The following is a 57,671-nucleotide window of genomic DNA, read 5'->3' on the forward strand; positions in this document are numbered from 1 at the left end:
TTTTCGTGGTCGCGCAGCCGGTAAAAATGGTGCGGGACCTGCGAACGGTGAAGGTTAAAAGTTAAGAGGTAAGACTCAAATGGAAGTCATCCTGCTGGAAAAGGTCGCAAACCTGGGCAACCTGGGCGACAAGGTAAACGTCAAGTCTGGTTACGGCCGCAACTACCTGCTGCCGCAGCGCAAGGCAACTGCTGCTACCGCAGCTAACATTGCCGAGTTCGAAACTCGTCGTGCTGATCTGGAAAAAGCTGCTGCCGAGCGTAAGGCTTCCGCCGAAACTCGTGCTGCTCAGCTGGCTGAACTGGAAGTCACCATCACCGCGACCGCGGGCGATGAAGGCAAACTGTTCGGTTCGATCGGCACTCACGATATCGCTGACGCACTGACCGCCTCGGGCGTTCAAGTGGCGAAGAGCGAAGTTCGCCTGCCGAACGGCACCATCCGCCAGGTTGGTGAGTACGACGTAGCTGTGCACCTGCACTCCGACGTCGAAGCGACTGTCAAACTGATCGTCGTAGCCGGCTAAGCCTTCGTCTGGCACCGTAGGTGCCTGACGAGTAACATCGGGCACGTTTCCACGCGAGTGGAGCGTGCCCTTTGTTTTTCTGTAGTTACGAATTCCGAGTGCCATGAACGACATCAGTGTCCCCCAGCAATACGATCTGGAAACCGCCGCGCTAAAGGTGCCGCCACACTCGATCGAGGCTGAGCAGGCAGTGCTCGGCGGTTTGATGCTGGACAACAATGCCTGGGAGCGCGTGCTCGACCAGGTATCCGATGGCGACTTCTATCGCCACGATCATCGCCTCATTTTCCGCGCGATCTACACCTTGGCCGAACGGAACTCGCCGTTCGACGTGGTCACGCTGTCCGAGCAGCTGGACAAGGAAGGTCATCTGCCGCAGATCGGCGGGTTGGCCTATCTCGGCGAGCTGGCGAAGAACACCCCCTCTGTGGCGAACATCAAGGCCTATGCTCAGATCATCCGTGAGCGCGCCACGCTGCGGCAGTTGATCGGTATCAGCAACGAGATCGCCGACAGCGCCTATGCGCCGCAGGGCCGCACTGGCGAGGAAATCCTCGACGAAGCCGAACGACTGATCTTCCAGATCGCAGAGGCACGGCCCAAGACCGGTGGGCCGGTCGGCATCAACGACATTCTGGTCAAGGCCATCGACCGCATCGATACGTTGTTCAACGCGGGAGAAGCGATTACCGGCCTGTCCACTGGCTTCACCGACCTGGACGAGGCGACCAGCGGCTTGCAGCCGGCTGACCTGATCATCGTTGCTGGCCGTCCCTCCATGGGCAAGACCACCTTCGCCATGAACCTCGTCGAGAATGCCGTATTGCGCACCGACAAGGCGGTGCTGGTGTTCTCTCTGGAAATGCCCGCCGACTCCATCGTCATTCGTATGCTTGCCTCGCTGGGGCGCATCGACCAGACAAAGGTGCGTGGCGGTAAGCTCGAGGATGATGACTGGCCGCGTCTGACCTCTGCGGTGAACTTGCTCAATGATCGCAAGCTGTTCATCGATGACACCGCTGGCATTAGCCCATCGGAGATGCGCGCGCGAACTCGCCGCCTGGCCCGTGAGCACGGCGAAATCGCCATGATCATGGTCGACTACCTGCAGCTGATGCAGATCCCTGGCTCGAGTGGCGACAATCGTACAAACGAGATTTCCGAGATTTCGCGCTCGCTCAAGGGATTGGCAAAGGAATTCAACTGTCCGGTGATAGCTCTGTCGCAGCTCAACCGCTCGCTCGAACAGCGTCCCAACAAGCGCCCGGTAAACTCCGACTTGCGCGAATCGGGGGCAATCGAGCAGGACGCCGACATCATCATGTTCGTTTACCGGGACGAGGTGTATCACCCGGAAACCGAATACAAGGGCGTCGCCGAGATCATCATCGGCAAGCAGCGTAACGGTCCGATCGGCACCACTCGGCTGGCGTTTCTCGGTAGGTACTCGCGTTTCGAGAATCTGGCGCCGGGCAGTTACCAGTTCGACGACGAGTAAGCATAGCGGCCGTCGATCACGCTTCGAAAACCGCAGGGCGATCCCTTCGCCCGCGTTTCGCTAGCGCCTCACCTGCCGTGACCCGATCGACTGGAGTAAGATTTCGCCCACCCGCCGTTGTACAGGAAGAGTCCCATGCGTCCGCTGGTTGCCACGGTCGATCTGACCGCGCTTCGTCACAACTACCTGCTCGCTAAACAATGCGCCCCGCAGCGCCAGGCGTTTGCCGTGGTCAAGGCCAATGCCTATGGTCATGGGGCGCGGGAAGCGGTTATGGCCTTGCGCGAGGTTGCCGACGGCTTTGCCGTGGCCTGCCTGGAAGAAGCGGAGGACGTTCGTCTCAGTGCCCCCGATGCCCGCATCCTGTTGCTGGAGGGCTGCTTTGAGGCGGCGGAGTATCTGCGCGCCGCCGAGCTTGGGCTGGACGTCGCGATACAAGACCAGCGCCAGGCCGGCTGGTTGCTGGCCGCTGATCTTGAGCGGCCGCTGAACGTCTGGCTGAAGCTGGACTCAGGCATGCATCGGCTTGGCTTCACTATGGACGGTCTGCGGGAATGCCATGCGCAACTCAAGGGCCGGGCGCAGGTCGGCGAGCTCAATCTGATCAGTCACTTTGCCTGCGCCGATGAGCGCGGCCATGCCCTGATCGACTTGCAGCTGGATCGCTACAGCGAATTGCTGGCGCTGGAGTTCGACAACTGCTCGCTCGCCAACTCTGCTGCGGTGTTGACGTTGCCGCAGGCGCATATGGCCTGGATTCGTCCCGGCATCATGCTTTACGGCGCCACGCCGTTCGCCCAACTGAGTGCGCAGGAGCTGGGGTTGCGCCCGGTTATGACGCTGAGCGGCGCGCTGATCGCCGTGCGCGATGTGCCCGAAGGTGAAAGCGTCGGCTATGGCGCCAGCTGGGTCGCGCGGCGCGCTTCGCGAATCGGCACCGTCAGCTGCGGCTATGCCGATGGTTACCCGCGTACCGCGCCTTCGGGCACCTCGGTGGTGATTCATGGCCAGCGCGTGCCGCTGGCCGGCCGGGTCTCGATGGACATGCTGGCCGTGGATCTGACCGACCTGCCGCAGGCGCAGCTCGGTGACCCAGTGGAGCTGTGGGGCGCGCAGATGCCGATCGACGAGTTGGCCCAGGCCTGCGGGACCATCGGCTACGAGCTGCTGACCAAGGTGACCGGGCGTGTGCCGCGCCGCTACGTCGGTTGATCGGCGGGCAGTGCTTGCTCTTCCTGCTGGACCCAGTTCCCGCGCCCTTGACGCTTGGCACGGTAGAGGGCTTCGTCGGCAGCTTTGTACAGCTGTGAAAATCCCTCGGCATGGCGTGGAAAGAATGCAGCGCCGACGCTAATCGTGACGGCCAGGGTGACGTCGCGGTAGGGCACCGGCTGCGACAGCTCGTGCAGCAGCCGCTCGGCGATCTGGGCAGCGTCTTGTTCGACATTCGGGCCGGTCAGCAGTACTGCAAATTCATCCCCACCCAGGCGTGCCGCCATGTCGCTGCTGCGCACCAGGTCGCGCAGGCGTTGACTGAGCGTACGCAGCAACAGATCGCCGGCATCGTGGCCGTGGCCATCGTTGATGGGCTTGAAGTGGTCCAGATCGATGAGTAGCAGGGCGATGGATTCACCGCGGCGCCGGGCATCGCTCAACGCCATCTCGACACGCTCGATGAGATAGCGCCGGTTGGGCAGCTCGGTTAATGAGTCGTGGAAGGCTACCTGTTTCAATTCGACTTCTCGTTCGCTGAGGTGCCGGTTGGCTTCGGCGAGCTCGGCGGTGCGGGTTTCCACTGCCAGGCTTAGCTGCTCGGCACTGGCCTGAACCTGCCTCAGTCGCGCGCTCTTTTCCTGATCGGCATGCTCCAGCGCTGCTGCCCGTTCCTGCTTGAGGATCTGGATGCGGTAGGCCAACGCGAAGGAGAACAGAATGGATTCGGCAGTCACCGCCAGGGGAAAGAGGTAGGCGTTCCAGGCTGCAGGCTGAACCACACCTGTGGCGCGCAGCAGAAGCAGGTTGACGCTACCCAGGATCACGCCGAAGCCGAGCAGATAAAGCAGTGCGGGGAAATAACCCTGACGCCAGCGCCGGAACGAAGCCCACAGCGAGGCGGGAATCGCGGTGAGTGCCAGCGCCACGAATACCCAGGCGCCGAACGCGCGCCAGCCGAAGGCGTTGAGCAGCACGGCGGTGACATACAGCGTCAAGGCAAAGGTCAACAGGCGGTGCGCCCAGGGCACGAACTGGCGTGTCTGCAACAGCGTCTGGGTGAAGCGGCAAGCGCTGAAACCCCAGAGTGCAGGGATGCTGATGCGGTCGAGCCAGAAGGGCACCGGGCCGTTCGGCCAGAGGTACTGGAAACCATGACCGGTCATCGCCAGGATCATCAGCAGCGCGCCGGTGGTGGTTACCACGTACCAGAAATAGGCGCTGTCGCGCAGGCTGAGAAAGATGAACAGGTTGTACAGCAGCATTGCCAGGATGACGCCATAGATCAGGCCGAGAAACAGGTTCTCGCCCACCGCCTGCTCCTGCAGGGCATCGAGCTGCCAGACCTTGAGCGGAAAGGAGTTGCCGGCCGGGTCGTAGGTGCGCAGGTAGAAGGTCACCGGCTGTTGGTCACCGAGTGGCGGAAGCCTGAACAGCATGCGTCGATAGGCATGGTCGCGGCCTTCGTTGAACCCGACCAGCTCGCCGGATTGGCGCTCGGCCCAGCCACCGTTGCCGTCCGGCAAATAGATGCGCAGGTCCTTCAGGGTCACCGAGCCAACTTCCAGCCACCATTGAGACGGCGCGTCGCTTTCCCGTTGCAGGCTAACGCGGATCCACCAGGGGTGCGGACTCTGTCCGACGCTGGCCTTGCCTTCGGCTGGCTGAAAGCGCGTTTGTACATCCGGGCTTTGCAGGTCGTCGATGCTCAGTTCGGCCCCGGGGTCGGCCAGCAGGGTGACGTGGGCATTCAGGCTGCGACTGCTGTCACTGGGCCTCAGGAGGGCGGTTTCAGCATGGGCGGAGCCCGGGCTGCAAAGGCTCAGGAGCAAGGCGAAAAGGACGACGCGCACCAGACACTCCCGGGCTCGAAGCAATGGTTGAGTCGCGCGAGTATAGCGGGCGGTAGTGACACTTCGCGCGCCCGTCGCGAAGGTCGATAAAGACCCTGCATGCTAGTCGGACTTGGTTATTTTTTGTGCTATATTCCGCGCCCGTTTTCGTTGTCCCGGTTTCCTGCCATGCACGCCGTCAAGCCATTGTTCGACTATCCCAAGTACTGGGCCGAGTGTTTCGGTCCAGCGCCATTCCTGCCGATGAGCAGGGAGGAGATGGATCAGCTTGGCTGGGATTCCTGCGACATCATCATCGTTACTGGTGACGCCTACGTCGATCACCCGTCCTTCGGCATGGCGATCATCGGGCGTTTGCTCGAATCGCAGGGCTTTCGCGTCGGCATCATCAGCCAGCCGGACTGGCACAGCAAAGACGACTTCATGAAGCTCGGTGCGCCGAATCTGTTCTTCGGTGTCGCCGCTGGCAACATGGACTCGATGATCAATCGCTACACTGCCGATCGTAAGGTGCGCTCTGATGACGCCTATACGGCCGGCGGCCTGGCGGGCAAACGGCCTGATCGCGCCAGTCTGGTCTATAGCCAGCGCTGCAAGGAGGCCTACAAGCATGTGCCGGTGGTGCTCGGTGGCATCGAGGCCTCGTTGCGCCGGATTGCCCATTACGATTACTGGTCGGACAAGGTGCGCCGCTCGATTCTGATGGATGCGACGGCGGATGTACTGCTTTACGGTAATGCCGAGCGAGCCATCGTCGAGGTGGCGCAGCGCCTGGCACGCGGCGAGCCTATTGAAGCGATCACCGATGTGCGCGGCACGGCGTTCATTCGCAAGGACACCCCGGAGGGCTGGTTTGAGATCGACTCCAGTCGTATCGATCGTCCAGGCAAGGTCGACAAGATCATCAACCCCTACGTCAACACGCAGGATCTGCAAGCCTGTGCGATTGAAAAGGAGAAGGGCGCGCTCGAGGATCCGAACGAAGCAAAGGTCGTTCAGCTGTTACCGAACCCTAAGATCGAGCGCGAGAGGACGGTGATTCGCCTGCCGTCGTTCGAGAAGGTGCGCAATGACCCCGCGCTTTACGCCCATGCCAACCGCGTGCTGCACCTGGAAACCAACCCCGGCAACGCGCGTGCGCTCGTGCAACGTCACGATGATCGTGAGTTGTGGCTCAATCCGCCGCCCATTCCGCTGACCACCGAGGAAATGGACTACGTGTTCGCCGCGTCTTATGCACGGGTGCCGCATCCAGCCTATGCCGGGGCGAAGATTCCGGCCTACGAGATGATTCGTTTCTCGGTGAACATCATGCGCGGCTGCTTCGGTGGCTGCACCTTCTGCTCGATCACCGAGCACGAGGGCCGCATCATCCAAAGCCGTTCCCACGAGTCGATCCTGCATGAGATCGAGGAGATGAAGAACGTTCCGGGCTTTACCGGCGTGGTCTCCGACCTCGGCGGCCCGACGGCCAACATGTACCGCCTGGCCTGCAAAAGCCACGAAATCGAAAAACACTGTCGCAAGCCGTCCTGTGTATTCCCCGGCATCTGCGAGAACCTCGATACCGACCACAGCTCGTTGATCGAGCTGTACCGCAAGGCGCGCGCGCTGCCTGGCGTGAAGAAGATCCTGATCGCCTCAGGCCTGCGCTACGACCTCGCCGTGGAGTCGCCGGAGTACGTCAAGGAGCTGGTTACCCATCACGTCGGCGGCTATCTGAAAATTGCGCCGGAACACACCGAACGTGGCCCGCTGGACAAGATGATGAAGCCGGGTATCGGCAGCTACGATCGCTTCAAGCGAATGTTCGAGAAGTATTCGAAGGAGGCGGGCAAGGAGCAGTACCTGATTCCGTACTTCATCGCGGCGCATCCGGGCACCACCGATGAGGACATGATGAACCTCGCGCTGTGGCTGAAGGCCAATGGCTTCCGCGCCGACCAGGTGCAGGCGTTTTATCCGTCGCCGATGGCCTCGGCCACCGCCATGTACCACACCGGCAAGAACCCACTGCGTAAGGTTACCTACAAGAGTGAAGGCGTCACTGTCGTCAAAAGCGAAGAGCAGCGCCGTCTGCACAAGGCCTTCCTGCGTTATCACGATCCCAAGGGCTGGCCGATGCTGCGCGAGGCGCTGATTCGTATGGGGCGCGCCGACCTGATCGGCAGCGGCAAACAGCAACTGATTCCCGCTCATCAGCCAGCTACCGAGGGTTATCAGAGCGCGAGGCGCAAGAATTCCACCCCGGTGGGTAGCAAGAAGGCGGGGCAGGGCGGGCAGATTCTCACTCAACACAATGGTCTGCCGCCGCGTAGCCACGATGGCAATGCCTGGGACAAGCGCGAACAGGCCAAGGCTGCCGCCGAAGCTAGGCGCAAGGCTGCCAAGGGCGGCGGCAAGCCAGCAGGCAAAGGGGGCAAGGCACAGCGCCCAGTGGCACCCCGCTAGGACGCTGTGCGTACATCGGAAAAATACGGAGCGCTAAGCTCCGTTTTTTTTAGAACCTGAACGCCTGGGTCGCGCGATCCAGCTCACTGCCCAGCTGCAGCATTTGCGCGCTCTGCTCGCGGCCGCGGCTGATATGGTTCAGGTTGGCATCCCCGAGTTGATGAATGCGTTCGCTATGTCCCCGAATCTCGCCCACCGCTTCGCCCTGCTGAGCGGTGGCGTGGGCAATCTGCTCGGCCATGCGGCTGATGGTGGCGATGGTTGAGACGATTTCATCCAGCGCCTGATCGGCGCTTTGCGCCAGATTCGCCGTGCTTTCGGCATGCGCCACCTGACTGCGCATGGCCTCTACCGACTGTCTGGCAGCCTGCTGCAGTCGGCTGATCAGTTGCTGGATCTCCTCGGTTGCACCGCTGGTGCGCTGCGCCAGAGAGCGTACCTCGTCGGCGACCACTGCGAAGCCGCGTCCATGCCCGCCAGCGCGGGCCGCTTCGATGGCGGCATTGAGCGCGAGCAGGTTGGTCTGTTCGGCAATGGCACGAATGACCGTCAAGACATTGCCTATGGTAGTTGTCTCGTCGGCCAAGCGTTCGATGGCTACGGCATTGTCCTGCACTTCGCTGACCAGCCCGTGCAGGCCGCTCAGGCTCTGTCCGATCACCTGCTGGCCATGATGCACTGCGCGCGCTGCAACGCGACTCGCCTCGGCCGCCTCTCCGGCGCCATCGGCCACCTGCTGGATAGTTGCCTCGAGTTCGCCGAGTGAGTCGCGGATCTGAGCTGTATCGCCGGTTTGGCGCTGAGCACCGTCATGCAAATCACTACTCATCTGGTCGAGGCTGCGGCTGCTGGCGGCAACCTGCGTCGCCTGTTCGCGCAGCGTACCCACCAGTTGCAGTAGATAGCTGCGCAGACGGTTGAGCGAACTCTCGATGTCGCCGATCTCGCTAATCTTCGACTCGATTCGAGCGTCGCTGCCGAAGTCGCCCTCGGCCCATGCCGAAAGCGCCGGCACCAGTTGGCCGAGGGTGCGGGTGAGCTGGCGCTGCAGACGGTCGATGGCCAGGGCGATGAGCAGAATCAGCAGGATGATGCTGCCTTGGAGCAGGCGCACCTCGCCCTGGATTCGACCATGTTCGGCTCGTACGGCTGGCTCCAGCTCCGCCAGTGCCTGTTGCACGGCATCGATCTTGCGGGCACTGCTCTCCAGCAGCTCGCTGCGTTGGCGGATCAGCTGGCGGGTACGCTGCAGTTCGGCCGGATAGCGCTTGATCAGGCCGGCCAGTTCACGTTTAAGCGCAATACCTCGGTCCTCGCTAGCCTGCTCGGCTGCATCACTCAGCTCAAGCAGCGCGGCAAAACTGCTGGCGGCCGATTGGCCGGAAGTTTCGACGCCGAGTAGCGGTAAGGCGTCGAGTGTTCTGGCTTCCTGTTCGAGATTGCGTATCGCCTGCTCGACCTCGCCGGCTAGCTCGTCGCGGCCGGTGCTTACCAGCTTGCCGCGGGCATGACTCAGGCGTAGCAATTGCTGGCCGCCAGCCAGCAGCGGGCGCTGATAGTCCTGCGCGCTTGGGTGCCTTGCTTGGCTGCGGTAGTCATCGAGCTGCGTTAGCGCTCCGGCCATTTCTCGCTCCGCCTGTAATAGCAGCCCCTGCGGATCGCCGGCCAGCTTGCCTGCTGCGAGCAGATCATTGGCGGTGAAACGGGTGAGCTCTTCCAGGCTCGGACGCAACCTGTCTGCTAGATCGATGGGGAGTTCGGCGATGTCGTGTTCGAGTTCAGCAAGCGCCTGTTGAGCCTGACTGTGGCGCAGCGCATCACCGCTGGCCAGATACCCGTGGATGTTCTCTGCTGCGTGGTGCTGGAACTGCTGAGACAGGGCCAGATAGCGCGCCATGAGCAGGTAGGGGCGTTCCATGGCGCGCTCCGACCACCAGAGCGTAGCGCCCAGCGCCAGGCAGACCGCGATCAGCAGCAGTGTATTAAGGGTGGTGAGCGACTTCAGGCGCATCCTCGCCTCGCAGATTGGATCAGGAGGCTTGCACGGTATGGCAATTTGATGTCATTGACGTTACAGCAGACGCTGTTACGGCCTGGTTTTGAACGGGCGACGGTGCCGCGTGATCGGCTCGCCGCAGCCCGCAAGGCTGCAAGGGCGGGCTCGGCAGACTAGTAGCATTCGACGCGGTTGCGGCCGCCGTGCTTGGCGCGGTAAAGCGCCTCGTCAGCCTGTTGCGTGAGCGTCTTGACCTCAGCGTCGTTGCTCAGCTCGGTGATACCACAGCTGAATGTACAGCTGAGGTCGTGTGGCTGAGCGGGGAAGCGGATCTCCGCGAAGCGCTGGCGGATCTCGTCGAGGACCTTGCTGGCGGCGTCTGCTGGTGTGTCGGGCAGCACCACGGCAAACTCTTCGCCGCCATAGCGGCCAATGTGATCGGTCTTGCGTAGACGCTGCTTCAGGAACAGCGCCAGGCTTTTGATGACCCGGTCGCCCATTGGATGCCCGAAAGTGTCGTTGACCCGCTTGAAGTGGTCGATATCCAGCATGGCGAAGCTAAGCGGGCGGTTGTCGCGGCGGGCACGGAAGCGAGCGTCCTCAAGCAACTGCAGGCTATGGGTGTGGTTGTAGAGCCCCGTGAGGCTGTCACGCACGATACGCGCCTTAAGGCTTCTGGCGCGGGTAGCCCGCGTGCGTACAGTGGCAATCAGGTGGCTGGGTTTGATCGGCTTGGTGAGGAAGTCGTCGCCACCTTCGCCCATGGCGTCGAGCTGCTTGTCGAGATCGTCTTCGGCAGATAGGTAAATGATTGGCACGCTGACGTAGCGCTCGTGCTGGCGAATCACTTTGGCAAGTTCGGTGCCCAGGCATTCGGGCATGTACATGTCCAGGATGATGAGGTCCGGTTGGAACTCGGCCAGCGCACCGATGGCCTGAATCGGCTCGATGAGTGTCTGAGTGACGATGCCGGCGTTGTTCAGCACCCGCTCGGTGTGGGTGGCCTGAGCTCGGGAATCGTCGATGATCAATACGCGTATCGGCTCGTAATGCGCCGTGCGAGTGAAAATCTCGATCTTCTCCAGCAGGCTGCTGGCATCCAGGGTGCCGGTGAAAAACTCCAGGCCTCCGGCGCGAACGGCTGCCAGGCGAGTGGGCGTATCGGTTTCGGCATGGCTGAAGAACAGCATCGGCAGCTTGGGATCTAGCCCCTGCTGCACCTGCTCGGCTAGTCGGAGCCCTTCTCCGGGGCCATTGAAGTCGACTTCCATGACGATGGCGGCGGGGTGGCGCCGGTGCATGGCTGTGCGAAAAGCGCCGACACTGCTAAATGCCTGCGCGGACATGCTGAAGAAATCCAGCTGCCGTACGAGGTGCTCCGCACGCTCCTGGTCTTGCAGGGCGATGTACACCGGCTTGCTCAATGGCGGCAGAAACGATTGGTTATGCGGGTCGCTGTGACGCAGGCCGGTCCGCGCGAGGCGGTAGATCAGTTGGCTGAGTGTGGAAATGCTGCTGCTGGAGAGGCGGCCGCGGTTGTCTCTGATGTCGCCCAAGCAATCTTCGATGTTCAGCGCCAACTCGCTGTGCTCGGTTTGCTCGAAGCGATCAGCGAAGCGGCGAAGGCGGGTCGTCGCCTCGGTAAGCGCGGTGTGGTAGTCCTCGTTCCATTCGCTGCGTTGCAATTGCTGCCAGACTTCCAGCACTTCCCGTGCCTGGTGGATGACCCGCTGGGCAAAATGCTGCTTAAGCTCTTCCTGATCCGACATCGCGATTTTTCCTGGCGCGCCAGGTGCGTTGCCCCGGGGCTTCATAATGGCGGCATGCTATCACCGCTTGCGCACTTTGGTAGTGCATGCTCGCGGTAGTGGTTCTCAATTTGACACCGAGCACCTATGGACCCCTGCGTTATAGTAAAGACATGTCGCCGCAACGTCTCTGGCGCCCTGCGGTCGAACCCCTGAACTCGCGAAAAGGACACATTGCCCATGTCGGATTGGAAGAATCGCTTTGCTCGTCTCGGCCGCTCGAACGGCGCTGCCGGGGCGGCCAGCCACCGGGCAGGTAACCCGCTTCTGTTGATTCTTGCCGGCTTGCTGGGGATTTATCTGCTGGTTGCGATTGTGCTTGGGTGGTACTGGTCAAGGGAGCCGGATATGTTCCCGGTTCAGCAGCACACCCGCCAGGCGGCCGAAGCGTCGCAGCGACAGCTGGTCAGCGGCTACACAACCGTGGAAACCCTCAAGCGTGTTGCCAGTACCTTGCTGGACAAGCCAGGTGGCTACCTGAGCAACGATATCGCGCCGCCGGGCCTGTGGCTGGACAACATGCCTAGCTGGGAATACGGCGTGCTGGTGCAGGTTCGCGATCTTTCCCGCGCGCTACGCAAGGACTTCGCCCGTTCGCAATCGCAATCGACTGAAGATACTGACCTGGCCAAGGCCGAGCCTTTGTTCAACTTCGATAATCGCAGCTGGGCGCTACCGGCGTCGGAATCTGAATACCGCAACGCCATACGCGGGCTTGATCGTTACCTGGCTCGCCTTAGCGATCCAGAGCCCAAAGCGCTTTTCTATACCCGCGCCGATAACCTGAATAACTGGCTTGGCGATGCGGCTACGCGACTTGGCTCGTTGTCGCAGCGTCTGTCGGCGAGCGTTGGCCGAGTCCGGCTGGATGCCGACATTGCACCTGATCAGGAGCGTTCGGGCATGGTGCCGCAGGTCAAGGAGCAGGTGGTTGAAACTCCTTGGATGCAAATCGACAACGTCTTTTTCGAGGCGCGTGGCCAGGCGTGGGCGCTGTCTCACCTGCTGCGGGCAATCGAAGTGGATTTCGCCGACGTGCTGGCCAAGAAGAATGCAACCATCAGCGTTCGACAGATCATTCGTGAGCTCGAGGCTGCGCAGGAGCCGCTGTGGAGTCCGATGGTGCTCAACGGTAGCGGTTATGGGGTGCTGGCCAACCATTCGTTGGTAATGGCCAACTACATATCCCGCGCCAACGCCGCGATCATCGATCTGCGCAATCTGCTGTCACAGGGGTAAGGAAAGCCGAGCTTTTGAGCTGCGAGCTTTGGGTGCCAGCGTAATGATTGTGGCGCGACTAACCGAGCTTGCAGCTCAGTCCAGGCCGAGCTTTTTCAGGCGGTAGCGCATCGAGCGGAAGGTCAGGCCGAGGCGCTGGGCCGCCGCGGTGCGATTCCAGCGGGTTTCCTCCAGCGCCTGCATGATCAGCTTGCGTTCGATCTCTTCCAGATGGTCTTCCAGGTTGTCGATCTGGGCCAGGCTGCCTTCGCCGTTTTCCGAGAGGCCCGGGCTGTCGGCAAGGCGCAAGTCACCTGCCTTGATCTCGTCCCCATCGCAAAGCGTATAGGCGCGCTCGAGCATGTTCTCCAGCTCGCGTACGTTCCCCGGAAATCGATAATTCTCCAGCTTGGCCAGAGCCTCCGGATGCAGGCGGGCGAGGCTGTCACCACATTCTTGAGCCAGCCGACGGAGCATGGCATCGGCAAGCAGGCCAATATCCTCGCGACGCTCGCGTAGCGGAGGCACGCGCAGTTCGATGACGTTCAGCCGGTAGTACAGATCCTGACGGAAGCGGCCCGCTGCGACCTCGGCGGCCAAGTCCTTGTGGGTCGCGCAGAGGATGCGTACATCGACCATCACCTCCTGCGCGCCGCCTACTGCACGGACGGCCTTCTCCTGAATGGCACGCAGTAGCTTGACCTGCATCGGCAGCGGTAGATCCGCTACCTCATCGAGAAATAGGGTGCCGCCGTTGGCAGCCTGGAACAGACCAGGCTTGTCCTCGATGGCACCGCTGAAACTGCCCTTCTTGTGACCGAAGAACTCGCTTTCCATCAGCTCCGTGGGGATCGCGCCGCAATTCACCGGCACGAACGGTTTCTCATTGCGCGGGCCTTGTTCATGGATCAGCCGGGACACAAGTTCCTTCCCGCTACCGGACTCACCGCTGATATAGACCGGTGCCTGGCTACGGGCAAGCTTTCCGATCTGCTTGCGTAGCACTTTCATGGGAGGCGAGCTGCCCAGCAGGCGGCTGTCCACCGGCATTTCCGCAGCCGGCGCACGCAAGCGCAAGGCGGTGTTGACCAGCTCACGCAGCCGATTGAGATCAACGGGTTTGGTGAGGAAGTCGAACGCCCCGGCCTTGAGTGCGCCGATGGCAGTGTCCAGGCTACCGTACGCGGTGATCATCGCCACTGGCAGCTGCGGATGCTGTTGCTGAATGTACTGAACCAGCTCCAGGCCGCTACCATCGGGTAAGCGCATATCGGTCAGGCACAGGTCGTAGTGCTCGCGCGCCAGCAGTTCGCGAGCTTCCTTGAGGTTGCGGGCGCTGCGGGTATCGAGCTTCATGCGGCCGAGGGTGATTTCCAGCAGCTCGCGGATATCCGGCTCGTCATCAATGATCAGTGCTTTCTGGCGCGCGGTCATGGTCCTGCTCTTGATTCGTAAAGCGGTAGTCGCCGCTAAGGCGGCCGGCGACCATGTTAACTCCGCCAGGGGTCACCGTGGCTGTCGCTTTGGTCGATGTGTGATGCGTTGCCGCCAACCGTGCCGCGAGCGTTAATTCAGCTTGCGCGGATGAGCGAAGACGATACGGAAACAGCTGCCGCCGTCAGCGCGTTCGCGGTAATCCAGGCGCGCCTGATTGCTTTCACACAGTTCGCGCGAGATATACAGCCCGAGCCCGGTGCCTTTGCTCTCAGTGGTGAAGAACGGTTCGAACACGTTGTGCAGCTGTTCGGCAGCGATGCCCGGGCCGTCGTCGAGCACCTCCACGACCGGCAGATCGCTGGCCTCCTCTCGGAACAGGCGTAGCCATACCTGAGCACGGTCATGCTGCTGGCCGCTGTAGCGAAGACCATTCTGAACCAGGTTGGTGAGCACCTGAGTCAGCTGATTGGGGTCCATGCGCGTCTGCAGCGAGCTGCCTACGACTTCAAGGTGCAGTGTCTGTTGCGGGTTGAGCCCCTGGCGAAACTCGCTTGCGAAGCGGTGCAGCCAGTATTTGAGATCGAGCAGTTGTGGCTCGGCCTGACGGCGCCGTGAGAGCTGCAGGACATTCTCGATGACCAGGTTCATCCGTCGCGAATGATCCTGAATGATCTGCGCCAGGCGGCGGTCTGGGCCCTCGAGCTCTTCGGACTCCTGAAGCAGTTGCGCGGCATGGCTGATCGCGCCAAGCGGGTTGCGGATCTCGTGTGCGATGCTCGCGGTGAGTCGGCCGAGGGAGGCGAGCTTGAGTTGCTGCGCCTTCTGCGCGATCTGCGAGATATCCTCGAGAAAGACTAGGGTGTCGAGTTTGTTGCCGTGCTGCAGCGCAGCAAAACTCGGTTGTAGCGTTGGCCCGTCGGGCGTCGCTTTGAGATTCTGTGGGCGCAGGGAAGGATTGCTGCGCCACTGCTGCAGCGCCCTGAGTAGTTCGGGGCAGCGCGGAGCGATGCGTTCGCCAGCCAGCGAGTCCTGCCCGAGCAACTGCAATGCCCCCTGGTTGGCCAGCAGCACGCGCTCCTGTGGGTCGAGCACGATGATGCCGGTACGCATGCGCTGGAGAATCAGCGCATTGAGCGCCTCGAGGTTGGCTACCTCTTCCGCCCGCTGACGTGCCAGGGTTTCGCTGGCCTGCAGGCGGCGGGTCAGACCTTGTACGAGGAAGGCAGCAGCAAAACAGAGGGTGCCAAGGGCGCCTGCTTGAACATACTGAGTGCTGGCCTCGGGGCGGTTGATGCTGAGATAGAAGGTCAGGTAGATCAGGCCTGTCGCCGCCACCGCGGCGATGAAGAAGCCCACCTTGCCGCGAAGCAGAATGTTGGCGATGGCAACGGCGACGATCAGCAGGTTGCCGATGCCGCTAGGTGTGCCGCCGGCGAAATAGAACAGCCCTGACAGCAGGATCACGTCCATCAGCGCCAGGCCGAGCACGGGCAAGTCGCGCTCCGGACTCTGAATGAGCACGGCGACAAGGATGTTGAGGATCAAATAGAGCCAGGCACCGTACTGAAAAAGCTGCGGATTGCTCATCTGCAGCAGATCGCTGTGCAGGTTACTGCTGATCAGCAACACCAGCGCCAGGCCGATGGTCAGGCGGTAGAGGTGATACAGGCGAAGGATTCGCCGCCCCTGATCGCCGAAGAAGGTGAGGTTTTCAGCGCCCACCAGTGCTGCTGTCCTGCTCCAGATGAGCCTGGCTGCAGTACCAGCGGTCCTGCGACTGCAGGGCCTGGTCCTGCGGTACATGCACGCCGCACTGGGCGCAGCGGACCATCGATAATGTGGTCTGCTGGGGCTTGGGGGCGGTTTTCTTTTGCGAGAAACGGCGCCAGAGCCAGAAGGCGGCACCTATCAAGGCAATCCAGAACAACAGTCGAAACAGACCCATATCGATTCCTTCCCGATTAAGCGTGGCGACCTGCGATCGCTCGAGCCGGGGCCTGTCCTTGCCCGCCGCGCCCCAAGCGACGCATCCTGCCTGCGTCGCTCTGGCGCCAGGTCAGCGTATTCAGTCGAACAGGCCGAAGGTCAAGCGGCTCCACCAGGAGCGCTTCTGCTCCTGCTGTTCTAGCTCCTTGAGCACTGGGCGAAGCTCTTCGGGTAGATCGCGCGAGGCATTTTCGTACTGACGCAGCACGTCTCGGTTGGCGCGAGAGGTATCCGGACGCGGTGCCTCGCCTTCGATGAAGCCAAGGGTGGCCTTGCTCAGCCAGCTGCGGTTGTCATCCTCGCGCTCGACGGGTGTGAACTTGCCACCTTCCAGCGTTGCATGATCCGGGTAATTGAGCTGCAAGGTCTGCAGGCTAGTGTCGGCGAGATCGTCGAGGCCCAGGCGCTGGTAGGCTTCGGTCATCACGGCAAGGCCGTCGCCGACGGCTGGTGTGCCCTGGAAGTTCTCTACCACGTAACGGCCGCGGTTGGCCGCCGCGACATACGCCTGACGCTTGAGGTAGTAGTGCGCGACATGGATCTCGTTGGCCGCCAGCAGGTTGCGCAGGTAGATCATGCGCGCCTTGGCATCCGGCGAGTAACGGCTGTTGGGGTAGCGGCTGGTGAGCTGGGCGAACTCGTTGAAGGAGTCGCGGGCCGCGCCCGGATCGCGTTTGGTCATATCCAGCGGCAGGAAGCGCGCGAGCAGGCCGCGATCTTGATCGAATGAGGCCAGCCCCTTGAGGTAGTAGGCGTAGTCGACGTTAGGGTGTTGCGGGTGCAGGCGAATGAATCGCTCTGCCGCCGAGCGTGCAGCTTCGGGCTCGACGTTGCGGTAATAGGCGTAGATCAGTTCCAGCTGCGCCTGCTCGGCGAAGCGGCCGAATGGGTAGCGTGACTCCAGCGCCTTGAGTTTGCTGATGGCGTTGGTGTAGCTCTTGTTGTCCAGGTCGGCCTGTGCTTGCTGGTACAGCTCGACCTCACCCAGGTTCTCGTCGACGGTGTCATTGGATGAACAGGCGGCGGTTAGGGCGAGAATGGCGATCAGCAGCAGGTGTTTCACTTGCATGGCGGCTTGCGTCCCTGTGACGGCTGGCTGTCTCGCGCGGAGCCGTCCTGTTATGATGAGCGCCCCGGTGCGCCGGGACAAAGACGCCGTATTTAAACACAAGCGTGTAGCCGAAACCAAAGGCCGCTCCGCCATCTGCGGTCCCCGGGCTCTTCCATTACCAGTGGATACCGCCTGCCTCACTCAGACGAACCTATCTCGCCGTATGTCCACGACTTCCAAACAGGCCATCCAACTCCGTGCCGAGGTGCCGTTTGACCTTGGCGGGCAACGTCTCGATCAGGTCGCGGCGCAGCTCTTTTCCGAACATTCGCGCTCGCGTCTCGCCGCTTGGATCAAAGAAGGTCTGCTGACCGTGGACGGCACGGTAATACGCCCCCGCGATACCGTGCATGCCGGCGCGATACTCGAGCTGAGCGCCGAGCAGCAGGCGCAGGGTGAGTGGGTGGCGCAGGATATTCCACTCGAGATCGTCTACGAAGACGATCAGATTCTGGTGATCGACAAACCTGCCGGCCTTGTCGTGCACCCTGCGGCGGGCCACGCCGATGGCACGCTGCTCAACGCACTGCTGCATCACGTCCCGGATCTGATCAACGTCCCTCGCGCAGGCATCGTTCATCGTCTGGACAAGGACACCACCGGCTTGATGGTCGTGGCCAAGACATTGCAGGCGCAGACTCGACTGGTCGAACAGCTGCAGGCGCGCAGCGTCAGTCGTATCTACGAGGCCATCGTCATCGGCGTGATCATCACCGGTGGTACGGTCGACGCACCTATCGGCCGTCACGGCCAGCAGCGCCAGCGTATGGCGGTGGTGGAGGGCGGCAAGCCTGCCGTCAGTCACTATCGTGTGCTCGAGCGCTTCCGCTCGCATACCTATGTTCGCGTTAAGCTGGAAACCGGGCGCACCCACCAGATCCGCGTGCACATGACCCATCTCGGTTATCCACTGGTGGGCGATCCGCTGTACAGCGGGCGCTTCCGCATTCCGCCGGCGGCTAATCCGACGATGGTGCAAACGCTGCGTGAGTTTCCGCGTCAGGCGCTGCACGCGCGCTTCCTCGAGCTGGATCATCCGATCACCGGTGAGCGCTTGAAGTGGGAGTCGCCGTTACCGGATGACTTCGTCTGGCTGCTGACGCTGCTGCAACAGGACCGCGAGGCCTTCGTCGGGTGAGTGCGTGGGGCGATGACTGGCTCGTGCCAGAGTGGCCTGCTCCGCCCGGCGTCCGCGCCTGTGTGACCACTCGGCAGGGAGGCGTCAGTCGCGCTCCGTTCGACAGTTTCAATCTGGGTGATCACGTCGGTGATGATCCGGCGGCGGTGGCCTGGAATCGCCAGCATTTGCAACAAACTCTCGGCTGTCAGCCTGTCTGGCTGGAGCAGGTGCATTCAAGCGTTGCAGTCCAGGCCGTTCCCGGCGTCTGTGCGACTGCCGATGCAAGCTGGAGTAAAGCGCCGGGCCAGGCCTGCGCGGTGCTGACTGCCGACTGCCTGCCGGTACTGTTCTGTGATCGAGACGCGACCCGCGTGGCTGCGGCGCATGCCGGTTGGCGTGGGCTGGCTGGGGGAGTGCTCGAGGCGACGCTCAAGGCGCTGGCAGTGCCTGCCGAAGAGCTGCTGGTCTGGCTAGGGCCGGCGATTGGGCCTGCCGCATTCGAAGTCGGCCCGGAGGTGCGAGAGGCCTTTTTGGCCCAGCATCCGGAGGCTGCAGAAGCCTTTGTTGTAAGCGTTAATGCTGGCCGCAGCATGGCTGATCTTTATCAGTTGGCGCGCATTCGTCTAGCCGCTGTCGGCGTCAACGCGGTTTACGGTGGTGGTCTGTGTACTCTGAGCGATCCGCGCTTTTACTCCTATCGGCGCGCCTCGCGTACGGGCCGCTTCGCCAGTCTGATCTGGCTAGAGCGCTAGCGGCCGCTTACTCGCCTGAATCTTAAGCTCTGCTCTGGCATGACCTGCGTCAATGTCATGTGCCTTGAATCTCCAACAATCATCCTCATCTATGCTGCATCTCGCAGGTTTCGTATATGGCGCGATTCAGGGCGCCGGCCTGCATTACTTGAGGATAGACATCCATGCGTATCGATCGATTGACCAGCAAGCTCCAGCTTGCGCTTTCCGATGCCCAGTCCATTGCCGTTGGCCTGGATCACCCTTCCATTGAGCCGCTGCACCTCATGCAGGCATTGCTAGAGCAGCAGGGTGGCTCGATCAAGCCGCTGCTTATGCAGGTTGGCTTCGACATCAACGCCCTGCGGCAGGCGCTGGCCAAAGAGCTGGACCAGTTGCCCAAGCTGCAGAATCCCACCGGCGACATGAACCTGTCCCAGGATCTGGCGCGTCTGCTCAACCAGGCAGATCGCCTTGCCCAGCAGAAAGGTGACCAGTACATCTCCAGCGAGCTGGTGCTGCTAGCTGCGCTGGACAGCAATACGCGGCTAGGCAAGCTGCTGCTGGCGCAGGGTGTCAGCAAGAAGGCGTTGGAAAACGCCATCAGCAATCTACGCGGCGGCGATGCGGTCAACGACCCCAATGCAGAGGAGTCGCGGCAGGCGCTCGACAAGTACACCGTGGACATGACCAAGCGTGCCGAGGATGGCAAGCTCGATCCGGTGATCGGGCGCGACGACGAGATCCGTCGCACCATCCAGGTTCTGCAGCGGCGTACCAAGAACAATCCGGTACTGATCGGTGAGCCGGGTGTCGGCAAGACGGCCATCGTCGAGGGACTGGCCCAGCGCATCGTCAATGGTGAGGTGCCCGATGGGCTCAAGGACAAGCGTCTGCTTGCCCTGGACATGGGCTCGCTGATTGCTGGTGCCAAGTTCCGCGGCGAGTTCGAAGAGCGTTTGAAGGCCGTGCTGAACGAGCTGTCCAAGCAGGAAGGGCGCGTAATCCTGTTCATCGACGAACTGCATACCATGGTCGGCGCAGGCAAGGCCGAAGGCGCCATGGATGCCGGCAACATGCTCAAGCCGGCACTGGCTCGCGGTGAGCTGCACTGCGTGGGCGCTACCACGCTGGATGAGTATCGCCAGTACATCGAGAAAGATGCCGCGCTGGAGCGCCGCTTCCAGAAGATCCAAGTGGACGAGCCGAGCGAGGAGGACACCATTGCCATCCTCCGCGGCCTGAAAGAGCGTTACGAGGTGCACCATGGGGTGACCATCACCGATGGGGCGATCATCGCGGCGGCCAAGCTCAGCCACCGCTATATCACTGACCGGCAGCTGCCGGACAAGGCCATCGACCTGATTGATGAGGCGGGTAGCCGGATCCGCATGGAAATCGACTCCAAGCCGGAAGAGCTGGATCGTCTGGATCGTCGTTTGATTCAATTGAAGATCGAGCGTGAAGCGCTGAAGAAAGAGGACGACGAGGCTACCAAGAAGCGCTTGGCCAAATTGGAAAGTGACATCGCCAAGCTGGAAAGGGAGTATGCCGACCTGGAGGAAATCTGGAAGTCGGAGAAGGCAGAGGTGCAGGGCTCCGCGCAGATCCAGCAGAAGATCGAGCAGGCCAAGGCCGAGCTCGAGACAGCTCGGCGAAAAGGCGATCTGGCGCGCATGGCCGAGCTGCAATACGGCATCATTCCTGATCTCGAGCGCAGCCTGGAGATGGTCGACCAGCATGGCAAGAAAGAGAATCAGCTTCTGCGCAACAAGGTAACCGACGAAGAAATCGCTGAGGTGGTCTCCAAGTGGACCGGCATCCCGGTTTCTAAGATGCTCGAAGGCGAGCGTGACAAGCTGTTGCGCATGGAAGACATGCTGCATACGCGCGTCATCGGCCAGCACGAGGCGGTGGTGGCGGTGGCCAATGCCGTGCGCCGCTCGCGTGCCGGTCTCTCCGATCCGAATCGCCCCAGTGGCTCATTCCTTTTTCTCGGCCCGACCGGGGTGGGCAAAACTGAGCTGTGCAAGGCGCTCGCCGAATTCCTCTTCGATACCGAAGAGGCGATGATTCGCATCGACATGTCCGAGTTCATGGAGAAGCACTCGGTGGCTCGCCTAATTGGTGCGCCGCCAGGCTACGTTGGCTATGAAGAGGGTGGTTACCTGACCGAGGCGGTACGCCGCAAGCCCTATTCGGTGGTGCTGATGGATGAGGTGGAAAAAGCCCATCCGGACGTCTTCAACGTGCTGCTGCAGGTGTTGGAGGACGGCCGCCTGACCGACAGTCATGGGCGCACGGTGGATTTCAAGAACACCGTGATCGTGATGACTTCCAATCTTGGGTCGACCCAGATCCAGGAGCTGGTCGGTGACCCAGACGCCCAGCGCGCGGCGGTGATGGATGCGGTATCGCACCACTTCCGGCCAGAGTTCATCAATCGCATCGACGAGGTGGTGGTGTTCGATCCGCTGGCTCGCGAGCAGATCGCCGGCATTGCCGAGATACAGTTGGGGCGTCTGCGCAAGCGGCTGACCGAGCGCGAGCTGAGTCTGGAGCTCAGCCAGGAGGCGATGGACAAGCTGATCGCCGTTGGCTACGACCCGGTGTATGGTGCGCGGCCGCTTAAGCGGGCTATCCAGCGCTGGATCGAGAACCCACTGGCGCAGCAAATACTCTCGGGGCAGTTCGCGCCGGGCAGTAGCGTCAAGGGACGAGTCGAAGGCGACCAGATCGTCTTCGACTGAGCGATCCACCTATCCGCAAGGCGGTAACCGCCTTGCGGATGATGCGTGATGGAGCGCAGTTTTTGGGCGCATCGCCGGGTGAACGCAAACTGTTGTCATGAATCGCATTTTTAGGGTTGACAGCAGAGCCGGGAACCGTAAAATGGCGCGCCTCTGAGGTGGTAACGTAACGCCAAGGAGCTGGAATTGTAGTTGTTCCGCGATAGCTCAGTCGGTAGAGCAAATGACTGTTAATCATTGGGTCCCAGGTTCGAGTCCTGGTCGCGGAGCCAAATTCCAATCGGGGTATAGCGCAGTCCGGTAGCGCGCCTGCTTTGGGAGCAGGATGTCGGGAGTTCGAATCCCCCTACCCCGACCATTTTTGGGTCGTTAGCTCAGTTGGTAGAGCAGTTGGCTTTTAACCAATTGGTCGTAGGTTCGAATCCTACACGACCCACCATAGGAGCTTCTCAGGAAGCATAAAAAGCTGGATGCCCTCACGGGTATCCAGCTTTTTTTTTGGGGGCTGCGGCTATGTGGTCCGGTGTTGAAGGCGCACCCGCAAAGGTGCGCCTTCTCTCCATCAGTGGAGCTTCAGGCGTGGCTCGGTGCTGCGGCTGAGCTTGTCGCCCAGCATCATCAGCAGGGTGCGTGGGATGCCGTAGAGCGCAATCTGGTGCATGCGATACAGCGAGATATAGAACATCCTTGCCAGCCAGCCTTCGAGCATGACGTTGCCGGTCAGGTTGCCCATCAAGTTGCCTACGGCTGAGAAGCTCGACAGTGAGATCAGCGAGCCATAGTCCTTGTAGCGATAGGTTGGCAGTGGCTTGCCTTCCAGGCGGTTACGAATTGAGCGGGCCAGCATCGAGGCCTGCTGGTGGGCCGCCTGAGCGCGGGGCGGGACGTTGCGGTCGCTATCCGGCTGGGGGCAGGCGGCGCAATCGCCAAACGCGAAGATGTTCTCATCACGGGTGCTCTGCAGGGTGGGTTCCACGACTAGCTGGTTGATGCGTGTGGTTTCCAGTCCATCAAGCTCGTGAAGGAAGCCTGGCGCTTTGATCCCGGCGGCCCAGACCTTGAGGCTGGCCGGGACGAACTCGCCCTGTTTCGTATGCAGACCTTCGGCAGTGACTTCGCTGACTGCTGAGCCGGTGAGAACCTTGACGCCCAGCTCGAGCAGGGTTTGGTGCACGGGCTGGCTGATGCGCTCGGGCAAGGCCGGCAGCACTTTTGGGCCGGCTTCGATCAGGGTGATCTTGACGTCTTCTGGCTTGATGCCATCCAGTCCGTAAGCGGCAAGCTCCTTGGCGGCGTGTAGCAGCTCTGCGGCGAGCTCCACGCCAGTGGCGCCGGCGCCGACGATGGCCATGCTGATCTCGCTTGAGGCACCCTCACCTGCATGCGCCTTCATGTAATGGCTCAGTAGCTGCCGGTGAAAGCGCTCGGCCTGCTCACGGGTGTCGAGGAAAATACAATGCTCGGCAGCGCCGGGCGTGCCGAAGTCGTTTGTCGTACTGCCGACCGCAATTACCAGAGTGTCGTAGTTCAGCGCGCGCGAAGGCACGAGTTCTACGCCGAACTCGTCGCGAGTGGCCTCAAGTCGAATGCACTTGCTGGCTCGATCCAGGCCCGCCATACGGCCCATCTGAAACTCGAAATGGTTCCATTTGGCCTGGGCGACGTAGTTGAGTTCGTCTGCAGACGAATTCAGCGAGCCCGCGGCGACTTCGTGCAGCAGCGGCTTCCAGATATGTGTGAGGTTGGCGTCGACCAGGGTGATTCGCGCTTTGCCGCGTTTGCCCAGGGTCCTACCCAGGCGGGTAGCAAGCTCCAGGCCGCCGGCGCCGCCGCCGACGATTACGACTCGATGTGACATGGGATTGACTCATAGCTGCAAGGAAATCGGCGGGGCGGCCAGGCGAGCGGGGCTCAAAGCACAAGGCGGCTCAAGAGGCGGCTCAGCAGGCCGAGCCCGATCACTACGACCACCACCAGAAGCAGCAAGAGCCAGGGCCGAAAAGGCTGGCGTTCGACTTGGTGCTGGGGCGCGCGGAGGTATTCGTCAACGCGCTGCTGGTCTTCGGGCTTCAGGCGGCTTGGCATAGGCACCTCGAATGGGATGCAGGCATTCTAGCTGCGCCGGGTCAAAAGCCAAGCGTGAAGTGCGGCGTTTCGCCGCGCGAGGGCTGAGCATGCCAGACGGCATGCTCTCCGTGCGGGTCAGGTGTTCTTCAGTTTGCGCAGGTTGCCGATTACCGACTCAAGCGCGCGATCGAACAGAAGGGTGTCGTTGAGCAGTCGAATCGCGCCGCGCTGAAACTCCGTTGCCAGGCCCATGCGGGTCTTTTCCAAGACTTTCATGCCGGTGCGGTTGACGAAAATATACTTGCCGGTTGGTTTGATCACGGCAGCCAACTTGCAGCGCAGCTTGTGTTCCTCATCTTCCTGGAACTCTACCCAGCTGCCCACGCGCAGGTTATCGACCTGGATCAACGCCTGGTCGTTATCCGGCAGGCTGATCTCCGGCTCCTGTTCGCGGCTCTCTCCAGGCGCTAGCAGCACAATCTCATCGACCACTTCGACCATGGCGGGTGCTGAGCTGGTCGTTACGGCTTGCGTTGCAGGATCGTCGCCGTTCGGGTCGCTCTGCGGTTGCTGAATACGCTGAAGGGTCTGAACGTGAAGTGCTTCGAGCTGGGTGAAAAAGTCGCCCGTCGAGAAGGGGTCGAAAGCAGCGCTGACCAGTCCATCACGCAATGCTTTGAGCAGGCTTGGCACCAACTCCAGCAGGCGTGCCCGTGACTCGTCATCTTCATGTGGGGTAACGCTCCACACCAGGTCATCCATGGTGTCGAGAGCTGCCTGCCACTCTTCGGATTGGGTGCCATGTTTCAGACAGGTAAGCAGCAGAACCTTGCTCCAAGCCTCCTGCAGCAAGCGAACCACGACTTCCGGCAGCGTCTTGCCTAGCAGGCGCTGGTTCAGTGCGAATTCCACTTCCTGGCGAGCAATTTCCGCCTTGGCACGGCCCTCTTCGGCATCTCGGGTGCGCTGTTCGAGTAGCTCGCTGCGGCGCCGCTCGTCGCCAATGAAGGCGAGAAAATCTGCCAACAGCTCCGAAAAGATGGCGGGGTCGTCGACGAAATCGTTGAGCAGGCGTGCCACGATCTGCTCGATTTTCTGGTAAAGGCTGTCGCGATGCGCCTCGTCCTGATCGCCCCAGCCCATTGACGCTGACGCGATTTCGTTGAGCAGACGTCGTGCCGGATGGCTACCGCGGCTGAAGAATGTCTTGTCCAACACCGCCACTTTGAGCAGTGGAATCTGCAGGCGGCCGATCAGCGCTTTCAGCGAATCCGGTAGGTTCCGATCATCCAGGATGAATTCGAACAGCATGGAGACCAGGTTGATCACGTCGTCATCGATCTCACCGACTACCCGCGATTTACCACTCTTGGCGCTGACCCTGTTCAGCAGGCTGTCGAGTTGCTGCTGAAGATCGAAATCATCGACGGTTTGCGGTGCGCGCGTCTGCATGTGCGACAGCAGGCGGAGCAGGTCACCGCTGGAGATCGGTATGGCATCGTTGGGGATGTTGCGAGCCGGTAGCGCACTGCTGCCGCGGAGTTCAGAAAGTAGGCTGTGCAACGCACTGAATGCAGCTTCCTGCAGCCCCTCGTCCGCGTGAATGGCGTGGCCAAGCGGTGCCGACGGCGCCTGGCTTCCCGATGGTGCGCCTGGGCGCTGCTGGCGACGCGGCGGAGCTGATTGGAGTTCCGGCAGAATGCCGGCTGCCACTAGTGTTTGATTGGCTTCGGCATATAGCTGGTCGAGGTCGCCGAGTACATATTTCTCGAAGAGCTTGAAGATGATCAGCTTGACCTTGATCTCCACGCCGAGGCTGCTGCTCGCCTCGATGAAATAGTCGCAGAGTGCATGTGGGCCGAGCGGGTTGCTCTTGTCGTCAAGCTTCTTGCTGATCAGCGCGTTCATGCGCGTGGTCAGGTGCCCCAGCGGCTGGGCAGCGCGAGTCATGACCTTGGCGACCATTGTGTCGACCGCAACGGAGGCTTCCAGATCGTCGTTCTGCACCAGGGAGAGGCTATCGAACGAAACCTCATCCATGGCAGGTGGCTTGCCGATCTCGTACTGATTGAGCTTGGCAAACGCCTCGAACAGCTGCTGCAGAAAGCCCCGCTCGATGTTGCGCCGCTTCATGCGAAGGTCGCGCATGGCTTCGAAGAATGCATTCTGCTCGACATTGCTTGTTGCGCGGTCGGCAATCTCGAAGAGCGAGTCGTCGGCATTGTCGAACAGCGACTGCAGAGCCTGGCGCAGCTGCTGTGCAGCCTTGTCGCGCACGCTAATGAGCGCCACGGGCAGTCGGCCTGCCGGTGAAGAAGGCTTGTGCTCAGGGGCGGCCTTGTTCAGCTGCACCACTTTCGCATCGGTTCGCATCGAGACTCTCCTGCGGTCGCCTTGCTTAGGGCGGTCACAACGCCAGATTTAGACAGCGTCTTATAAAAAGGTAACCAAATTTGCAAGGCTAGGCGGAAGGTACCGGGCGAGCCCGCAATCGTGTGCGGGTTTCTTCTGTCGAACCGGATTCTGGCGCAGCATAGCCGAGCGTTTCGATTTTACAACGACACCTCGTCAGCGGGCATCGTCAGCTGGGTGGCGTCAATATTCTTGAAGGGCATTATAAGCATCACTTTGGCATGCCAAGATCAGTTTTTTATTGGACATGACTTGGCTCACAGATACTCGCAGCTTTTCCGCCAAGAGGTAAAAAAAGCCCGCTGACCTGCCTGTCTGAGGTCATCAGGTTGTCGCTGTCGCCAGCGAGTTGAGCCTTTATACTCCGCGCAATCTTGAGGAGTCAGCCATGCCGAATCTAACCCTTGCCGATCTAGCTGCGGAAATCGATGCCAATGTACGCCGAGCGCTCACCGAAGATGTCGGTAGTGGTGACATCACGGCCCAACTAATTCCAGCGGAGCGGTTGGCTCATGCTGCGGTCATCACTCGAGAGGCTGCGGTTATCAGCGGTGTGGCGTGGGTCGACGCCGTCTTTCGTCAGGTTGACCCGCGCGTGGCCGTCCACTGGCAGGTTGCCGATGGCGACAAGGTCGAAGCCGACCGCGTGCTGTTCCACCTCGAAGGCCCCGCGCGCGCGTTGCTCACCGGGGAGCGTAGCGCGCTCAACTTCATGCAGATGCTCTCGGGTGTGGCGACCCGCTGTCGCCACTATGCCGATATGGTGGAGGGGACCGGCGTGCGTTTGCTCGATACGCGCAAGACGATCCCGGGGCTGCGGCTGGCGCAGAAGTATGCTGTCACTTGCGGCGGTTGCCACAATCACCGAATCGGTCTCTACGACGCCTTCCTGATCAAGGAAAACCACATTGCCGCTTGCGGCGGTATCGCCGAGGCGATCGCTGCGGCGCACCGCATCGCGCCCGGCAAGCCGGTCGAAATCGAGGTGGAGAGCCTTGGCGAACTCGAACAGGCACTGGCGGCGGGTGCCGATATCGTCATGCTGGACGAACTCAGCCTGGATGACATGCGTACCGCGGTTGCCATTAACGCGGGCAGGGCCAAGCTGGAGGCGTCAGGCGGTATCAGCGATGAGACGCTACGCAGCGTGGCTGAAACAGGGGTGGATTACATTTCCATCGGCGCGCTGACCAAGCACGTGCATGCCGTGGATCTGTCGATGCGCTTGCGTCAGTAAGGCGGGGAGAGGTTGGCCTGGCGCAGCGGTAGCGCCAGGCAGCTCGGTCAGTGGCGGTTCTTCAAACCGAAGTTCTCGTGCAGCGTACCGGGGGTGTCGTCACCCTTGGGCGCATAGTCCTTCGGTGGCTCGGTGAAGGCCGGCGACGAGAGGCGCTCGCGGGGGCCATTGCTCTCTTCACTGTGCAGCGCCGCCATCAGGCGTTCGCGGGTCTGCTCGTCAAGCGCAAGGCGACTGGCGCCATCGGCCAGGTGATCCTGGATATCCTGATAGTTGTTGGTCAGTTTGCGCAGCAGGCTGGCAGTGGTGTTGAAGTGGGTAACCACTTCACTCTGATAGGTGTCGAAACGCTCTTGCAGGTCATCGACCTGACGCTGTGTGCGGTTTGGTGCGCTGCTGCGTGCCACCAGATAACCGATGGCGATGCCGGCGATCAGGCCGACGATCGGGAGCAACCAGGTCGCGAGGGTCTGTTCCACGAGTCCTTCCTCTATATAAACGGCTGTGCTTACGTTAACGTCTCGTACCTGCTCTGTATACCGCGACGCGAGGCGGCGGTTATTGGCAGCTAGTTAGCAAGACGAGTCGACTCGTCCCAAGGTCACGGAGTTCCTGCTTTGTTGAAACGTGAAACCCCTCTCTCTCTCGACGGCCCCTGCGGGCCGCTTGAAGCGCTGTACTTCGATCAACCGCAGCCCACCGGGCTGGCACTGATCTGCCATCCGAACCCGGTCAAGGGCGGCACCATGCTGAACAAAGTGGTCTCGACTCTGCAACGCACTGCGCGTGACGCCGGCTATTGCACGTTGCGCTTCAATTATCGCGGTGTCGGCGCTAGTGCCGGCGCGCACGATATGGTCGAGGGCGAGGTGGATGACGCCCAGGCTGCGCTGAGCTGGCTTCGGCAGCAATACCCTGACCTTCCGTTGACGCTGCTGGGCTTCTCATTCGGTGGTTTCGTCGCCGGCAGTCTGGCATCACGGCTGGAGTCAGAAGGGCAGAAAGTGCAGCGCCTGCTGATGGTGGCACCAGCTGTATCACGGCTGAACAGCCTGTCGCTGGCTGACGACTGCCAACTCACCATCATCCAGCCAGGGCAGGATGAGGTGATCGATGCCGAGTCGGTGTATGCCTTCTCCGCCGCTCTGCAGCACCCCCACGAACTGCTGAAAGTGGCAGAATGCGGCCACTTTTTTCACGGCAAGCTGGTTGAATTGAAAGAGCTGGTCGCGCCGCGCCTCTAGCCGCTGCTTTCGTTCTTCAGTGCCTAACGATCGAGATACAGCTGAATGACTACCCGAATCCTTACCGGCATCACGACTACCGGCACGCCGCACTTGGGCAACTATGCCGGTGCGATTCGTCCGGCAATCCTGGCCAGCCGTGATGCGGCGGCCGACTCCTTTTATTTCCTGGCTGACTACCACGCGCTGATCAAGTGCGACGACCCACAGCGCATCCAACGCTCGCGTCTGGAAATTGCTGCGACCTGGCTGGCATGTGGACTCGATGCCGAACGTGTGACCTTCTATCGTCAGTCCGATGTGCCGGAAATCCCCGAGTTGACCTGGCTGCTCACTTGCGTCACTGCCAAAGGGCTGCTCAATCGCGCCCATGCCTATAAGGCTTCGGTGGACAAGAACGTCGAGAGTGGCGAAGACCCGGATGCTGGCGTAACCATGGGGCTCTACAGTTACCCGGTGCTGATGGCGGCGGACATCCTCATGTTCAACGCGCACAAGGTGCCGGTCGGTCGCGACCAGATCCAGCACGTGGAAATGGCTCGCGACATCGCCCAGCGCTTCAATCATCTGTTCGGTAACGGCCGCGAGTTCTTTACCCTGCCCGAAGCGGTGATCGAAGAGGGCGTGGCCACGCTGCCCGGTCTGGACGGGCGCAAGATGTCCAAGAGCTATGACAACACCATCCCGCTGTTCGGCAGTGCCAAGGAGCTCAAGGGCGCAATCGCGCGCATCGTCACCGACTCCCGGCTGCCAGGCGAGCCGAAGGACCCCGATAACTCGCACCTGTTCACGCTGTACCAGGCCTTCTCCACGGCGCAGCAGCAGGCCGAATTCCGCCAGGAGCTGATCGACGGGCTGGCCTGGGGCGATGCCAAGCAGCGTCTATTCGAGCTGCTCGACAACGAGTTGGGCGCGGCCCGGGAGCTGTATCACCAGCTGATCGCCAAGCCTGCCGAGCTGGAGGACATTCTTCAGGCTGGTGCCGCCAAGGCACGCGGGATCGCCACGCCATTTCTCGGCGAGCTGCGTGAGGCTGTGGGCCTGCGCAACTTCCGTAGCGAAGTTAAAAGTGCAGCGCCAGCCAAGAAGAAGTCCAGCAAGGTGGCGCGGTTCGCCAGCTTCCGCGAGGCCGACGGCGCGTTCCGCTTTCGTTTCTTCGCGCCCGACGGCGAGGAGCTGCTGCTGTCCCGTCCGTTGAGCAATCCGAAGGCGATTGGCAGTCTGACTCAGCGTTTGATTGCAGGTGGCCCGGATGCTCTGGAACTTCGCGAGGACGAAGGCGATCAATTTACCCTGTGGCTGAACGACGAATGCATCGCCGATAGCCCCCGCTTTGAGAACGCCGAAGCGCTCGACGCCGCCATGCTGCGGGTGCGCGAGGCGCTGGCCACGCTCGTCGAGTAATGCGCTGCTGCCTGGGCGAAACGCACCGCGAGGCTGCGTTCCGCTGCCTCGCGGCTATCTCCATGAACGGGTGAGCCAGGAGGGCTGACGCTTGAACGACCTGAGTAAATTGCCAACCACCGAGGGCGCGGCTAAAGTGTCGGCCCCGTTTCACTACCCAGACTCCGCCATGACTCCTCTTGAGCGCTATCAGGCCGACCTGAAACGTCCTGACTTTTTCCACGATGCCGCCCAGGAAAACGCGGTGCGTCACCTGCAGCGTCTGTACGACGATCTGGTGGCCGACGATCGCAGCAAGAGCGGCCTGTTCGGCAAGCTGTTCGGCAAGAAACAGCCGGAACCGATCAAGGGCGTCTATTTCTGGGGTGGCGTCGGCCGTGGCAAAACCTACCTGGTCGACACCTTCTTCGATGCGCTGCCGTTCGAGCGGAAGACGCGCACGCACTTCCATCGTTTCATGAAGCGCGTCCATGAAGAGATGAGGACCCTCAAGGGGGAGAAGAACCCACTGACCATCATCGGCAAGCGTTTCGCCGACGAGGCCCGGGTGATCTGCTTCGACGAGTTCTTCGTTTCCGATATCACCGACGCGATGATCCTTGCAACTCTGCTCGAGGAGCTGTTCAAGAACGGCGTCAGCCTGGTGGCAACCTCCAACATTGTGCCGGACGGCTTGTACAAGGATGGCCTGCAGCGTGCGCGCTTCCTGCCGGCGATCGAGCTGCTGAAGAAACACACCGAAATCGTCAACGTCGATAGCGGTATCGATTATCGCCTGCGCGCGCTGGAGCAGGCCGAGCTGTATCACTTCCCGCTGGATGCCGAGGCCGAGCTGAGCCTCGAGAAGAGTTTCCGCAGCCTGCTGACGGAAAACTGCAAGGTGCAGGAGAACGAGGCGCTGATGATCGAGAACCGCGAGATCATGGCGCGCAAGGTTGCCAACGATGTCGCCTGGTTCGATTTCCGCGCGTTGTGCGATGGCCCGCGTAGCCAGAATGACTACATCGAACTGGGCAAGATCTTCGACGCCGTGCTGGTTTCCAATATCGAGCAGATGAACGTGGCCAAGGACGACATGGCGCGCCGTTTCATCAATATGGTCGACGAGTTCTACGACCGTAACGTCAAACTGATTCTTTCCGCCGAGGTCGAGCTCAAGGACCTGTATGCCGGCGGTCGTCTGGAGTTCGAATTCCAGCGGACCCTGAGTCGCCTGCTGGAGATGCAGTCACACGAGTATCTTTCGCGGCCGCACAAGCCCTGACATGGTGCCTGGCCGCGGGATTGGAATCCTCGCGGCCAAGGTTCTGCATCCTAGTCCATTCCCAAGCCCAAGCCGCGGCAGCCGTGCGCGACTATGGCGCCGCCCCAGTCAATGCTCCTGCTTCGCCCACTTTACGCGTCAGGACGGTATTTCTGCCTGTAGTGATTGGGCGACAGCTCGGTGTGCTGCCGGAACAGTCGGGCGAAGAAGCTGGCATCGTCGTAGCCCACCTCGTAACTGATCGTCTTGATGCTCTTGCCGGTGGTGGCGAGCAAGCTCTTCGCCGTCTCTATACGCAGCCGTTGCAAATAGTGCAGCGGCTTGTCACCGGTAGCGGCCTGAAAGCGACGCATGAAATTGCGAATGCTCATGCCATGCTGGCGGGCCACGTCCTCGAAGCGAAACTTCTCGGCGAAGTTCGCTTCCAGCCACTCCTGGATCTGCAGGATTCGCGTATCCAGATGCAGCTTCTGTCCACCGAAACCCAGTCGTCCGGGACTGTAGCTGCGTTGCAGTTCGAACAGCACATCGCGGGCCATGCCTTGGGCGACGTGTGCACCACAGAAGCGCTCAACCAGATACATGTACAGGTCGCAAGCTGACGTCGTGCCGCCTGCGCAGTAGAGGTTGTCGCTATCGGTGAGGTGTTTGTCGGCGCTGAAGTGCACGCCTGGGAAACGTTCGGCGAAGTCATTGGCAAACCGCCAATGAGTGGTCGCCTCACGGCCTTCCAATAGGCCAGCCTGAGCCATCCAGAACACCCCGGTGGCTTCGCCGCAAATGACGCTGCCGGCGGCATGCTGCTCGCACAACCAGGGCGCTACTGCAGGGTACTGCGCGCAGAGCGCGTCGAAATCTCCCCAATACGCTGGGAGGATCACCATGTCGGCCCTGTCCAACGAGCCATCCACCGCGATGGGAGTGCCGCTGAAGGTTTTTACTGCTTGTCCGTCCGGGCTGACCAGGCGGGTTTCGAAGGCTGGCGTGAGGTCAAGGCCAAGCTGCTTGCCGTAGCGCAGGCTGGCCATGTGAAAGAAGTCTTTGGCTTGCATGAGCGTCGAGGCGAAAACCCCTTCGGTGGCAAGTATGCTGACGTGCTGGATCGAGGCGAGCTTGGGCATGCGATTCTAATTATTGTGGTGGAGTAACAGGGTAAAACTGCCGCGTGGCGGCTGGAGCGTCCTATTTTTTCGCGACACTGTCCAGCCTGAACTGAGTCGATGCGGCTGAACCGTAGCAGCGCTCGGGCGTCGAACCGCTGATCTACAGGAGCGAAATATGAACGAAATCCGTCAATATCCGGCCGACCCTTTCGGTGATTGGGATGGCAGCCCGGCAGCGGCGCGAGCGATGCAGCAGACGTTGGCCACGCAGGTGCGGTTGCAGGATGACTTCCCGCCGTTGCGCTTGATTGCGGGGGTGGATGTCGGCTTCGAGGAGGGTGGCAGCATTACGCGAGCGGCGGCGGTGCTGCTGGATGCCGATACGTTGGAGCTGGTCGGCAGCAGCCTGGCGCGAATCCCGACGAACATGCCCTATATCCCCGGTTTGCTGTCGTTTCGCGAGTTGCCGGCCGTGCTGCAGGCGCTGGGCGAGCTGCCCGCGGTTCCCGATCTGATCTTCTCCGATGGCCACGGTATTGCACATCCCCGGCGTCTTGGCATCGCCGCGCACTTGGGCGTGGTGACCAGTTTGCCCACCATCGGCGTGGCGAAGAAGCTGCTTACAGGCGAGCATGATGAGCTCGATCTTATGCGTGGTGCGCAGGTAGAGCTGCGCGACAAGAAGACTGGCGAAGTGATCGGCTGCGTGCTGCGCAGCAAGGACAAGGTCCGGCCGCTGATCATTTCCCCTGGCAACCGTGTGAGCATCGCCACCGCGCCGCAACTGGTGATGCGTTATCTGACGCGCTATCGCCTGCCAGAGCCGACACGCCTGGCCGATCGCCTCGCCTCGCGCCGAGAGGAGAAGGCTGCAGCGCGTCGCCTCGGTCCTGCCGGGTAGCCTGCGCCGCCCAACGGCTTGTAACCGGGTTTGCCGAAGGGCTTGGCTTTGCTTGCAGGCGGCCTCTCGCAGGCGATAGCCTGCGGGCCTGATGTCAGCATGGACCTCACGATGAATCTGGATTCTGCCACCGGCTGGTGCCACGGCGTCCTTCACTGCCCGTCGCCGAACTTCAATCAGCGCCCGGCAGGCGAAATCTCCCTGCTGGTAATTCACAACATCAGCCTGCCACCGGGGCAGTTCGGTACTGGCAAGGTTCAGCAGTTCTTTCAGAATGGCCTGCAGTGCAGCGAGCATCCTTTCTTCGAGGAGATTGCCGAGCTGCGAGTATCGGCGCATTTCCTCATCGAGCGTGATGGCGCGATCACTCAGTTCGTCTCCTGTCTGGATCGCGCCTGGCATGCCGGGATTTCCTGCTTCGACGGGCGCGAGAGCTGCAACGACTTCTCCATCGGTATCGAGTTGGAGGGGACTGATCACGAACCATTCAGCGAGGCGCAGTACCAGGCGCTGATTGATCTTTGTCGGGTACTGCAGCGTGCCTATCCCGCGATCACTCCCGAGCGGGTCTGCGGACACAGCGATATCGCGCCGGAACGCAAGACCGACCCCGGCCCGGCGTTCGACTGGCAACGGCTGCGTGTGGCCTCCATTACCTGCTGACGAAAGGAACGGATGATGAGTTTTCTGGTGATTCTGCTGGTGCTGCTGGTGGAGAAATTCTCCGATTGGCGGCCAAGACTGCAGCACGACGGCCCATGGCTGGCGCGGCTGCGTCAAGTCGAGGCCAGCTCGCGCATGCAGCAGGCACCCTGGTTGGCGTTACTGGTGCTGGTGTTGCTGCCAGTGGTGCTGTTGGGCTTGCTGCTGGCGGCGCTGGAGCCTTTGGCCTATGGCTGGCTGAGCCTGCCGCTGCACCTGCTGGTGCTACTCTATAGCCTCGGTCGCGGTCATGCGAAGGCTGAACTCGGTGCGTTCCGTGATGCGTGGCGGCGCGGCGATCAGGAAGCGGCGGCGTTGGCTGCCGAGCGTGACGTCGGCTTGCAGGAGCAGGACCCGCCCAGCCTGATGCATGCAGTGCAGACGCGCCTGCTGTGGAAGAGTTACGAGGGCTTTTTCGCGGTGATCTTCTGGTACTTGCTGCTCGGACCAGTGGCTGCGCTGGCTTACCGTCTGCTTTCGCTCTGTGCCGAACATGCCGAGCGAGAGGCATTGCGCGAGCGAGCCGAACAGCTGCGACATGCCTTCGATTGGTTGCCGGTGCGGGTGCTGCTTGGCAGTTTTGCGCTGGTTGGCAACTTCGTCGCCGTCAACCGAGCCCTGCTGCATGAGTTGCTGAGCTGGGATGTGCCTGCGCGTCGGCTGTTGGCTGATGCAGGCCCACTGGCCGCCGACCTGCCGCCTTCGATTGAGGGCGAGACAGGCATTGCCCGGCTCGATGCGATTGCCGCGTTGCTGGTGCGCACGCGGGTGTTCTGGTACGCCGCGATCGCGGTCTGGACGATCCTCGCTTGAATAGCGCTCGCTGCGGTCAGCTCTGAATAGCTCGTCATAAAGTCGCTGTATGGTCGTGCCCCCCTTGCTGCGCCGCAACCCTCAGGCCAGACGCCTCGCGCGTTCGATGACCGGCGCTTGCCTGCTGGCCATCATTTGGCTATTACCTTAAGTTACAAAAGCATCAACCGATATCCCGTATAACCCGGGCAGATGACATCCTCTGACGAGCCCTGCTACGCGCTGCAATAGCGTGTAAGCCAATACCAATAAAATTGGGAGACGTCGTGTGAATAGCCTGTTGTATCCCGCGATTGCGTTCATGAACCGCCTGAGCTTCGGCATGAAGTTCAGCTTGGTCAGCGTCCTTTTTTTCGTTCCCATGTTGCTGAGCAACTATTACCTGGTGCGTGATTCGTACCGGGAATTCGTCGGCACAAGAACCGAGCTGCAGAGCCTGGATCTGCTTGGTTCTACCCTGCAGGTGCGGCGCAGCATGGAAGACTGGCTGGACCTCGTGCGCATCGAGTCGGTCATTGGTCAGGCCGGCAATGTCGCAGCCCTCGCTTCCGGCCTGAAAAGGGTTGAAGGCGAGCTGCTTACCCAGCTTCAGGCGCTCGTGCCGGTGGGTGATGTGGCAGAGCAGATCGCCGAGTTCAACACCCGTCGCGATGAGTTGGTGGCAGGGCTGAGCGCAGCGCAGGCTGAGCAATCGCTGCAGTCCAAGGCAGCCATGGCCGAAACGCTGCTGGGCCACACACAGGTGATGATCAAGCTGGTGGCCGGGCAATCCGGGCTCAGTCAGGACGTCGCGCGTGAGGTGCGCTTGCTGGCCGAGTTGCTGACCACGGTCACACCAGCCATTAGCGCATCGCTGGGCCAGGGGCGCGCCGTGGGTTCCTATACCTTTGGCCAGGGCTACCTCAATTCCGACGCCAGCAATACGCTGGACAACCTTGTGCTGGAGCTGGAAAAGCAGCAGGTACAGTACGCAGCGCAGCTGCAGGACGCGCTCGGCGCGAGCGCAGCGGCGCGTAGTCGGCTTGAGTCGTTTGCCACCGCCAGCCGTGAGTCGCTGCAGGCGAGCAGCGATATCCTGCAGGACGAGGTGATCATGGCGGAGGCGCTCGATCGCCCGTGGGAGCAGTTCTACGAGCGCATCAGTGCGCAGATGGCCAAGACCTATCAGTTGAACGACGCCATTCTCGATGTCCTCGCGGTGCAGCTGGTCGAACGACTGGAGGAGAAACGCCTGCTGATGACTTTGCTGCTTTCGGCACTGGCTGTCGTGCTGTTCCTCGTCGCTTACCTGTACGCGGGGTTCTATGCCTCTACTCGTGCATCGCTGCGTAGCCTCGGTGAGATCATGGGCAAGGTCGCCGGCGGCGACATGACCGTGCGCTATCAGGTGCAAAGTCGCGACGAGCTGGGGGAGTTGGGTCAGGTATTCAATACCACCGTGGCGCAGATCCGCGAGTTGATCGAGCGAGTCGGCCAGACGGTCGCTGAGGTCGAGCGTCAGGCGCAGCGGGTCGAAAGCGTCTCCGGTGAGAGCAACCAGACGGTGTCCGAGCAGCGCGGCCAGATCGAGCAGGTGGCTACGGCTATGAACGAAATGTCCGCCACCGCCCAGGAGGTCGCCAGCAGTGCCGAGGCGGCGGTAGGCAGCGCGCAGAGTGTCAATCAGGAGACCGTCAGCGGTCGGGCGCTGGTGGTGGCCCAGGTCGGCGGTATTCAGCGTCTGGCCGGTGAGATCGAGCAGTCGGTGCAGGTGATCAACCAACTGGCCGGCGACAGCAAGTCGATCAGCCAGGTGCTGGACGTGATCAAGACCATCGCCGAGCAAACCAACCTGTTGGCACTCAATGCCGCTATCGAGGCGGCGCGCGCCGGTGAGCAGGGCCGCGGTTTCGCCGTTGTCGCCGATGAAGTACGCGGGCTGGCGCAGCGGACGCAGAAATCCACCGCGGAAATCGAGCAGATGATCGCGCGCCTGCAAAACGGAGTCGGCGCAGCGGTCAGTGCCATGCATGCCAGTCAAGCGTTGGCGGAAGGCACGGTCGGGCAGTCGGCGCAGGTGGAGCAGGCGCTGGAAAACATCCTCGGTGCAGTAGGGCAGATTGTTGATCAGAACCAGCAGATTGCGGCGGCAGCGGAGCAGCAGACGGCCGTTGCTCACGATATCGATCGCAACATCGTTGCCATAAATGAGGCTGGTCAGCGCACTGCCGAAGGTGCCGGTCACACCGAGCAGGCGAGTCGCGAACTGTCGCAGCTGGTCGGGCGCCTACAGCAACTGATCGGTGCGTTTCGCGTCTGAGCCAGTGCTGCCGCAGGTTTCTCAGGCCTGCGGCCAGCCAAACAGCTCGCAGCTGTTGCGATAGCTCGCGGCAGCCAGTTCTTCGGCGCTAATGCCTTTCAAGTCGGCGAGCATTCGGCAGATTTCCGGCAACAGCTCCGGGCTGTTGCGCTCACCGGCATGGCCCGCAGGCGGGATGTCCGGTGAGTCGGTTTCCAGCACGATGGCGTCCAGCGGCAGTTGTTTCAACACCCGATGCATCCGCAGCGCCTGCGGCCAAGTGCCGGCGCCACCGAGGCCCAGCTTGAAGCCCAGACGCAGGTATTCCTGAGCCTCTTCCCAGCTGCCACTGAAAGCGTGCACGACGCCGGTGCGCTTCAGCTTGTGCCGTTTGAGCATGGCGATCATCGGTGCATGGGCGCGGCGCACATGCAGCAGTACTGGCAATTCGAACTCCGCCGCCAGTGTCAGCTGCGCCTCGAGCAATTGATGTTGCCGCTCTATGTCGGGGTCTTCGATGTAGTAGTCCAGGCCGATTTCGCCAATGGCGCAGAGCTTGGATTCACCGCGTAATCGGTTCAGCCAGCCGCGCAGCTGCTCCACGTGCTCGTCGCGGTGCTCGTCGATAAAGATTGGGTGCAATCCCAGGGCGGCGTAAGCGGCCGGTTGTACACAGGCCAGATGCCAGACCCGTTCCCAGTTCGGCTCGTGCACACCGAGCACCACGATGCGCTGCACCCCGGCAGCCTGGCTGCGGGAGAACACCTCGGCGCGGTCGTCATCGAACATCTCGAAGTCGAGGTGGGTATGGGTGTCGATCAGCTGCACGAGCAGACTCCGTGGTCAGCGGTGGAAGGGATGTAATGCTACAGGTCCTTCAGTCGCGTTCCTCTTCGATCTGAATGTCGCTGACACCTAGCTCCGCAACTCGGCTTGCTTCGCTAGAGCGGATTGGATTTTCCCATGGAGCATCGATCGCTGCGCGTGGTTCACGGACGTGATGCAGCAGTATTTCCAGCTCGGCTTGCTCCAGCCCGGGCAACTCGAACGAGCTGAGCAGTATTGATGCGGGCTCGCCATTGATGTGGTAGTGGATGCGGTAACGCTTCAGTTCGGTCATGGCGGCTTCCGGCAGTTGGCGACAGTGCCATATCTGACCGCCGGATTCCGCTCAGGCTCCCGGCTCGCTCTGCGCTTCTCGCTCAAGCAGCGCCGCCTTGCGTTCAATTCCCCATCGATAGCCGGTCAGCGCGTGCTGGGCGCCTACCACGCGGTGGCAGGGCACCAGCAACCCGATGGGGTTGCTGGCGCAGGCGCGGGCCACCGCACGGGCGTGGCTGCCGAGTGCTGCCGCAAGCTCACCGTAGCGTCGTGTCTCCCCGGCGGGAATCTGCTGCAGCGCCTGCCAGACACGTTGCTGGAAGGCCGTGCCGCGCAGATCGAGCGGCAGCCGGGCTGCGTGCAGTGGTTCTTCCAGTTGGCTGACGATTGCCCGCAACCATTCACCCAGGCCTTCCTGGTCGCGCTGCAGCTGTGCCGCGGCAAAGCGAGAGCGCAGCTCGTCTTCCAGCGCTGTTGGGTCGTCGCCGAACAGCAGGGCGCAGATACCTTTGTCGCTGCTGGCGACCAGCAACAGGCCGAGCGGGCAGGGCGCCAGGGCATAGCGCAGGGTTTCGCCTGCACCTTTGCGTCGGCGCTGGGCCGGCGTCAGCGCCTGCGCTTCGGCGTAGGGTGCCCGCGTGCCGGAGTAACCGGCGGCGAGGGCGGCATCGAGTACCGAATCCGCCTCGACTAGGTGGGTTTCCAGGCGTTCGCGGCGGCGGGCCGCTGACCACCCCCGAGGGGTCATGCCGGTGCGCGCCTTGAATGCCCGTGACAGGTAGGCCGGCGATAGCCCAATTCGCGCAGCCAGTTGCTGCAGTGGCAGTGGTGCCTCGGCTTCGTCGAGCAGGCGGCAGGCGGCGACAACCAATGCGTCAAGCTGCTCACTTGGGCTTGGTCCGCAGGGCGAGCAGCGACGGCACGGGCGAAATCCATCCGTTTCTGCCTTGGCAGCGTCGGCGTAGAACACTACTCGCTCACGTGCCGGCCGGCGTGCCGGGCAGCTGGGGCGACAGAAAATGCCGGTCGAACGCACGGCAAACACGAAGCGGCCATCGAAGGCTGCATCGCGCTCGCAAAGGGCTTGCCAGCAGCGGTCGTGGTCGAGCATGGCGCGACTCCTTGATTGATAGAGGGATTGTCAGCCCTGCGTCGTGCTTGCGCCAACCCGATGCGTGCTTTCAAAGTCGATGGGGAGCATGGAAGCCGGTCGGCGATTGCCGTAACCTGCAGCATCGCCATGACCGAGAAGGACCTGCAAGCCGCTGATGAAAACGCCTAAACGACTCGAACCGCTGATCGAGGATGGCCTGATCGACGAGGTGCTGCGACCGCTGATGAGCGGCAAGGAAGCAGCGGTATACGTGGTGCGCTGTGGCGATGAGCTGCGCTGCGCCAAGGTCTACAAGGAAGCCAACAAGCGCAGCTTCCGTCAGGCCGTGAAGTACCAGGAAGGCCGCAAGGTGCGCAGTAGCCGCGATGCTCGCGCCATGGCCAAAGGCTCCAAGCACGGGCGCAAGGAGAAGGAAGACAACTGGCAGAACGCCGAGGTCGCGGCGCTGTTTCGCCTGGCAGACGCCGGCGTGCGCGTGCCAAAGCCGTACGACTTTCTCGATGGCGTGTTGCTGATGGAAATGATCGCCGGTGAGGATGGCGATGCCGCACCACGGCTCAATGACGTCGACCTGCATCCGGACGATGCTCGCGAGTTCCATGCCTTCATGATTCACGAAGTGGTCAAGATGCTCTGCGCGGGGCTGGTGCACGGTGACTTGTCCGAGTTCAACGTGCTGCTCGATGAGCATGGCCCGGTGATCATCGACCTGCCGCAGGCGGTGGATGCCGCAGGCAACAACCATGCGTTCGAGATGCTCGAGCGGGACGTTGGCAACATGTCGGCCTATTTCGGACAGTTCGCGCCGGAACTCAGGTTCACTCGCTATGCCAAGGAGATGTGGGCGCTGTACGAGCAGGGCAAGCTGACCACCGAGACCGAGCTGACCGGGGAGTTTGCCGAGCCCGAAGACGCCGCGGATATCGATGCGGTAATGCGCGAGATCAAGGCGACGCTGGCCGAGCAGGAGCGCCGGGAGGCCTTGCGAGGCGCGGATGATGCGCCGAAGGATGAGCCACCAGAGCCGCCATGGATGAGGGGGTGATCGGCAGTCTCTAGCAAGAGCTGGAGACTGCTGGCTCTGCTTCGTTGAGCCGCTTGATCGCCTGGTTTCCCAGGAGGGCGAACCAGGCTATCTAGTGGCTCGGCAATAGGTTTGGCTAGAGCGTCCAAAGGCTTTGGCTTTTCAACGGCTTCACTGTGCTCGTTTATTTCTCTGCAGGCCTAGCCCCAGCATCTGCGGACTCAGCCTGCCACCCACCTCCCAACGCCACATACAATGCCACCTGGGCCGTCGCTAGCTCCGTCCTGCCCTCGAGCGCTTGTCGCTTGGCCTGTAGTGCACCACGCTGGGCGTCCAGCACTTCACTCAGGTTGGCTTCCCCCAGCTCGTAGCTGCGCTGCGCCAGCCGATGCGCCCGTTCGCGGTGTTCGCGGGTGCGGCTGAGCGATACGTGCCTGCGCTGCTGACCGGCCATCCTCGTCAGGCCACGCTCGACTTCCTCCAGCGCACGGGCCAACGCCTGTTCGAATGCGACGTAGGCGGTCTCGCCCTCGGCGTCGGCCAGGTCGATGGCTGCGCCGCGGCGTGGATAGTCGAGCAGCGGTAGGCCAAAGGTGGCGCCGACCCTGGCGAAGTTCGACGCGCTGGACACTGCGTCGCCCAAGGCAAAGCCGGAGCGGCCTACCGCGGCCTGAACCGCCAGCTTGGGAAACAGGTCGCGGCGGGCGGCCAACGATTGCAGCTCGGCTGCGTCCAGTCGCGCGGCTTCGGCGATAAGATCCGGGCGGCGACGCAGCAAGTCGATGGGCTGGCCCGGGGCGATGCGCTGCTCGGCCAACGGGACCGGCGCGCTGGAAGCGAGGCGTGCAGCGGTGCGGCCCGGCGGCTCGGCGAGCAGGGTGTCCAGCGCCAGGTGCGCTTCGGCCAGGTGAATGTCCAACTCGTCCAGGTCGGCTTCCAACGATGCGCGTTCGGCGGAGGTGGCTTCCACGTCCAGTCGGGTCACTTCGCCGGCATGAAACAGCAGACCGGCTATGCGCTCCAGCTCGCGCGCCACTTCGATGCCCTCGACCAGCAGGGCGCGCTGGCCCTGCAACGCGCGCAGCTGCAAGTAGCCCTGGGCGGTGTTCGAGGCCACAGCCAGCCGCGCGGCGACCGTTTGCGCCGCGGCCGAACGCAATTGCTGGGCCGCGCTGTCACGCCGTGCGCGGGTCGCGCCGAACAGGTCCAGCTCCCAGGTCGCCTGCAGCGCCAGCTCCCAAGTGTCGACGCTGATCACGTCATCGTCAGGGATAAAATCGGCCAACGGGCTGCCGGGTTCGGCGTCCTGATCGTTCTCGATCCACTGCCGGCTGGCCGAGCCGGGCAGGTCGAAGCTGGGCAGCAGGCCAGCGCGCGACTGCCGCAGCTGTGCGCGTGCCGAAGTGACACGGGCCATGGCCAGGCGCACGTCGTGGTTCTGCTGCATGGCGCGGCTGACCAGCGCGGTGAGCTGCGGATCGTCGAACTGGCGCCACCAGGCCGCCAGCGTCTCGGCATCGGCCGCGTGCCTGCCGGCGGCGCTGAACCAGCTTGCCGGCAGCTGCGGTTCGGCGTGCTGCGGTGCACTGGAGCAGGCGCTCAAGGCCAGGGCGAGCAGCAGCGGGGCGGCCAGGGCCTTGGCAGTCATGCGGTTTCCTCCGGTCGCACTTTCATGAACAGCAGGTACAGGCACGGTACCGCCAGCAGGGTCAGCAGCGTGGCGAAGCCCAGCCCGCCCATGATGGTCACGGCCATGTTGGCGAAGAACGGGTCGAACAGCAGTGGCACCATGCCCAGCACGGTGGTGCCGGCGGCCATCATCACCGGGCGCAGGCGCGACGCCGAGGCTTCGATGATGGCGGTCAGGCGCGGTACTTCATCGTCGATCTGCCGGTCGATCTCGTCCACCAGCACCACGGCGTTCTTGATCAGCATGCCGGTCAGGCTGAGCAGGCCGAGCAGTGCCATGAAGCCGAAGGCCTGACCGGTGAGCAGCAGGCCGAAGCTCACCCCGCAGATCGCCATGGGCACCACCAGCCAGATCATCAACGGCTGGCGCACCTTGGCGAACAGCAGCACGGTGACCAGAACCATCGCCAGATAGGGCACCGCGAGCGTGCTGGCCAGCGCCTGCTGGGCGTCGGATGACTGTTCGTAATCGCCGCCCCATTTCAGGCTGTAGTTGACCGGCAGCTCGATGCCCTCGATCAGCGGGCGAATGCGCTCGTGTGCCTCGTTGGTATTCTCGCCATCGCGGGGTTCGGCGCGAATGGAGATGGTGCGCTCGCGGTCGTAGCGCACGATGATGCTGTCCTCGCTGGTCGGCTCGATGCCGTCGGCGACCTGTGCCAGAGGCACGTAGCCGTTGCCCGCCGGGCTCCAGATCAGTCGTTGCAGCAGGTCGTCGCTGCTGATGCGATCTTCAGGCGCCGCGCGCAGCAGCACCGGGATCAGTTCGTCGCGCTCGCGCAGCAGGCTGACCCGTTGGCCCTCGCTGCCGGCGGCCAAGGCGCGCGCTACCGCCTGACGCGTCAGGCCGGCGTCGGCAAGGCGGTCCAGTGCCAGCTGCGGGCGTAGCACCAGCACCTGCTGACGCCAGTCGTCACGCACGTTGAACACCTTGCCCTGATCCTGCAGCCGCTTGCGGCCCTCGGCGGAGATCGTTCGCAGCACATCGATATCCGGGCCGCTGATGCGCGCCTCCAGCTTGGCCTCGGCGTTGGGGCCAAACATGAACTGAGCCGCGGTGACATCGGCCGAGGGATAGCGCTGTGGCAGCTCCTGATTGATCTGTTGCACCAAGTCTCCGATCAGCTCGGCATCCTCGGCGCGCACAAGAAAGTGCATCAGCGATGAGTTCGGCTGCTCCGGCATGTAGGTCAGCATGAAGCGCGAGGCACCGGCGCCGATGAAGCTGGACACGCCGCTGACGCCCTCCATCTCTGCCAGATACTCCTCGACGTCACTCGCGGTGCGTGCGGTATCGCGGATGTGCGTGCCCTGGGGCAGGAACAGGTTGACGTAAAACAGCGGTGTGCTCGACGGCGGAAAGAAGCTTTGCGGCAGGCGCGTGAAGATCACTGCGCTGACCACCGTCAGCACCACCAGCACACCGATGGTCAGCCAGGGCCGATGCAGCACGCCACCGGCCAGGCGCCGATAACGGTTGTACCAGGGGCCGTTGTAAGCGGCGTCGGGGTCCTCGTCGCTGTCGACATTGCGCAGCAGATAGTGGCCGAATAGCGGCACCAGCAGCAGTGCCAACAGCCAGCTGAGCAGCAGCGACACGGCGATGACGAAGAACAGCGAGAAAAGGAATTCGCCGGTGGTGTCCTGGGACAGGCCGATCCCCGCGAAGGCGAGGATTCCAATGATGGTCGCGCCGAGCAGCGGCCATTGCGTCTGCTGTAGCGTCTGTTGCGACGCTTCAAGAATGCTCTTGCCCTGGCGCTGGCGCACCAGCATGCCGTCGCAGACCACCACCGCGTTGTCCACCAGCATGCCCATGGCGATGATCAGCGCGCCTAGGGAAATCCGTTCCAGCTCGATGCTCACCAGCCACATTACCAGCAGCGTGCCGAGCACCGTGAGGAACAGCACCGCGCCAATGATGAAACCGGCGCGCACGCCCATGGCGATGCACAGCACGCCGACGACGATGGCAACCGAGAGAAACACGTTGAGCGCGAAACTGTTTACCGATTCGTCGACGATCTGATGCTGCTCATACAGCGGATGCAGATCGGCGCCCAGCGGCATGCGGTGCTCGTTGGCCTGCAGGACCGCTTCGACGCTATGCCCGACCTCGACGATATTCGCCCCGGATACCCCGCTGATGCCGAGCGTTAAAGCCTGCTGGCCGTTGTGGCGGATGATCTGTTGAGGCCGCTCGGCGTATTCCCGCGACAGCTTGGCAATCGCACCCAGTTCGACCCGCTGTGGTCCTTGTCCGACCGGCAGTGCACGCAACTCGTCCAGGGAATCGAAGGCGCCGCTCGGGCGCAGGCGCACAAAGAAGTCGCCGGCGTTGACGCCGCCGGCATCCACCGCGGCGTCGGTATCGGCCAGGGCCGCGGCGATCTCGTCTGGGGCGACGCCCAGTGCGGCCAGCTGCGCCTGATCGACCTCCACCAGAATGCGCTCTTCCTGTACCCCAGCGATCTCCACTTTGCCGACGCCATCTGCAGTGAGCAGGGCGCGGCGCAGGTCCTTGGCGGTTTCGTGCAGTTCCTTGAGCGTCAGGCCGTCACCGGTCAGGGCGTAGAAGATGCCGTAAACATCACCGAAATCGTCATTCACCATCGGCGGTTCTATGCCCGGCGGCAGGTCGCCGAGGGCATCGTCGATCTTGTTACGCAGCTCGTCCCAGATCTGCGGCAGCGCATCGCCGTCGTAGCGATCCTGCATCTCCACGCGTATCTCGGCGATGCCCGGCATCGAGCGCGAGCGAATCTCCTTGATCTGCGACATCTGCTGGATGGCGCTTTCCAGCGGCTCGGTTACCTGCTGCTCGACCTCCAGCGCCGTGGCGCCGGGGTATTGCACATTGACGATGGCCTGCTTGATGGTGAACTCAGGGTCTTCCAGGCGACCAATCTCGAAGAAGGCGAGGATGCCGCCGAACAGACAGATCAGTACCAGAATCCAGATGTTGACCGGGCGGTTGATGGCGTAACGGGCGAAATCCATCGGCTCAGTTCCGCTCCCGCGCTTCGATCGGCTGGTCGTCGTGCAGCTTGCTGCCGCCAGCTACGATAATCGGCATCTGCGCCTGCAGAGCATCGCCGCGAATCAGTGCCTGATCGCCATCGACTCGCTGCAGTTGAACCGGATGGCGCCGCGCGCGGCCATCGTCAGCCTGCCAGATGAAGTGTTTGCCGTCGCTGCCGGTCTGCAATGCCGATAGCGGCAGTCGGAAGCCGTCATCGTCCGTCTGTGGCCGGGCCGGGCGCTCCAGGCTGACGCGCATGGCCATGCCGGGCAGAAGATTGAAATCCTCCGGTGGCTCACCTTGCAGCACCAGACGGTAGGTCCGCGCGCCCTCGCGTGGCTGGGTGCTGTGTTCCTTGTAGCGCAGCGGCAGACGCAGGTCGGCGATCACCAGTTCAGCCTCGGCCTGCAGCTCGGGCCCGAGCGGGATGCTCAGCGCTGCGCTTTCCGGCAGGTCGACGCTGACCTCGATATGGCGGTTGTCCTGCATCTCGAATACCGGCGTGCCGACTGCGACCACCATGTCCGGCTCGGCCAGACGCCTTGCTACCACGCCATCGAACGGCGCGGTCAGGGTGCTGTGATCGATATTGCGCTGGGCGCTATCGCGGGCCACGCGGGCGGCTACGGTGTTGGCCTCCAGCGCTTCGATGGCGGCCGGGGCGAGGATGCCCTCGGCAAGCAGGGTACGCTTGCGCGCCAGGTCGGCTTCCAGCTGCCGTAAGCGTGCTTCGGCTTCGCGCATTTGCAGCCGGTAGTCGGTACGGTCCAGCTGAGCCAGCGCCTGCCCGCGGCGCACGCGAGTGCCTTCGTCGATCAGGATGCGCTCTATGCGCCCGGCCACCTCGAAGGACAGCTGGGTGGCGGTCACGCTGCGTACCACTCCGGAGAAACGCAGTGCTTCAGCCTTCGGCTCGGCAGGCTGCAGAGGCTCGACCAGCGCCACCCTTGGCGGTTCAGGCGCCGGCTCGGCTTCGGAAGAGCAACCGACGAACAGCGGCAACGCACAGGCGATGATCGTCAACCAGGCCTTGGACACTGGGAATGCTGGCGTTGACGTCATCGGGACTCCTGTCGGCTTGGCAGTAATGGCGCTTGAGGCACGCGCTAGGACTGACAATAGAGCCCCGCGTCAGCTCAGGAGTTCGCCAGCAATGTGTTGCAAACGACGTGACCGAACAGTCGATTTCTGCCAGGGCTCTGCCACACTGAAGGTTGCACGGCTGCGGCTCTGGAGCGCTTGACCGCCGTGAACGCAGCGGGGATGCTTGCTCGCTGTTCAAAGCGCATCAGTCATGGGGAATACGCAATGCAAGGCCAGGCACCGGTAATCGACTATCTGAAGGAGCTGTTGCGCGGGGAATTGGCGGCGCGCGATCAGTATTTCCTGCACTCGAGGATGTACGCCGATTGGGGCTTTACCAAGCTATACGAACGCATCAATCACGAAATGGAGGAAGAGACCCAGCACGCTGATGCGCTGTTGCAGCGCATCCTCTTTCTCGAAGGCACGCCGGACATGACACCGGAGCCTATCAATCCTGGTCATAGCGTGCCGGACATGCTGCGCAATGACTTGGCACTGGAGTACAAAGTGCGTGCCGCGCTGGCCCAGGGTATCGCCCTGGCCGAACAGCATGGTGACTACCCGACTCGCGACATCCTCGCCCTGCAACTGCAGGATACCGAAGAAGATCACGCTTACTGGCTGGAGCAGCAACTCGGCCTGATCGACCGCATCGGCCTGCAGAACTACCTGCAAACGCAAGCCACCTGATATTGCTGTTACCGCGAGGCGGACGCTGCCCGTCTCGCGGTATCCAGCCAGACTTGATCAGAGCCGGAAGCGGCTCACCATCATCTGCAGCTGACCGCCCAGGCGGGCCAGCTCCGAGCTCGACGCGGCGGTCTCCTCGCTGGCGGCGGCAGTCTGCTCAGACACGTCACGCACGTTCACCACGCTACGGCTGATTTCCTCGGCCACCGCGCTCTGCTCTTCGGCAGCCGCAGCGATCTGCTGATTCATCGCCTGGATATTCGACACGGTGCGGGTGATGTTGCTCAGGGAGACCCCGGCACGGCGCGCCAGCTCGACACCGCTGTCGGTCAGGTCGCGGCTGGTGTGCATGATCGAGGCGACCTGCTGCGTGCCATTCTGAAGCGCGGCAACCAGGCCTTCGATCTCTTCGGTGGATTTCTGCGTACGTTGTGCCAGGCCGCGCACCTCGTCGGCGACCACGGCAAAACCGCGCCCGGCTTCGCCAGCGCGGGCAGCCTCGATGGCAGCGTTTAGTGCCAGCAGGTTGGTCTGTTCGGCAACGGCACGGATCACGTTCATCACGCTGCCGATCTTGTCGCTTTCGCCTTGCAGCGCGGTCATTGCCTCGGTGGAGCGCACCACGGCAGTGGCCATACGCTCGATCTGCGTCACCACCTCGGTCACAACGCGATCGCCTTCACGGGCTTCACTGTCCGCTTCGGTGGCGGCCAGGGCTGCCTGTTCGGCATTACGTGCCACTTCCTGAACGGTCGCCGACATTTCGTGCATGGCCGTGGCCACCTGGTCGGTCTCTTCCTTCTGACTGTTTACGCCGGCGCTGGTCTGCTTGGTGACGGCGGACAGCTCTTCTGCAGCTGCGCTGATCTGGCTGACCCCATCGCGGATGCCGCCGATCAGCTCGCGCAACGTCGAGCCCATCTGCTGAATACCGCGCTGCAGCACGCCCAGTTCGTCGCGACGATGAATCTGCGCGGTTGCACTGAGGTCTCCGGAAGCAATGCGCTCTACATCAGCCAGGGTCGCGCGCAGTGGCAGGATGATCTGCCGGGTAATGACCCAGGCGGCCAGCACACCGAGGACCAGCGCCAGCAGGGTGCTGACGATCAGGCGGCTGCGTGCATCGCTGCTTTCGACATCGAGGCGGTCGAGCTGGAACTGGTAGAGCGAGTCGCTGATGCGGACGATTTCCTTCTGCTGATCGGTCATCTCCTGACGTGCCTTGGCGATCGCCTGGGTGGCCGTCTCCAGCGACTCGATAGCGCTGCGGTACTCGCCGAGCACCGAGCGGATCTGCTGCACCGCAGCGCCGCTGTCGTCGTCGAGGGCGCCAGCGTGCCGGCCCAGAGTGGCCTGTGCGGCGTCGAGCTGCGCATAGATTGCCTTTGCGGCATCGCCGCCCGGCGAGGCGATGTAGACGCGCAACAGGTATTGGGCGCGCTGCACGTCTTCCTTGATCAGGCTGATCGCCAACAACTGCGCGAAACGATCATCGTCGTATTCCGGCAGCTGCAGCACATGACTGGTGACGCCTGCAGTCAGCTCGGTCAGGCGGCTGGCGGCGCCATCGATGACTTGCCGAGAGCCGTTGGCCTGGGCGTAGGCCTTGCGCATGTCGTTCAGCGAGCTCTGGTACTGTGCGTTGTAGCCGGCCTGCTCCTTGAGCTGGGCGACGTTGATCGGGTTCTTGAACGTATTGAGCAGCTTGGTTTGCTGCGCCAGGTAGATGCCCAGGTTCTTGTCCAGGCGCTCGGTGGACTCGCTGTCGCCATTGGCCAGCATGAACTGCAGACGGGCGATGCGCAGATCGGTCAGCGTCTTGTTCAGCAGCGAGATTTCGGTCATCCAGCCGCTGCGCTGGATAACGCTGCCAAGGCTGCCCCAGCCATTCCACGCGAGGATGATGGTCAGGACCAGCACGGCACCGAAGCCCAGTGCGAGTTTCCTGCTGACTCCTATATTTGCAAACCAGTTATTCATTGAGATACCACTTGCGAGAGACGATCAGATGGGCCGCGACAGACCGTCGACAGCTGAGGTATGCCGTGTTTTCGGCATAAGGGATAAAGACTTGAGGGTGTCCTAAATATGGCGCCATAAATTCGACAAATGGTTGTCGAGGCATTTGCGACGCCCGCAACTGGGCTGCAAGTCACGAAGAACCCGGAAGCCGGGTTCTTCGTGCGCCGGACTCAGCATCAGTCCGGCGATACATCCTCGGTGGCAGCGGCGGGCGTATCGAGCTGCAACCGCTTGCTGGTCATGGCACGCACCTGTTCGGTGACGGCTGCGTCATCGTTCAACGCGAGACCGTAGGCCGGGAACATGTTCTTGAGTTTCGCCTGCCAAGCAGCGGATTCGACCTGCGCCTTGAAGGCGGTTTTCAACAAGTTGAGCATGATCGGTGCGGCGGTCGAAGCTCCAGGCGAGGCGCCCAGCAGCGCGGCAATGGAGCCATCCGAAGCGCTGACAATTTCAGTACCGAACTGCAGCACACCGCCTTTTTCCGGATCGTCCTTGATGATCTGGACACGCTGGCCCGCGGTGATCAGCTCCCAATCATTGGCATCGGCCTCAGGGAAGTAATCCTTCAGCTCGGCGATACGGTCTTCCTGGCTGAGCATCAGCTGGCCGATCAGGTACTGGCTCAGATCCAGGTTATCCAGGCCGGCCTGAACCATTGGCACGGCGTTGTCAGTGCTCAAGGAGCCGGGGAGGTCCATCAGCGAACCGTTCTTCAGGAACTTGCTCGAGAAAGTGGCGAAGGGGCCGAACAGCAACACTCGCTCGCCATCGATCACGCGGGTATCCAGGTGCGGCACGGACATCGGGGGCGAGCCGACTGATGCGAGACCGTAGACCTTGGCCTGATGCTGCGCGACAACCTCGGGGTTGCGCGCCATCAAGAACTGGCCGCCTACCGGAAAGCCTGCGTAGCCCTTGGCTTCGGGAATGTCGGCCATCTGCAACAGCTTCAACGCGCCGCCGCCAGCGCCGATGAAGACAAAGCGCGCCTTGACGCTGGTTTCGGTCCCGCCATCAGCGAGATTGGCGGAGACGACGGTCCAGGTGCCGTCATCGTTGCGCACGATGTCGCGCACTTCATGCTGCAGCTGCAGTTTTACCTGCTCGCTTTTGCCCAGAGCGTTGAACAACTGACGGGTGATCTCGCCGAAGTTCACATCGGTGCCGATCGGCATGCGGGTGGCCGCGACCTGCTGGGCGTCGCTGCGCCCGTTCATCACCAGCGGGATCCACTCAGCGATCTGTTGCGGCTGCTCGGAGTATTCCATGCCGTTGAAAAGCGGGCTCTGTTGCAGGGCTGCGTGGCGCTTTCGAAGGAAGTCGATATTGCGCTCGCCCCAGACGAAGCTCATGTGCGGGACGGCGTTGATGAACCGGCGCGGCTCCTGAAGCACACCGCGCTCCACCTGATGAGCCCAGAACTGCTTGGAGACTTCGAACGACTCGGCAATGCTCACGGCCTTGCTGATGTCGATGCTGCCGTCGGCTTTCTCCGGCGTGTAGTTGAGCTCGCAGAAGGCGGAATGTCCGGTGCCGGCGTTGTTCCAGGCATTGGAACTCTCGTCGGCCACGCTCGGCAGACGTTCGTGGACCTCCATGGTCCAGCTCGGCTCCAGCTCGTGCAGGTAGGTCGCCAGGGTTGCGCTCATGATGCCGCCGCCGATCAGCAGGGCATCCACGGTCTTTTCGGGTTCATTGGGCTTGGAGCAGGCGACCAGTGCGAAGCACGTAAGCGCCAGGGTCAATTTCTTCATCAAGGGTTCTGTTTTGCCTGGTAAGGGTTAAGCGGGCAGCGCGTGTCGATCAACGGAATGGCTCGCCACCCGCGAAGGGCAGCCGATTCGGATCCGAGGGGAGACAAGCGCATACGGGTAGGCCAGAGGCCTGAAGGCAAGGCGGCGGTGATGCTTCGACTTAAGCGGCGATCGACTGGTCGCGGACATGCCGCGACCGCCTCCTTGCGAGGGGCGCGGAGTCTATTAGGGAGCTAAGCATATGGCAATCACCGTCTGCCGCGAATTCGGGCTGGCGTGCCGCTCGGACTATCTGTGACTGCCTTTGGGGGCGGGACAGCAGCCCGATTCCAAGTCCTTGAGGATTGGGCAGTCCGGCCGGTCGTTCCCCTGGCAGGTATCGACCAGCTGTTGCAGGGTGTCGCGCAGGCCTACCAGCTCATCGATTTTCTGGTTGAGCGCATCGATATGGGCGCCTGCGAGGGCTTTGACGTCGGCGCTGGCTCGCTGGCGGTCCTGCCAGAGGGTGAGCAATCTGCTCACTTCGTCCAACGAGAAGCCCATGTCACGCGACCGTTTGATAAAGGCGAGGCGATGCAGGTCTTCTTCGCCATAGTGACGATAGCCATTGGCACTTCGCCCGGCAGGGGCGATCAGGTCGATGGACTCGTAATAGCGAATCATCTTCGCCGAAAGACCACTTTTCTTCGCTGCTTGGCCAATGTTCATACGGACTCCTGGCATGTCGGTAATGGCTGGCAGAGTGCCGCCCGCTTTGCTGGCGTTCGAAGCGAGGGCAGGACCATTACTCTTCTGGTTTCCAGCGTTTGAGCAGCAGGGCGTTGCTCACCACGCTGACGCTCGACAGCGCCATCGCTGCACCGGCTACCACTGGGCTGAGAAAGCCGAATGCGGCGAGCGGAATGCCCACCAGGTTGTAGATGAAGGCCCAGAACAGGTTCTGCTGGATCTTGCGGTAGGTGCGCCGGCTGATCTCCAGCGCCGCCGGTACCAGGCGTGGGTCGCCACGCATCAGGGTAATGCCGGCCGCATGCATGGCTACGTCGGTACCACCGCCCATGGCGATGCCGACATCCGCCGCAGCCAGCGCCGGCGCATCGTTGATGCCGTCGCCAACCATGGCCACCACTGCGCCGCCCTTTTTCAGTTCCGCCACGGTGGCGGCCTTGTCCGCCGGCAGCACTTCGGCATGCACGTCGTCGATATGCAGCGCTTCGGCCACCACGCGGGCGCTGCCGCGGTTGTCGCCGGTGATCAGGTGGCTGCGGATGTGCCGCGCCGCCAGCGCGGCAATGGCCGCTGCGGCGCCGTCCTTGAGACTGTCGCCGAAGGCGAACAGACCGAGGATACGCGGCTCCGGCGAGTGTTCCACCAGCCAGGAAAGGGTTCGGCCTTCGGCTTCCCAGCGCTGGGCGGTGTCCAGCAATTCGTCTGGCTGCAGGCCGTACTCTTCGAGCATGCGCCGGTTGCCCAGGGCCAGTTGCCGGCCGTCTAACGTTCCTGTAATGCCGCGGCCGCTCAGGGCTTGGCTCTTCTCAACGGCCGGCACCGCGATGCCTTCAGCTTCGCAGCGCTCCAGGACGGCGCGTGCCAGCGGATGTTCGCTGCCGCGCTGCAGTGCGCCGGCCAGGCGCAGTATCCGGGTGTCGTCGCCGTCCACGGCATGCAGGTGGATGATCTGCGGTTTGCCCGAGGTGAGCGTGCCGGTCTTGTCGAAGGCCACGGCCGTGACCGCATGGGCGACTTCCAGCGCCTCGGCGTCCTTGATCAGAATGCCGTGGCGTGCGGCCACGCCGGTACCGGCCATGATCGCCGCCGGAGTGGCCAAACCGAGGGCACAGGGACAGGCGATTACCAGCACTGCCACGGCGTTGATCAGCGCAACCTCGGCCGGTGCGCCAGCGAGCAGCCAGCCGATCAGCGTGACGACGGCGATCACCAGCACGGCCGGGACGAACACCTGGCTGACCTTGTCCACCAGCTTCTGGATCGGCGCCTTGGCCGCCTGGGCGTCTTCCACCAGGCGGATGATCCGCGCCAGCACGGTCTCGCCACCGAGCGCCGTGGTGCGCACCAGCAGGCGCCCCTCGCCATTGATCGCGCCGCCGGTGATGCGATCCCCCGGCGCCTTTTCGACTGGCAGGCTTTCACCGCTGATCAACGCTTCATCGGCCTGGCTTTCGCCTTCCACCACTTCGCCGTCCACCGGGAAGCGCTCGCCGGGCTTGACCAGCACCAGGTCGTCCAGGCGCAGGGCAATGATGGCGACGTCTTCCTCGCGGCCGTCGATCACCCGAGTCGCTCGGTCCGGACGCAGGGCTTCGAGCGCGCGGATCGCCGCGCTGGTCTGGCGTTTGGCACGGCTTTCCAGGTACTTGCCCAGCAGCACCAGAGCGATCACTACTGCCGAGGCCTCGAAATACAGGTGCGGCATCTGCCCGGCAGGCGTCGCCCACCACTGGTAGAGGCTCAGGCCGTAGCCGGCGCTGGTGCCGATGGCGACCAGCAGATCCATATTGCCGGCACCAGCGCGCACCGCCTTCCAGCCGGCCACGTAGAAGCGTGCGCCGAGGATGAACTGCACCGGCGTGGCGAGCAGGAACTGGATCCATGGCGGCAGCATCCAGTGCCCCCCGAACAGCTCGCCGAACATTGGCAGCACCAAGGGTGCGGCCAGCAGCAGGCCCGCAATTACCGCCCAACGTTCGCGCTGCAGGCGTCGTTCGGCATCCTCTGCAGAGCGCTGTTGGTCGCCGGCGCGAGCCGTGTAGCCAGCTGCCTCGACGGCCTGGATCAGCACGCCGGGGTCCGGCATACCGATCAACTCGACATGTGCGCGCTCGCTGGCCAGGTTCACCGTAGCGCTGCGTACGCCGGGCACCTTGAGCAGCGCACGTTCGACCCGGCCTACGCAGCTTGCGCAGGTCATGCCTTCGATATTCAGTTCGATGCTCTGCAGCGGTACGCCATAGCCGGCCTTTTCCACGGCCGTGATTAGCGTTGCCAGATCAACGTCCCCGCCATCGATGCGCACCTGTTCGTTGGCCAAGTTGACGCTCGCTGCGGCGACACCCGGCACCTTGAGCAGGGCGCGCTCGACACGGCCGGCGCAGCTGGCGCAGGTCATACCGCTGACTGGCAGCGTATGGGTGGCGCTGGACATGGCATTGGACTCCTTGGATTAGCGACGGCTGCAGGGTCGACCTTAACCCTATGGCAAGGTCAAGACCATGATCTGCGACAGCAGGTACCTTGACCTTGCCCGGGTGGCAAGGTCGAAAATCGGCGCATTCACCAGTCGAGGAGAAAGACGATGCAAGTATTCAATGTGAGCGGAATGACCTGCAGCCACTGCGAGCGTGCCGTGACCCAGGCCATCCAGGCGCTGGACCCGCAGGCCCAGGTGCAGGTGGACCTGGTGGCAGGAACCGTGCAGGTACAGAGCAGTGCCAGCGAACAGGCGATCCGCGAGGCGATAAGCGAAGAGGGTTATCAGGTGAGCTGATCGCTCAGCCGGCGAGCTGGTCGGGATCGTCCGGCCAGTCGCGGACCAGACCGCGGAATAACGGGTCGATCAATGCCTTGGTATCGACCTCCGGTGCGAACAATTCGGTGTCGCGCGTCCAGTCGGTGAACAACCCGACCACCATGGCATGCAGCGAGAGTGCAGCAAGGCGCGGCGTTACGCCGGGACGTAAGCACGCCGAGGCATTGCGCAGTAGGTTCTCGCACAGGTCGATGAACTGATTGATGAACGCGTGGTGGCGCTCTTCGGCTTCGCGCAGCTCATCGGTGAACTCGCACTTGTGCAGCAGGATGGTGAAGATCCGGCGCTTCTGCTCGTTGCTTGCCAGCGCGCTGATGGCCTCGACCGTCAGGTTGCGCAGGGCGATCAGTGCCAGCAGCGGTTGTTGCTGATTGCAACTGCACAGGCGCTCGGTCATCTGCTCAGGCGGCAGACGAATCTGGTTGAGCATCTCGTGGAACAGGTGCGCCTTGTTCTGAAAATGCCAGTACACCGCGCCGCGTGTCACACCGGCGTCGCGGGCAATCTGGTCGAGGCTGGTGTGGGCCACCCCCTTGTCCAGAAACAGCCCCTCGGCAGAGGCGAGGATGGCGATACGGGTTTTCTCGGCTTCTTCTTTGGTTCGGCGCATGGGCAGATTCAGGCAGATGACGGCTGCTACGGGCGTCCAGCAGCAATGGAGGCGGCCAGTGTAACGGTGCATCTCGTCGTGATGCATGTTTACAAACGGCGGTGTATGTAACAGCATCTTGCATGCCGGTGTAAATGCCCGCGCACGGTCGATGTCCAATGGATGCCCTCGGCCACGTCTCCATTTCAGCTTGTGAGCCTCTGATGTCTCTGCGGATTCTCCTCATACTGGGCGCGCTCAGCGCGTTCGGTCCTTTGGCTATCGACATGTACCTGCCGGCCTTTCCCTTGCTGGCGGAGTCCTTCGATACCAGCGTCGACCACGTGCAGCTTTCGCTGGCGGCCTATTTCATCGGCTTGGCCATCGGCCAGCTCGTCTACGGGCCGCTGGCCGATCGCTACGGGCGGCGCGGGCCACTGCTGATCGGCGTGGTGCTGTTCACCCTGGCTTCGCTGGCCAGCGCCTTTGCGCCGTCCATGGACTGGCTGATCGGTGTGCGTTTCGTCCAGGCGCTAGGCGGCTGTGCCGGCATGGTGGTGGCGCGTGCCGTGGTGCGCGATCTGTGCGACCCGATGACCAGCGCCAAGGTGTTCTCCCAGCTGATGCTGGTCATGGGCCTGGCCCCGATCCTCGCGCCGGTGGCGGGTGGCGCGCTGCTGGCGTCGTTCGGCTGGCCGTCGATCTTCATCCTGCTGACACTGTTCAGCGCGATGTGCCTGGTGGCGGTCACGCTCTGGCTGCCGGAAACCTACCCGGCGGGACTGCCGCGCCAGCCGATGTCCGGTGCGCTTGGGCAGTATCTGCGGTTATTCCGTGATCGGTTCTTTATCGGCCATGTGCTGACCGGCGCGCTGTGCATGGCCGGCATGTTCGCCTACATCACCGGCTCGCCGTTCGTCTTCATCGAGCTGTATGGCGTCAAGCCCGAGCACTTCGGCTGGCTGTTCGGCGTCAATGCGGCGGGCTTTATCCTCATGGCGCAGGTCAACGTACGACTGGTGCGCTGGCGTGGGCCGGAGTTCTGGGTGCGGCGTTGGGTGTGGTTCTTCTTTGGCAGTGCACTGGCGCTGTTGGCGGTGGCGGCGGCGCAGCCCGAATCACTCTGGCCGTTGCTGATCCCGCTGTTCTGCTGCGTGTCCTGCCTCGGCTGCCTGTTGCCGAACGCCACGGCTTGCGCCATGGCCGACCAGCGTGCCAATGCCGGCAGCGCCTCGGCCCTGCTCGGCAGCATGCAGTTCACCATCGCGGCCATCGCTGCATCCGCGGTGGGGGCGTTGCACAACGGCACGGCAGTGCCGTTGGCGGCGATCATCAGCCTGTGCGGCCTGCTGGCGACGATCGTGGCTTACACCACCGCGCGCGCCAGCACGGAATGACTGTCAGGCGCTGAGTGGCAGAGGATGTGGCGCCTGCAGGCGGCGATGCAGGGTTTCGACAAAGGCGCGTGCCTCGGCTTCGCTGCGGAAGGTGATTTTCTGCCGGTCAAGGCATACCTGCCAGGCGCTGTCGGGGTAGGGCGTCAGGGGGCGGACCAGAATATTCATGGCGATCTCCTCGTTAGACGGTGCACAGTCTAGGCGCTGCCATGGCTCGCGAGACGAGCCATGGTGTCGCATGCCGCCGGTCTGACTTCAGTAGGCCAGGCGCGCGTCCAGGCTGTTCTGGGCCAGGCGGCGGGCCTGTTCTTCGGTCATCCCCAGGCTCTCGTGCAATGCGACGAAGTTCTCCGTCACATAGCCGCCGAAATAGGCTGGGTCATCGGAATTCACCGTGACCTTCACGCCCTGTTCCAGCAGGTCGAGGATGTTGTGCTGGCGCATGTCGTCGAACACCTTGAGCTTGGTGTTGGACAGCGGGCAGACGGTCAGCGGAATTTGCTCCTCGATCAGCCGGGCGATCAGCTTCGGGTCTTCGGCGGCACGCACGCCGTGGTCGATGCGGCTGACCTTGAGCAGGTCCAGCGCCTGCCAGATGTATTCCGGCGGGCCTTCCTCACCGGCGTGGGCGACGGTCAGCAGGCCCTCGGCACGTGCCTTGTCGAACACGCGCTGGAACTTGCTCGGCGGATGTCCGACCTCGGAGCTGTCCAGACCGACGGCGAAGAAGGCGTTGCGATAGGGCAGCGCCTGTTCCAGGGTCTTGAAGGCTTCCTCTTCCGGCAGGTGACGCAGGAAGCTGAGGATCAACCCGCTGCTAATGCCCAGCAGTTCGCGACCGTCGGCCAGTGCGGCGCTGATGCCGTTGAGCGCCGCCTCGAACGGCACGCCACGGTCGGTGTGGGTTTGCGGGTCGAAGAAGGGTTCGGTGTGTACCACGTTCTGCTCTTCGCACTTCTGCAAGTAGGCCCAGGTCAGGTCGTAGAAATCCTGCTCGGTGCGCAGCACGTCGGCGCCGGCGTAGTAGAGGTCGAGAAATTCCTGCAGGTTGCCGAAGTCGTAGGCGCTGCGCAGGGCTTCGACGTCGTTCCAGGGCAGGGCGATCTTGTTGCGCTCGGCGAGGCGGAACATCAGTTCGGGTTCCAGCGAGCCCTCAAGGTGCAGGTGGAGTTCGGCCTTGGGCAGATTGTTGAGCCAGTCTTGCATCGCGAAATTCTCGTCTTTCGGGTGTGCGGGCATTCTATCGGCGGGTTGGAGCAACTGATATGCCAGCTGGCCAGTTTGTACTCGCCTAACAATGTTGCATGACAGTCGAATGACCAAGGTGTGGTCATTGGGGCGATTTGGCGATTAATTGACCAACGGTCTGCAGCCCAGTTCTGACGGGCGCTGGCGAGGTTGTTCCCAACGTTATCCACAAAGTTCTCCACGCAAATCGGGCATAACCTCGAGCTGGCAGAACGCGATTGATGGCAAAACGTCAGTAGCCGACCGTCCAGCCAAAAAACACA

At 62.4% G+C, this 57,671-nt stretch carries 46 protein-coding genes and 3 tRNA genes (1 of these 49 only partly in view); 24 read left to right on the plus strand and 25 right to left on the minus strand.

The features are described from left to right. The 4 genes from CXK91_RS11675 to alr all read left to right on the plus strand — a co-directional run. A protein-coding gene (locus tag CXK91_RS11675) for a hypothetical protein (protein WP_103456234.1) crosses the window boundary here: on the plus strand, positions 1-58 show its end. 836 nt of this gene lie to the left of the window's left edge; 58 of the gene's 894 nt are visible here — the last part of the coding sequence; its start codon lies beyond the left edge, outside the window; it ends in the stop codon at positions 56-58. Between the two features lie 21 nt (positions 59-79). Continuing rightward, complete coding sequence (rplI, locus tag CXK91_RS11680) at positions 80-526, plus strand: 50S ribosomal protein L9 (protein WP_103456235.1); 447 nt, start codon at positions 80-82, stop codon at positions 524-526. Positions 527-629: 103 nt separating this feature from the next. Further along, a complete protein-coding gene (gene dnaB, locus CXK91_RS11685; RefSeq protein WP_003283115.1) occupies positions 630-2,024 on the plus strand; it encodes a replicative DNA helicase in 1,395 nt (464 codons plus the stop codon). Between the two features lie 135 nt (positions 2,025-2,159). Next, on the plus strand, positions 2,160-3,236 hold the full coding sequence (gene alr, locus CXK91_RS11690) for an alanine racemase (RefSeq protein ID WP_103456236.1): 1,077 nt from the start codon (positions 2,160-2,162) through the stop codon (positions 3,234-3,236). On the opposite strand, the gene CXK91_RS11695 is transcribed toward alr, so the two are convergent. Next, positions 3,224-5,089 carry a diguanylate cyclase domain-containing protein gene (locus tag CXK91_RS11695; RefSeq protein WP_103456237.1) on the minus strand — a complete coding sequence of 622 codons (1,866 nt, stop codon included), beginning with the start codon at positions 5,087-5,089 and terminating at the stop codon, positions 3,224-3,226. The genes alr and CXK91_RS11695 overlap by 13 nt on opposite strands. 168 nt (positions 5,090-5,257) lie before the next feature. On the opposite strand from CXK91_RS11695, the gene CXK91_RS11700 reads away from it, so the two are divergent. Beyond that, positions 5,258-7,540, plus strand: a complete 2,283-nt coding sequence (locus CXK91_RS11700; RefSeq protein WP_103456238.1) for a YgiQ family radical SAM protein — start codon at positions 5,258-5,260, stop codon at positions 7,538-7,540. Between the two features lie 49 nt (positions 7,541-7,589). On the opposite strand, the gene CXK91_RS11705 is transcribed toward CXK91_RS11700, so the two are convergent. Both CXK91_RS11705 and CXK91_RS11710 read right to left on the minus strand, forming a co-directional pair. Next, positions 7,590-9,551 (minus strand): methyl-accepting chemotaxis protein, encoded by a 1,962-nt coding sequence (locus CXK91_RS11705; RefSeq protein ID WP_103456239.1) that lies wholly within the window; start codon positions 9,549-9,551, stop codon positions 7,590-7,592. Between the two features lie 158 nt (positions 9,552-9,709). After that, positions 9,710-11,305: a response regulator gene (locus CXK91_RS11710; RefSeq protein WP_103456240.1), complete on the minus strand. Its 1,596-nt coding sequence runs from the start codon at positions 11,303-11,305 to the stop codon at positions 9,710-9,712. Between the two features lie 219 nt (positions 11,306-11,524). Here CXK91_RS11710 and CXK91_RS11715 point away from each other — a divergent pair, with 219 nt between their 5' ends. Next, a complete protein-coding gene (locus CXK91_RS11715) occupies positions 11,525-12,583 on the plus strand; it encodes a DUF2333 family protein (protein WP_103456241.1) in 1,059 nt (352 codons plus the stop codon). 75 nt (positions 12,584-12,658) lie between these two features. Here CXK91_RS11715 and CXK91_RS11720 read toward each other — a convergent pair whose 3' ends face one another. From CXK91_RS11720 to CXK91_RS11735, 4 genes are all read right to left on the minus strand, one after another. Further along, positions 12,659-13,996: a sigma-54-dependent transcriptional regulator gene (locus CXK91_RS11720; protein WP_103456242.1), complete on the minus strand. Its 1,338-nt coding sequence runs from the start codon at positions 13,994-13,996 to the stop codon at positions 12,659-12,661. A 132-nt stretch (positions 13,997-14,128) separates the two neighbouring features. Then, positions 14,129-15,721 carry a sensor histidine kinase gene (locus CXK91_RS11725; RefSeq protein ID WP_103456243.1) on the minus strand — a complete coding sequence of 531 codons (1,593 nt, stop codon included), beginning with the start codon at positions 15,719-15,721 and terminating at the stop codon, positions 14,129-14,131. Further along, on the minus strand, positions 15,711-15,944 hold the full coding sequence (locus CXK91_RS11730) for a PP0621 family protein (protein WP_103456244.1): 234 nt from the start codon (positions 15,942-15,944) through the stop codon (positions 15,711-15,713). Before CXK91_RS11730 ends, CXK91_RS11725 begins: the two co-directional genes overlap by 11 nt. A 120-nt stretch (positions 15,945-16,064) precedes the next feature. After that, on the minus strand, positions 16,065-17,054 hold the full coding sequence (locus CXK91_RS11735) for an outer membrane protein assembly factor BamD (RefSeq protein ID WP_103456245.1): 990 nt from the start codon (positions 17,052-17,054) through the stop codon (positions 16,065-16,067). Between the two features lie 205 nt (positions 17,055-17,259). On the opposite strand from CXK91_RS11735, the gene rluD reads away from it, so the two are divergent. The 6 genes from rluD (at position 17,260) to CXK91_RS11765 (ending at position 22,136) form a co-directional block, all read left to right on the plus strand. Further along, entirely contained in the window at positions 17,260-18,234 is a 975-nt protein-coding gene (gene rluD / locus CXK91_RS11740) for a 23S rRNA pseudouridine(1911/1915/1917) synthase RluD (protein ID WP_103456246.1), read from the plus strand. Continuing rightward, entirely contained in the window at positions 18,231-18,968 is a 738-nt protein-coding gene (gene pgeF, locus CXK91_RS11745; protein ID WP_103456247.1) for a peptidoglycan editing factor PgeF, read from the plus strand. The genes rluD and pgeF overlap by 4 nt, the downstream gene beginning before the upstream one ends. A 164-nt stretch (positions 18,969-19,132) precedes the next feature. Next, complete coding sequence (gene clpB / locus CXK91_RS11750; protein WP_103456248.1) at positions 19,133-21,697, plus strand: ATP-dependent chaperone ClpB; 2,565 nt, start codon at positions 19,133-19,135, stop codon at positions 21,695-21,697. A 196-nt stretch (positions 21,698-21,893) separates the two neighbouring features. After that, positions 21,894-21,969: transfer RNA gene (locus CXK91_RS11755), tRNA-Asn, on the plus strand. A gap of 9 nt (positions 21,970-21,978) precedes the next feature. Further along, a tRNA-Pro gene (locus CXK91_RS11760) sits at positions 21,979-22,055 on the plus strand. Between the two features lie 5 nt (positions 22,056-22,060). Continuing rightward, positions 22,061-22,136: transfer RNA gene (locus tag CXK91_RS11765), tRNA-Lys, on the plus strand. Between the two features lie 123 nt (positions 22,137-22,259). On the opposite strand, the gene CXK91_RS11770 is transcribed toward CXK91_RS11765, so the two are convergent. The 3 genes from CXK91_RS11770 to CXK91_RS11780 form a co-directional block, all read right to left on the minus strand. Then, positions 22,260-23,555 (minus strand): NAD(P)/FAD-dependent oxidoreductase, encoded by a 1,296-nt coding sequence (locus CXK91_RS11770; RefSeq protein ID WP_103456249.1) that lies wholly within the window; start codon positions 23,553-23,555, stop codon positions 22,260-22,262. A 53-nt stretch (positions 23,556-23,608) separates the two neighbouring features. Beyond that, on the minus strand, positions 23,609-23,782 hold the full coding sequence (locus CXK91_RS11775; protein ID WP_103456250.1) for a DUF3094 family protein: 174 nt from the start codon (positions 23,780-23,782) through the stop codon (positions 23,609-23,611). Positions 23,783-23,899: 117 nt separating this feature from the next. After that, positions 23,900-26,137, minus strand: coding sequence for a DUF1631 domain-containing protein (locus tag CXK91_RS11780; RefSeq protein ID WP_103456251.1), 2,238 nt, complete (start codon positions 26,135-26,137; stop codon positions 23,900-23,902). Between the two features lie 427 nt (positions 26,138-26,564). Between CXK91_RS11780 and nadC the strand changes: the two genes are divergently transcribed. Continuing rightward, positions 26,565-27,413: a carboxylating nicotinate-nucleotide diphosphorylase gene (nadC, locus tag CXK91_RS11785; protein ID WP_103456252.1), complete on the plus strand. Its 849-nt coding sequence runs from the start codon at positions 26,565-26,567 to the stop codon at positions 27,411-27,413. 47 nt (positions 27,414-27,460) lie between these two features. Here nadC and CXK91_RS11790 read toward each other — a convergent pair whose 3' ends face one another. Beyond that, on the minus strand, positions 27,461-27,892 hold the full coding sequence (locus tag CXK91_RS11790; protein ID WP_103456253.1) for a YhcB family protein: 432 nt from the start codon (positions 27,890-27,892) through the stop codon (positions 27,461-27,463). Positions 27,893-28,030: 138 nt separating this feature from the next. Here CXK91_RS11790 and CXK91_RS11795 point away from each other — a divergent pair, with 138 nt between their 5' ends. The 3 genes from CXK91_RS11795 (at position 28,031) to zapE (ending at position 31,325) form a co-directional block, all read left to right on the plus strand. Continuing rightward, complete coding sequence (locus tag CXK91_RS11795; protein WP_103456254.1) at positions 28,031-28,657, plus strand: alpha/beta hydrolase; 627 nt, start codon at positions 28,031-28,033, stop codon at positions 28,655-28,657. Positions 28,658-28,702: 45 nt separating this feature from the next. Further along, positions 28,703-30,061, plus strand: coding sequence for a tryptophan--tRNA ligase (locus tag CXK91_RS11800; protein ID WP_103456255.1), 1,359 nt, complete (start codon positions 28,703-28,705; stop codon positions 30,059-30,061). 169 nt (positions 30,062-30,230) lie between these two features. After that, positions 30,231-31,325 (plus strand): cell division protein ZapE, encoded by a 1,095-nt coding sequence (gene zapE, locus CXK91_RS11805; protein ID WP_103456472.1) that lies wholly within the window; start codon positions 30,231-30,233, stop codon positions 31,323-31,325. 131 nt (positions 31,326-31,456) lie between these two features. Here the strand turns inward: zapE and CXK91_RS11810 are convergent, their stop codons facing one another. Next, the gene (locus CXK91_RS11810) at positions 31,457-32,446 is read right to left on the minus strand and encodes a GlxA family transcriptional regulator (protein ID WP_103456256.1); all 990 of its coding nucleotides are present in this window, start codon (positions 32,444-32,446) and stop codon (positions 31,457-31,459) included. 157 nt (positions 32,447-32,603) lie between these two features. Here CXK91_RS11810 and nfi point away from each other — a divergent pair, with 157 nt between their 5' ends. The 4 genes from nfi (at position 32,604) to CXK91_RS11830 (ending at position 37,143) form a co-directional block, all read left to right on the plus strand. Then, positions 32,604-33,329 (plus strand): deoxyribonuclease V, encoded by a 726-nt coding sequence (nfi, locus tag CXK91_RS11815; protein WP_103456257.1) that lies wholly within the window; start codon positions 32,604-32,606, stop codon positions 33,327-33,329. A gap of 111 nt (positions 33,330-33,440) precedes the next feature. Next, positions 33,441-33,992 (plus strand): 1,6-anhydro-N-acetylmuramyl-L-alanine amidase AmpD, encoded by a 552-nt coding sequence (gene ampD / locus CXK91_RS11820; RefSeq protein WP_103456258.1) that lies wholly within the window; start codon positions 33,441-33,443, stop codon positions 33,990-33,992. A 15-nt stretch (positions 33,993-34,007) separates the two neighbouring features. Next, a complete protein-coding gene (ampE, locus tag CXK91_RS11825; protein ID WP_103456259.1) occupies positions 34,008-34,844 on the plus strand; it encodes a regulatory signaling modulator protein AmpE in 837 nt (278 codons plus the stop codon). A 268-nt stretch (positions 34,845-35,112) separates the two neighbouring features. Next, positions 35,113-37,143: a methyl-accepting chemotaxis protein gene (locus CXK91_RS11830; RefSeq protein ID WP_103456260.1), complete on the plus strand. Its 2,031-nt coding sequence runs from the start codon at positions 35,113-35,115 to the stop codon at positions 37,141-37,143. 21 nt (positions 37,144-37,164) lie between these two features. Here CXK91_RS11830 and CXK91_RS11835 read toward each other — a convergent pair whose 3' ends face one another. Genes CXK91_RS11835 through ada form a run of 3 tightly spaced genes read right to left on the minus strand, consistent with a single transcriptional unit; the run spans position 37,165 to position 39,334 of the window. Continuing rightward, positions 37,165-37,950: a TatD family hydrolase gene (locus tag CXK91_RS11835; RefSeq protein WP_103456261.1), complete on the minus strand. Its 786-nt coding sequence runs from the start codon at positions 37,948-37,950 to the stop codon at positions 37,165-37,167. 49 nt (positions 37,951-37,999) lie between these two features. Further along, the gene (locus CXK91_RS11840; RefSeq protein ID WP_103456262.1) at positions 38,000-38,242 is read right to left on the minus strand and encodes a hypothetical protein; all 243 of its coding nucleotides are present in this window, start codon (positions 38,240-38,242) and stop codon (positions 38,000-38,002) included. Between the two features lie 51 nt (positions 38,243-38,293). Further along, positions 38,294-39,334: a bifunctional DNA-binding transcriptional regulator/O6-methylguanine-DNA methyltransferase Ada gene (gene ada / locus CXK91_RS11845; protein ID WP_103456263.1), complete on the minus strand. Its 1,041-nt coding sequence runs from the start codon at positions 39,332-39,334 to the stop codon at positions 38,294-38,296. A 157-nt stretch (positions 39,335-39,491) separates the two neighbouring features. Here ada and CXK91_RS11850 point away from each other — a divergent pair, with 157 nt between their 5' ends. Beyond that, positions 39,492-40,382 carry a PA4780 family RIO1-like protein kinase gene (locus CXK91_RS11850; protein WP_103456264.1) on the plus strand — a complete coding sequence of 297 codons (891 nt, stop codon included), beginning with the start codon at positions 39,492-39,494 and terminating at the stop codon, positions 40,380-40,382. Between the two features lie 163 nt (positions 40,383-40,545). Here CXK91_RS11850 and CXK91_RS11855 read toward each other — a convergent pair whose 3' ends face one another. From CXK91_RS11855 to CXK91_RS11865, 3 genes are read right to left on the minus strand one after another with little or no spacing between them, the layout of a single operon-like run. Continuing rightward, positions 40,546-42,009, minus strand: coding sequence for an efflux transporter outer membrane subunit (locus CXK91_RS11855; RefSeq protein WP_103456265.1), 1,464 nt, complete (start codon positions 42,007-42,009; stop codon positions 40,546-40,548). Continuing rightward, complete coding sequence (locus tag CXK91_RS11860; protein WP_103456266.1) at positions 42,006-45,050, minus strand: efflux RND transporter permease subunit; 3,045 nt, start codon at positions 45,048-45,050, stop codon at positions 42,006-42,008. Before CXK91_RS11860 ends, CXK91_RS11855 begins: the two co-directional genes overlap by 4 nt. Before the next feature lie 4 nt (positions 45,051-45,054). Then, complete coding sequence (locus CXK91_RS11865; protein WP_103456267.1) at positions 45,055-46,134, minus strand: efflux RND transporter periplasmic adaptor subunit; 1,080 nt, start codon at positions 46,132-46,134, stop codon at positions 45,055-45,057. Between the two features lie 246 nt (positions 46,135-46,380). On the opposite strand from CXK91_RS11865, the gene bfr reads away from it, so the two are divergent. Continuing rightward, positions 46,381-46,848, plus strand: a complete 468-nt coding sequence (gene bfr / locus CXK91_RS11870; RefSeq protein ID WP_103456268.1) for a bacterioferritin — start codon at positions 46,381-46,383, stop codon at positions 46,846-46,848. A 57-nt stretch (positions 46,849-46,905) separates the two neighbouring features. Here the strand turns inward: bfr and CXK91_RS11875 are convergent, their stop codons facing one another. The 4 genes from CXK91_RS11875 to CXK91_RS11890 all read right to left on the minus strand — a co-directional run bounded on the left by CXK91_RS11875 (position 46,906) and on the right by CXK91_RS11890 (position 53,790). Next, positions 46,906-48,828 (minus strand): HAMP domain-containing methyl-accepting chemotaxis protein, encoded by a 1,923-nt coding sequence (locus tag CXK91_RS11875; RefSeq protein WP_103456269.1) that lies wholly within the window; start codon positions 48,826-48,828, stop codon positions 46,906-46,908. Positions 48,829-49,046: 218 nt separating this feature from the next. Next, the gene (mqo, locus tag CXK91_RS11880; protein ID WP_103456270.1) at positions 49,047-50,627 is read right to left on the minus strand and encodes a malate dehydrogenase (quinone); all 1,581 of its coding nucleotides are present in this window, start codon (positions 50,625-50,627) and stop codon (positions 49,047-49,049) included. A gap of 288 nt (positions 50,628-50,915) precedes the next feature. Continuing rightward, positions 50,916-51,335, minus strand: coding sequence for a Cu(I)-responsive transcriptional regulator (gene cueR, locus CXK91_RS11885; protein WP_103456271.1), 420 nt, complete (start codon positions 51,333-51,335; stop codon positions 50,916-50,918). 76 nt (positions 51,336-51,411) lie between these two features. Continuing rightward, a complete protein-coding gene (locus CXK91_RS11890) occupies positions 51,412-53,790 on the minus strand; it encodes a heavy metal translocating P-type ATPase (protein WP_103456272.1) in 2,379 nt (792 codons plus the stop codon). Between the two features lie 150 nt (positions 53,791-53,940). Here CXK91_RS11890 and CXK91_RS11895 point away from each other — a divergent pair, with 150 nt between their 5' ends. Continuing rightward, positions 53,941-54,132 (plus strand): heavy-metal-associated domain-containing protein, encoded by a 192-nt coding sequence (locus CXK91_RS11895; protein ID WP_103456273.1) that lies wholly within the window; start codon positions 53,941-53,943, stop codon positions 54,130-54,132. A 4-nt stretch (positions 54,133-54,136) separates the two neighbouring features. Here the strand turns inward: CXK91_RS11895 and CXK91_RS11900 are convergent, their stop codons facing one another. Then, positions 54,137-54,784: a TetR family transcriptional regulator gene (locus CXK91_RS11900; protein ID WP_103456474.1), complete on the minus strand. Its 648-nt coding sequence runs from the start codon at positions 54,782-54,784 to the stop codon at positions 54,137-54,139. Between the two features lie 203 nt (positions 54,785-54,987). Between CXK91_RS11900 and CXK91_RS11905 the strand changes: the two genes are divergently transcribed. Beyond that, positions 54,988-56,160, plus strand: coding sequence for a Bcr/CflA family multidrug efflux MFS transporter (locus tag CXK91_RS11905; protein ID WP_103456274.1), 1,173 nt, complete (start codon positions 54,988-54,990; stop codon positions 56,158-56,160). 3 nt (positions 56,161-56,163) lie between these two features. On the opposite strand, the gene CXK91_RS22715 is transcribed toward CXK91_RS11905, so the two are convergent. Together CXK91_RS22715 and CXK91_RS11910 are read right to left on the minus strand one after the other, a co-directional pair. After that, entirely contained in the window at positions 56,164-56,328 is a 165-nt protein-coding gene (locus CXK91_RS22715; protein ID WP_181003945.1) for a hypothetical protein, read from the minus strand. 87 nt (positions 56,329-56,415) lie between these two features. Continuing rightward, complete coding sequence (locus CXK91_RS11910) at positions 56,416-57,366, minus strand: adenosine deaminase (RefSeq protein WP_103456275.1); 951 nt, start codon at positions 57,364-57,366, stop codon at positions 56,416-56,418. Between the last annotated feature and the right edge of the window lie 305 nt (positions 57,367-57,671).

Origin of the sequence: Stutzerimonas stutzeri (genome assembly GCF_002909485.1) — a bacterium.
GTDB lineage: Bacteria > Pseudomonadota > Gammaproteobacteria > Pseudomonadales > Pseudomonadaceae > Stutzerimonas > Stutzerimonas stutzeri_AH.

Bases quoted from the DNA above. Each gene is read 5' to 3' on its own strand.
- CXK91_RS11770 (WP_103456249.1), bottom strand. From the start codon at position 23,555: ATGTCACATCGAGTCGTAATCGTCGGCGGCGGCGCCGGCGGCCTGGAG.
- CXK91_RS22715 (WP_181003945.1), bottom strand. From the start codon at position 56,328: ATGAATATTCTGGTCCGCCCCCTGACGCCCTACCCCGACAGCGCCTGG.
- CXK91_RS11905 (WP_103456274.1), top strand. From the start codon at position 54,988: ATGTCTCTGCGGATTCTCCTCATACTGGGCGCGCTCAGCGCGTTCGGT.
- cueR (WP_103456271.1), bottom strand. From the start codon at position 51,335: ATGAACATTGGCCAAGCAGCGAAGAAAAGTGGTCTTTCGGCGAAGATG.
- CXK91_RS11700 (WP_103456238.1), top strand. From the start codon at position 5,258: ATGCACGCCGTCAAGCCATTGTTCGACTATCCCAAGTACTGGGCCGAG.
- CXK91_RS11865 (WP_103456267.1), bottom strand. From the start codon at position 46,134: ATGACGTCAACGCCAGCATTCCCAGTGTCCAAGGCCTGGTTGACGATC.
- CXK91_RS11800 (WP_103456255.1), top strand. From the start codon at position 28,703: ATGACTACCCGAATCCTTACCGGCATCACGACTACCGGCACGCCGCAC.
- CXK91_RS11860 (WP_103456266.1), bottom strand. From the start codon at position 45,050: ATGGATTTCGCCCGTTACGCCATCAACCGCCCGGTCAACATCTGGATT.
- rluD (WP_103456246.1), top strand. From the start codon at position 17,260: ATGTCCACGACTTCCAAACAGGCCATCCAACTCCGTGCCGAGGTGCCG.
- nfi (WP_103456257.1), top strand. From the start codon at position 32,604: ATGAACGAAATCCGTCAATATCCGGCCGACCCTTTCGGTGATTGGGAT.
- CXK91_RS11910 (WP_103456275.1), bottom strand. From the start codon at position 57,366: ATGCAAGACTGGCTCAACAATCTGCCCAAGGCCGAACTCCACCTGCAC.
- CXK91_RS11730 (WP_103456244.1), bottom strand. From the start codon at position 15,944: ATGGGTCTGTTTCGACTGTTGTTCTGGATTGCCTTGATAGGTGCCGCC.
- zapE (WP_103456472.1), top strand. From the start codon at position 30,231: ATGACTCCTCTTGAGCGCTATCAGGCCGACCTGAAACGTCCTGACTTT.
- CXK91_RS11710 (WP_103456240.1), bottom strand. From the start codon at position 11,305: ATGTCGGATCAGGAAGAGCTTAAGCAGCATTTTGCCCAGCGGGTCATC.
- nadC (WP_103456252.1), top strand. From the start codon at position 26,565: ATGCCGAATCTAACCCTTGCCGATCTAGCTGCGGAAATCGATGCCAAT.
- CXK91_RS11895 (WP_103456273.1), top strand. From the start codon at position 53,941: ATGCAAGTATTCAATGTGAGCGGAATGACCTGCAGCCACTGCGAGCGT.
- CXK91_RS11775 (WP_103456250.1), bottom strand. From the start codon at position 23,782: ATGCCAAGCCGCCTGAAGCCCGAAGACCAGCAGCGCGTTGACGAATAC.
- CXK91_RS11715 (WP_103456241.1), top strand. From the start codon at position 11,525: ATGTCGGATTGGAAGAATCGCTTTGCTCGTCTCGGCCGCTCGAACGGC.
- CXK91_RS11855 (WP_103456265.1), bottom strand. From the start codon at position 42,009: ATGACTGCCAAGGCCCTGGCCGCCCCGCTGCTGCTCGCCCTGGCCTTG.
- CXK91_RS11840 (WP_103456262.1), bottom strand. From the start codon at position 38,242: ATGACCGAACTGAAGCGTTACCGCATCCACTACCACATCAATGGCGAG.
- CXK91_RS11900 (WP_103456474.1), bottom strand. From the start codon at position 54,784: ATGCGCCGAACCAAAGAAGAAGCCGAGAAAACCCGTATCGCCATCCTC.
- mqo (WP_103456270.1), bottom strand. From the start codon at position 50,627: ATGAAGAAATTGACCCTGGCGCTTACGTGCTTCGCACTGGTCGCCTGC.
- alr (WP_103456236.1), top strand. From the start codon at position 2,160: ATGCGTCCGCTGGTTGCCACGGTCGATCTGACCGCGCTTCGTCACAAC.
- CXK91_RS11720 (WP_103456242.1), bottom strand. From the start codon at position 13,996: ATGACCGCGCGCCAGAAAGCACTGATCATTGATGACGAGCCGGATATC.
- CXK91_RS11810 (WP_103456256.1), bottom strand. From the start codon at position 32,446: ATGCCCAAGCTCGCCTCGATCCAGCACGTCAGCATACTTGCCACCGAA.
- bfr (WP_103456268.1), top strand. From the start codon at position 46,381: ATGCAAGGCCAGGCACCGGTAATCGACTATCTGAAGGAGCTGTTGCGC.
- dnaB (WP_003283115.1), top strand. From the start codon at position 630: ATGAACGACATCAGTGTCCCCCAGCAATACGATCTGGAAACCGCCGCG.
- CXK91_RS11780 (WP_103456251.1), bottom strand. From the start codon at position 26,137: ATGCGAACCGATGCGAAAGTGGTGCAGCTGAACAAGGCCGCCCCTGAG.
- CXK91_RS11705 (WP_103456239.1), bottom strand. From the start codon at position 9,551: ATGCGCCTGAAGTCGCTCACCACCCTTAATACACTGCTGCTGATCGCG.
- rplI (WP_103456235.1), top strand. From the start codon at position 80: ATGGAAGTCATCCTGCTGGAAAAGGTCGCAAACCTGGGCAACCTGGGC.
- CXK91_RS11890 (WP_103456272.1), bottom strand. From the start codon at position 53,790: ATGTCCAGCGCCACCCATACGCTGCCAGTCAGCGGTATGACCTGCGCC.
- ada (WP_103456263.1), bottom strand. From the start codon at position 39,334: ATGCTCGACCACGACCGCTGCTGGCAAGCCCTTTGCGAGCGCGATGCA.
- CXK91_RS11875 (WP_103456269.1), bottom strand. From the start codon at position 48,828: ATGAATAACTGGTTTGCAAATATAGGAGTCAGCAGGAAACTCGCACTG.
- ampE (WP_103456259.1), top strand. From the start codon at position 34,008: ATGAGTTTTCTGGTGATTCTGCTGGTGCTGCTGGTGGAGAAATTCTCC.
- CXK91_RS11850 (WP_103456264.1), top strand. From the start codon at position 39,492: ATGAAAACGCCTAAACGACTCGAACCGCTGATCGAGGATGGCCTGATC.
- ampD (WP_103456258.1), top strand. From the start codon at position 33,441: ATGAATCTGGATTCTGCCACCGGCTGGTGCCACGGCGTCCTTCACTGC.
- CXK91_RS11735 (WP_103456245.1), bottom strand. From the start codon at position 17,054: ATGCAAGTGAAACACCTGCTGCTGATCGCCATTCTCGCCCTAACCGCC.
- clpB (WP_103456248.1), top strand. From the start codon at position 19,133: ATGCGTATCGATCGATTGACCAGCAAGCTCCAGCTTGCGCTTTCCGAT.